Here is a 55,443-nt window from a genome sequence, read left to right as displayed (position 1 = left end):
ATGACGAACATCAACTCCTTCTTCCCGCTGCGGAAGAAGGGCTGGGCGCTCGGCCTCAACGCGGGCGGCGGCAACATCGGCGTGCCCGTCATCCAGCTCGTCGCGCTCCTCATCATCGGGACGGCCGGGGACGGGTCCCCCCGTCTGCTCCTCTTCGTCTACATGCCGTTCATCGTCTTCGCCGCCGCCCTGGCCGCCATCGCGATGGACAACCTCGCGCCCGTCAAGAACGACACCGGCGCCGCCAAGGAAGCCGCCAAGGACCTGCACACCTGGATCATGTCCTTCCTCTACATCGGCACCTTCGGCTCCTTCATCGGCTACGGCTTCGCCTTCGGGCTGGTGCTGCAGAATCAGTTCGGGCGGACTCCCCTCCAAGCCGCCTCGCTCACCTTCATCGGCCCGCTGCTCGGCAGCCTCATCCGCCCCATCGGCGGCCGCCTCGCCGACCGCTACGGCGGCGCCCGCATCACCCTCTGGAACTTCGCCGCCATGGCCGCCGCCACCGGCATCGTGATCTTCGCCTCCGCCGAGAAGTCCCTCCCCCTCTTCCTTACGGGCTTCATCCCGCTCTTCGCGCTGAGCGGCCTCGGCAACGGCTCCACGTACAAGATGATCCCGGGGATCTACGACGCCAAGGCCACCGCGATGGGCATGACCGGGGAGGCGGCCAAGGCCTACGGGCGGCGGCTGTCCGGCGCCTCGATGGGGCTGATCGGGGCCGTCGGCGCGCTCGGCGGGCTCGGCATCAACCTGGCCTTCCGGCAGTCCTTCCTGTCGAACGGCTCCGGCACCGCCGCCTGCGTCGCCTTCCTCGCCTTCTATGCCGTCTGCTTCGCCGTAACCTGGGCCGTCTACCTGCGCCGCACCGCCGCCCCCGCCGCGGCGACCGAGCCGGCGGACGCGCGGCAGCCGGCGTACGCACAGGTCTGACCGGGGTGTGATTCGTGCCGCGTAACCGTCGTGAAATGCGCGTGAACTGCGGCCGTCACCCGGGGCAGCGACCATGCGGCTGAAGGACGACACTGGGACGAGAACGCCTATGCACGCACCCGCACACCAAGCCGCCCCGGCGGTGAAGCCCCTCGCCGGCTTCACCGTCGGGGTCACGGCCGCCCGCAGAGCCGAGGAGCTCGGCGCGCTGCTCGAACGCCGCGGCGCCGCCGTCATGCATGCCCCCGCGCTGCGCATCGTGCCGCTGCCGGATGACGCCGAGCTGCTCGCCACCACCAAGCAGCTCCTCGACGCCAGGCCCGACCTGGCCGTCGCCACCACCGCGATCGGCTTCCGCGGGTGGGTCGAGGCCGCCGAGGGGTGGGGGCTCGGGCAGGCGCTGCTCGGGACCCTCGCGCAGGTACGGATCCTCGCCCGCGGGCCGAAGGTGCGCGGCGCCATCCGGGCCGCGGGGCTGACCGAGGAGTGGTCGCCGGCGTCCGAGTCGATGGCCGAGGTCCTCGACCGGCTGCTCGCCGAAGGCGTCGAGGGGCGGCGGATCGCGCTGCAGCTGCACGGCGAGCCGCTGCCCGGCTTCGTCGAGGCGCTGCAGGCGGCGGGCGCGGAGGTGATCGGGGTGCCGGTGTACCGGTGGATGCCGCCCGCCGACATCGGCCCGGTGGACCGGCTGCTCGACGCGACCGTGGCACGGGCCGTCGACGCGGTCACCTTCACCTCGGCCCCGGCCGCGGCCAGCTTCCTGGCGCGGGCGGCGGAGCGGGGCATCCAGGGCGAGCTGCTGGACGCGCTGCGTACGGACGTGCTGGCCGCGTGCGTCGGGCCGGTGACGGCGCTGCCGCTGGAGAACCACGACATTCCGACGGTGCAGCCGGAGCGGTTCCGGCTCGGGCCGCTGGTGCAACTGCTGGCGCTGGAGCTGCCCGGCCGGGTGCGGCCGCTGGCGGTGGCGGGCCGGCGGCTGGAGATACGGGGCCATGCCGTCCTGGTCGACGGCGAGCTGCGGCCCGTACCGCCCGCGGGGATGGCGCTGCTGCGCGCGCTGGCGCGGCGGCCCGGCTGGGTGGTCGCCCGCAGCGAGCTGCTGCGCACGCTCCCCGGCGCGGGGCGTGATGAGCACGCGGTGGAGACGGCGATGGCCCGGCTGCGGTCGGCGCTGGGGGCGCCGAAGGTGATCCAGACGGTGGTGAAGCGCGGCTATCGGCTGGCCCACGACCCTTCGGCGGAGACGAAGTACGCGGACGGGTGAGCCTCGGACGGAAGCGTCCGGGCTCACCCGTCCCGCCATGTGGGACGCCTGCCCCCGGGAGTGTCAGCGGCCGACGAACACGTAATCCGCCCGGTAGTCCACCGCCGCCTTGGCGCCCGGCTTGCAGCTCCCCGCCGGGGCGACGCCGCCGACGGTGTTCAGCCGGAGGATCTCGTTCGTGGCGGAGAGCTTTCCGCTGCCGCGGCCGACCTGGGTGGCGGCCAGGTGCAGCTCCGGGATGTTCTTCGGGCCGTTGTCGATCCGCTGCGTCAGCTTGCCGGTGACCGCCGACAGGTCGGGAGCCAGCCAGGCGGGCGGGCCCGCCTGCGGCTTGACGAAGAAGTGGGCGATGTTCCCGTCGAGCCTGGCGCGCACGTTGTGCTGCGTGAAGGCGTACGAACCGTCCTGCTGCCGGGTGCACTTGTAGATCTGCTGGCCCTGCCGGACCGAGGCCTGGAAGCTCCTGAAGGGATGCCGCAGGTCCAGAGCCGAGTCGAGCTTGTGCACCTGGCCGCGGACCGCGCCGCCGGGGAACTCCCCGGTGTGCAGGTTGAAGTAGAAGCCACCCGGGTTGTCCTTGAGCTGCTGCAGCAGCGCCGCGTCCTTGACCTTTACGGTGCCGGTGACCCGGTCGCTGCCGTCCTTGAGCTTCTCTGTGATCAACGGGATCTTGATGGCCCCGTTGACGCCCTTCACGCCCTGGTGGATATGCGCCAGCGTCGGGGTGTCGATGCCGCGGAACTTGAACGCGAACGACACCTCGTCCCCCTGCACCCGCATCAGCGCGAGCGCTGCCCCGTCCTTGTCGCCTACGGCAGGACCGCCGGGCGCGGGCACCTCGTTGGCCCCGTTGAGGCTGCCCGCGAAGAAGACCGCGCCGCTCTTGTTCGTGCCGCCGAGCGCCCCGATCCTGCTCTCGCCCGCCGCGCCGCCGCCGTGCCCGGCGTGGCCCTGCGCACCGGAACCGGCGGCGGTGCGGGCGCTGTTGCCCGAGCCGCCGTCATCCCCGACGGCCGGCAGGACGACGAGCGCGGCGCCCGCGGCGGTCACGGCGGCGATGGTGCCGATGACGATGTTCTTGCCCATTGGGCTCTCCCCCATACGGTGGCCGGCGCCCCCTGCGCCGGCCTTCGCGAGGGTTTACGGGCTCCAGTGCTAGACCCGTTCAAAACTCAACTGAGTGGTAATTCACGGCCGTTCACCTGAACGGCGGCTCCGCGCCGTCCGTACGCGCGCGCGTGATCCGCCGTACTGAACGGTTCCGGTAACGGCCCCGTACCAGCAGGCGCAAGAAGGTCTCGACCGGGAGGTGCGGGTGCGCGACCATGCCGTCGTGACAGACGATCGGCCGCTGCCGGGCGCCGGGAGCGCCCTGCCCGAGGACGAGCTGATGCGCGTGCTCTACAAAGAGCACGCCGGCCCGCTCCTCGGCTTCGTGCTGCGCCTGGTCGCCGGTGACCGGCACCGCGCCGAGGACGTCGTCCAGGAGACGCTGCTACGGGCCTGGCGGCACGCCGACCAGCTCGGCGGCGCGCACGGCTCGGTGCGGCCGTGGCTGGTGACCGTCGCCCGCCGGATCGTGATCGACGGCCACCGCAGCCGCCTGGCCCGCCCGCGGGAGGTGGACGCGACGCCGCTCGAGGTGCTGCCCGCCGCCGACGAACTCGACCGCGTGCTGCACCGGATGACCATCACGGATGCCCTCGGCGACCTCAGCCGGGCGCACCGCGAAGCGCTGATAGAGACATACTTCAAGGGCCGTACGGTGAGTGAGGCCGCCGACGCACTGGGGGTACCGCCTGGCACCGTACGCTCCCGGGTCTTCTACGCGCTGCGCCAGCTCAAGCTCTCGCTGGAGGAAAGGGGGGTGACGCCATGACCGTGGAACCGGATGCGGAGCCGCACGCCGACGCGGGCGCGTACGCCCTCGGCATTCTGGACGGCGCGGACGCCGCCCGCTTCGAGGAGCACCTGGCGGGCTGCACGCGCTGCGCGGCCGCGCTGGACGAGCTGCTGCCCGTGGCCCACCTACTCACCGAGGCCGCCCCGCCCGGCGGCCCCGAGGCCGCGGCGGTCGCAGAGCCGCCCGGGGATGCGCTGCTCGACCGGCTGCTCGGCGACGTCGCGGCCGAGCGGCGGCGGCGCCGGGGCCGTCGGCGGTGGCTGGTGGCGGCGGCCGCGGCCGTGCTGATCGGCGGGCCGCTGGCCACGTACGCGGTCACCGCGGAGGACGGCGGGGGGCACGTCAGCGCGGCGCAGGAGATGTTCGACGACGGCGAGAAGCACCGGAAGGTGGACACGTCGACCCACGTCGACGCCACGGTCTCGCTGCTCAAGAAGGCATGGGGCACCCATGTCGCGCTGAAGCTGGCCGGCGTGCAGGGCCCGGAGAAGTGCGACCTGGTCGCGGTCGGCAAGGACGGCGAGCGGCAGACCGTCACCACCTGGTCCGTCCCGGCGGCCGGATACGGGGAGATGCACGGCGACGGGAAATCGGCCCCGCTGCTCACCCACGGCGGCACCGGACTCGCCCGGAGCGACATCGACCGCTTCGAGGTGCGCACCCTGGACGGCCGCAAACTGGTGACGGTCAAGCTGTAGACAGCCCCCGGCCTGCTGAATCAGGACAGATTTTCGCGTACGGTAGACGGCTGCGTTATCTGCACGAAGGGGGCGCGGGTGGCCGGCCACACCACAGCCGCGGACAGCGTCCGGGAACGCGAGATCCAGGGCGAGCAGGAGCATCTGGACCGCGTGTACGACCGGCTCGAGGAGAAGATCCACGAGGCGGAGTTCCTCATGCACGACGCCGCCAAACGGGGCCATGTCGGCACCCCCGGCGCCCTCGCCGAACGGGACGCGCAGGTCTACCGCGCGGGCATCCACCTCAACCGGCTGAACAACGAGTTCGAGGACTTCCTCTTCGGCCGCATCGACCTCCTCCTCGGCAAGGACGGCAAGCGCGGCCCCGACGGCGCGTACACCTCCGTCGAACCCGCCGACGACGCGGTCGCCGAGGACGGCACCGCCGAGATCAGGGAGACCCTGCACATCGGCCGCATCGGCGTCCTCGACGCCGACTACACGCCGATGGTCATCGACTGGCGGGCCCCGGCCGCCGCGCCGTTCTACCGCTCCACGCCCGTCGCCCCCGGCCGGGTCGTACGCCGCCGCGTCATCCGCTCCAAGGGCCGCAAGGTCCTCGGCGTCGAGGACGACCTGCTGCGCCCCGAGCTGGCGGTCACCCTGGACGGCGAGCCGCTGCCGGTCACCGGCGACGGCGCGCTGATGGCGGCGCTTGGCCGGGCCCGTACGCATGAGATGCGGGACATCGTCTCCTCCATCCAAGCCGAGCAGGACAAGGTCATCCGGGCCCCGGCGGCGTCGGTGACGGAGGTCGAGGGCGGCCCCGGCACGGGCAAGACCGCGGTCGCGCTGCACCGCGCGGCGTACCTGCTCTACCAGGACCGGCGGCGCTATGCGGGCGGCATTCTGGTGGTCAGCCCGACGCCGCTGCTCGTCGCGTATACGGAGGGTGTGCTGCCGTCGCTCGGCGAGGAGGGGCAGGTCGCGATCCGTGCGATCGGGTCGCTTGTGGAGGGGGCGGAGGCGAGTGCGTACGACGATCCGCGGGTGGCGCGGATCAAGGGCTCGTCGCGGATGGTGAAGGTGCTGCGGCGGGCGGCGCGCGGCCTGCTGGACGAGCCGCAGGGCCAGGACTCCGGTCAACTCGCCCTGGGCGAGGAGGAAGACGCCCCCGCGGCCATCCCCACCCGCCTGCGCGTGGTCGCCTTCGGCGCACGGGTCGAGCTGGAGTCGGAGGAGCTCCGCAGGATCAGGCGCGCCGTCCTCGGCGGCACCGCCCCCGTCAACCTCCTGCGCCCCCGCGCCCGCCGCTTCCTCCTCGACGCGCTGTGGTCCAAGTCCGGCGCCCAGCGCCGCTATTCGGACCCGGAGCTGGCCGCCGAGGCCCGGGAGGGCTTCGACGAGGACATCGCCACCGAGGACGCCTTCACCGACTTCCTCGACGCCTGGTGGCCCGAGCTCACCCCGGCGCAGGTGCTGGCCGCGATGGCGGACGAGAAGCGGCTGTCCCGCTGGTCCCGCCGGGTGCTGCAGCCCGGCGAGGTCCGCCGGCTCGCGCGGGCGCTGCGCAGGGAGGGGCTGTCCGTACACGACGTGGCGCTGCTGGACGAGCTGCAGGCGGTGCTCGGCACCCCCGCACGCCCGCGGAAGCCGCGCGACCTCGATCCCCTCGACCAGCTCACCGGCCTGGACGAGCTGATGCCGGAGCAGGCGGCCCCGCGTCGCAACCGCCTGGAGGAGGAGCGCCGCGACTACGCGCACGTCATCGTGGACGAGGCGCAGGATCTGACGCCGATGCAGTGGCGCATGGTCGGCCGCCGCGGCCGGCACGCCACCTGGACCGTCGTCGGCGACCCGGCCCAGTCCTCCTGGCCCGACCCGGACGACGCCGCCGCGGCCCGCGACGAGGCCCTCGGCACCCGCCCGCGCCGCCGCTTCACCCTCACCGTCAACTACCGCAACCCGGCCGAGATCGCCGAACTGGCCGCCCGCATCCTGGCGATCGCCATGCCCGGCACCCCGTCGCCGGAGGCGGTCCGCTCGACGGGGGTGGAGCCGCGTTTTGCGGTAGCGAAGGACGTGGCGTCGGACACCCGTACCGAAGCCGCCCGCCTCCTGGACGAGGTCGACGGCACCGTAGGCGTCGTCGTCCCCATGGCCTGGCGCGAAAAGGCCCGCGACTGGCTCGCGGACCTCGGCGAGCGGGCGGTGGCGCTGGGCAGCCTGGAGGCGAAGGGCCTCGAATACGACGCCACGGTGGTGGTCTGCCCCGCCGAGATCGCCGACGAGTCCCCGGCGGGCCTGCGCGTCCTGTACGTGGCCCTGACCCGCGCCACCCAGCGACTGACGGTGATCTCGGGCGACCGCGACCTGCCGGACGAGGACGGGGTGCCCGACCTGCTGCAACCGTGAGGTCCCGGCGGGAATGCCGTTACGGGAGAGGTTTGTTAGCGTCTCGGATCAGGCGACCGTATGCCTGGCACAGGACCCACCCACCTGGGTGGGTGGCGTGGACGTTCAGGTGGAAACCTGCGCCCAGCGCCGCCCCGCGTGGCCGGTGCCGGCCGGGGGCGGGAGTGCTGATCGTCGTCACGCCCTGGTGCCGGTGGGCTGCGCGGGGCAGCCGGTTCCGGTCCGTTGGTGCGTGTCCCTCCGGACGCTTGCCCGCCGGACCCGGGGATCCGGTGGGGGAGGGTGCGCCGCGTCGCCTGGGCGCGGAGCGTGGAGTCCGTCGCCGCCGGGTGGGTCCGGTTTTGGGCCGGTCCGTACGGCAGGCCGGTGGTGTGCTTGAGGTGATGACTGCCCCGGCTTCGAGCTGATCGTCAATGCTGCGGACGATCATGTGTCCGCGAGACCCATCGGTGGTAACAGTTTTCGTCTGGTGGCGCAGGCCGCGGGCGGCGATGCGCATCCAGGCACCCATGTCCCGGTCGCCCTGCCAGCCGCAATTGCCCCGATCGGGGCAGACAGCCCACTTCCAGCCCGGATCGGCGGGGCGGTCAGGAGCCTTGCGATGCCTGAGCGTGGACAGGCACCGCGGACAGCGCCGGGACGTGCCCCTGGCAGGGACCATCACCACGGCGATCCCCGTCTCCGCTGCGACGTGACGGATGTGCTCCACGATCCGTCCGCGAACGACCTGGGACAGCCGCACGTTGAGTGTCCGGCCCATGCCGCCGGCCTCCAGCGACCGCAGGTCTTCGACATAGATGACGGTGGCGCCGGTGGCGATGGCCTGGTCCACGGTCCAGCGGGCGGCGGCCCAGGCGAGCGCCTCGGCAAGCCGCGTACGACGCGCGGACAGCCTGTCGAACTCGGCTCCCAGAGCGGCGTATTTGGCGGCGAGCCCTGCGGGTACGGGGATGCCGCCGCGGCCCCGCCCGTTGAGCAGCCGCCGCTGATGATCGAGCTTCGCGCGCAGCCGCTCGGACAGGCGCCGTAGCCGGTGCTGCTTCGCGAGCACGCCTGCAGCCCGAAACGCCGCTCCGCAGCCTAGCGCGGTGACGCACCCGGAGTCGTCCAGGCGTACCGCGCCCGCACTGAGCAGGGTGTTCAGGCCCCAGTCCACGCCGAGGGCGACTTTGCGCCCAGTACGGGATGCCTTGGGGACGGGGTGCGTGTAGGCGAGATCGGCGCGCACCAGCCCGCCACGGATGGCCAGCGTGGGCAGGTGCAGGACCGCGCTGGGCGGGATCGTCGGCGGCAGCCTGATGGGGCAGCACACCCACGTCCAGTCCCGATACGAACGCGGGTCCGGGCGGGTGGGCAACTGCAGTCGCAGCAACGCCCGTCGCGGATCGCCATCGAGACGATCCAAGGTGGCCTGCTGGCTGTCGCACGCCGACAACAACAACATGCCCGCCACTCCCGGCGTGCTCTCCAGCTCGAATACGTCTCTGGGAAGCGCCCCACCGGTCTTGGTGAATGCCACGATCTGGCGCGTGCGTGCCTTGATGACGCCGGACGGCAGCTGCTCCCCACCGGGGACGGGCATCGCCGGAGTTCCAGTGAGCCGCCACCAGCTGGGTGGCCATGCCGGATACCAGTCCCACACACCAGCCGACCCGCTCGAGGAGCGCTGAGCCCGCCAGCACCTCTCCGGTCTCCTCGTCCACGCCAGCCGCAGCCGTGCCATCGTCGGCATCCTCCAGCCCTGAGTCGCGCACTCATCCGATTAACGGCTCAGCTGGAGGACGGTTACTGCCTGACGCCACCTCTCCCACTGGCATCCGGCCCCACTGCAGACACATGGGGAAGCGAGGTAGCCTGGGAAACGGCACCGGCCCGATCCATGCCCCCGGGCCCAACCATAGGCGCTTCGAGCGCCCTTCCGCCGCGAGGCGAGCTGGCGGGTCGGTGCCACTGACGTCACGGTGGGCGCCCTCTGCGCAGAGGGCGCCCACCGGCATTTTCAGCCCCCGAGCACCGAGCCGAACCGGGGTTCTCCTGCGGTCGGGACGCCGGCCGCGGTCGGCGACACGGACAGCGCCCCGGCGGTGCCGATGCGCGCCCCGCCGGACTTCAGCAGGGTGAGGGCGCCATTGCGCTCGTTTTCCCCGCTCACGCCCACCGCGAGGTCGGACCGGCCGTCGTCGTTCAGGTCGGAGAGCAGCACGTCCTCGCCGAAGAAGTCCTCGTATTCGCTGGTCCCCGGCACCCCGGCCGTGTTCTGCGTGAACAGCTGCGCGCCGGCCCCCGTGGTGCCGGCGGCCGAGCCGTACAGCACCGTCACGGCGCCGCTGTTTCCTGTGCCACGGGTGGAGCCGTCCTCCCTGGGTGCGCCGACCGCGATGTCGGCGAAGCCGTCGCCGTTGACGTCGCCGACGCTGACCTCCGAGCCGAAGTCGTCGGCGCCCTCGGCGGTCCCGGGGACGCCCGCGGTGTCCTGATCGATCACCTGGTGGGGGCCGGTGGGCCCGGCGGCGGTCCCGTAGGTGATGTGGACGTTCCCGCCCAGTGACGTGCCGGGCTGCTCCTCGCTGTTGGTGATGTCGTAGCTCAGGCCGCTCACCACGTCACCGTAGCCGTCGCCGTTGAGGTCGCCGATGTCGCTGACGGTGCCGCCGGGCAGCTCGGCGGCGACCGTGCCAGGGCCGGCCGCGGTGCCCGGCAGGTAGTAGTTGGCAAGGTAGCCCTCGGCCTTGTTCCCGCCGCTGACCAGGAGGTCGTCCTTGCCGTCCGCGTCGACGTCACCCGCGGTGAGTCTGTACGGCCGGGCCGGGTGGTTCGTGCGCACCGGCACGTCCGCCGCGGTCGGGGCGCCGATGCCGCCGGCCGGGGTGATGCCGCTGTAGGTACGGACCGTGGCGGAGGAGTCCAGCGTCGTCAGATCGGTCTTCCCGTTGCCGTCGAAGTCGCCCGCCGCCAGGTGTGCCCCGAACAGGTCGTGCCCGGTGGGATCCGGCTCGGGGATGGTCGTCCCGCCGCGCAGCCCCGCGGCGGAGCCCCACAGGACCGCGACGGTGCCGCCGCCGATGTCGCCGTTCACGGCTTCGTACGGCGCTCCCACCGCCAGATCGGTGTAGCCGTCGTGGTTGAAGTCGCCGGGCGAGGTGGCGTAACCGAACCGGTCACCCTCCTCCGGAGTGCCGGGGACGCCGGCGGAGCTCTGGGTGATGTTCGTGCGCCTGGCGGCGCTGACACCGGCGCTGGAGCCGTATAAGACGGTGACCTGGCCGGCCTGCGCGTGGCCGTTGACGGTGGCGTCAGGAGCGGAGACGGCGAGGTCCGCGTACCCGTCTCCGTTGAAGTCGGCATTGTGCGGACGAGTGGCGCTCGGGCTGCCGGCGGCGCCGGCGGGACCGGCTGAGAGGGTGACGAGGCCGCCGGTTACCGTGGCGGCGACGGTGGTGGCCGCGGCGAGACGCAGGCGTCTGCTGCGGGGCGCGGGGGTGCGTTTGTGCTTCGGCATAACGGCCTTTCGTCGACGGGCGTGGGAGGCGGTCCGTAGACCTGCAGGCTTTGCCGGGGGTTGTACGGAACAGGTCAAAAATACGCATTAAGCGGACCCCCATTGCGTCCACTACCGCGATGTGGAAAAGTCTTTCCATCCTCGGATCGTCGTTACCGGATACCGGTCGGTAGGTGCGACGATCGGGGGCAACCCACAGCGAAAAGATGAAGGAAAAGGCGAAAAGGCATGGCAACGGCGCCGAGCGTCTCCTACTCGATCACGGTCCGGCTCGAGGTCCCCGCAGGGGGCAATGCGGTCAGCCAGCTCACCTCCGCGGTGGAGGCGTCCGGCGGCTCCGTCACCGGCCTTGACGTCACCGCCTCCGGGCATGAGCGGCTGCGTATCGACGTCACCATCGCCGCGACCTCCACGGCGCATTCCGAGCAGATCGTCGAGAAGCTGCGCGGCATCGAGGGCGTGACGCTCGGCAAGGTCTCCGACCGTACGTTCCTGATGCACCTCGGCGGCAAGATCGAGATGGCGTCCAAGCACCCCATCCGCAACCGTGACGACCTCTCCATGATCTACACCCCGGGCGTCGCCCGGGTCTGCACGCAGATCGCGGAGAACCCCGAGGACGCCCGCCGCCTCACCATCAAGCGCAACAGCGTCGCGGTCGTCACCGACGGCTCCGCGGTCCTCGGGCTCGGGAACATCGGCCCCAAGGCCGCCCTCCCCGTCATGGAGGGCAAGGCGGCCCTCTTCAAGCGCTTCGCCGGCATCGACGCCTGGCCGCTCTGCCTGGACACCCAGGACACCGACGCCATCGTGGAGATCGTCAAGGCGATCGCCCCGGGCTTCGCCGGCATCAACCTGGAAGACATCTCCGCCCCCCGCTGCTTCGAGATCGAGGCCCGGCTGCGCGAGGCCCTCGACATCCCGGTCTTCCACGACGACCAGCACGGCACCGCGATCGTCGTCCTCGCCTCGCTCACCAACGCCCTGCGCGTGGTCGGCAAGCGCATCGAGGACGTCAAGGTCGTGATGTCGGGCGCGGGCGCCGCCGGTACGGCCATCCTGAAGCTCCTCCTCGACGCCGGCGTCAAGAACGCCGTGGTCGCCGACATCCAGGGCGTCGTGCACTGCGACCGCGAGGACCTCGTGGACGCGGACCCGAAGAGCGCGCTGCGCTGGATCGCCGACAACACCAACCCGGAGGGCGCCACCGGCACCCTCAAGGACGCCGTGCGCGACGCGGACGTCTTCATCGGCGTCTCCGCCCCGAACGTCCTGGACGGCGACGACGTCGCCGCCATGGCCGACGGCGCCATCGTCTTCGCCCTCGCCAACCCCGACCCCGAGGTGGACCCGTCCGTGGCCCGCCAGACGGCCGCGGTGGTGGCCACGGGCCGCTCGGACTTCCCGAACCAGATCAACAACGTGCTGGTCTTCCCGGGCGTCTTCCGCGGCCTCCTGGACGCGCACTCGCGCACGGTCAACTCCGACATGATGATCGCCGCGGCCCGCGCGATCGCCGACGTCGTCGGCGAGGACGAGCTCAACCCGAACTACATCATTCCGAGCGTTTTCAACGACAAGGTCGCCCCCGCCGTCGCCGGCGCCGTGCGCGACGCGGCGAAGGCCGCGGGCGTCACGGAAAACCCGACGATTCCGGCGTAGCGGCTACTGCACGGCGCGTCGGCTGGCCAGTGGGCCGTACGGGGACCATATGGTGTCCGGCGTACGTACCGGGCTCTTCGCGCGCCATGCAAGGGGGGCCGATTGGCTTTCCCGCCTCTACTGGGGGCAGGATGCGTACTCGGGCGGTGGGTTCCGTGAAAGCAGGGCCCGGTCCGGGGACTGTCAGTGAGCCCTGGCAGCATCGGCAAGGCCGCAACAAAAATGCGGCCGCGCCGCGTGGCACGCCTCAATGGCAAGAAGAACACGGGAGTTAGATATGAACCGCAGTGAGCTGGTGGCCGCTCTGTCCGAGCGCGCCGAGGTGACCCGTAAGGACGCCGACGCCGTTCTCGCCGCCCTCGCCGAGGTCGCCGGGGAGGTCGTCGCCAAGGGTGACGAGAAGATCACCGTCCCCGGCTTCCTGACCTTCGAGCGCACCCACCGTGCCGCTCGCACCGCGCGCAACCCGCAGACCGGTGAGCCGATCCAGATCCCGGCCGGCTACAGCGTGAAGGTCTCGGCGGGTTCGAAGCTGAAGGACGCCGCCAAGGGCAAGTAAGCGGCATCGCATACGCCGAAGGGCGGCCCTCCTCGACCGGGAGGGCCGCCCTTCGGCGGTTTCAGCAGGCCACTCAGCCGTTCGGCAGCTCGAACTTCGCGCCCAGCGCCCCCAGCTTCTCCGGGAAGTTCTCGTAGCCCCTGTTGATCAGCTCTATGCCGTGCACCCGCGACGTCCCCTGCGCCGCCAGCGCGGCGATCAGGTACGAGAAGCCGCCGCGCAGGTCCGGGATCACCAGATCGGCGCCCTGGAGCTTCGTGGGGCCCGACACGACCGCGGAGTGCAGGAAGTTGCGCTGCCCGAAGCGGCAGGGCGTGCCGCCCAGGCACTCGCGGTAGAGCTGGATGTGGGCGCCCATCTGGTTCAGGGCGCTGGTGAAGCCGAGCCGGGACTCGTACACCGTCTCGTGCACGATCGACAGCCCCGAAGCCTGCGTCAGCGCGACGACGAGCGGCTGCTGCCAGTCGGTCTGGAAGCCGGGGTGGACGTCCGTCTCCAGCGCGATCGCGTTGAGCGGGCCGCCCGGGTGCCAGAAGCGGATGCCCTCGTCGTCGATCTCGAAGGCGCCGCCGACCTTCCGGTACGTGTTGAGGAAGGTCATCATCGAGCGCTGCTGGGCGCCGCGCACGTAGACGTCGCCCTCGGTCGCCAGCGCCGCCGAGGCCCAGGAGGCGGCCTCCAGGCGGTCCGGGAGGGCGGCGTGGTTGTAGCCGCCGAGCTTGTCCACGCCGGTGATGCGGATCGTCCGGTCCGTATCCATCGCGATGATCGCGCCCATTTTCTGCAGGACGCAGATCAGGTCCTCGATCTCCGGCTCCACGGCCGCGTTCGAGAGCTCGGTGACGCCCTCCGCCAGCACCGCCGTCAGCAGCACCTGCTCGGTGGCGCCCACGGACGGGTACGGCAGCGCGATCTTCGTGCCGCGCAGCCGCTGCTTGGCCTCCAGCACCTGCCCGCCGGCCCGCTTCTCGATCGTGGCGCCGAACTGCCGCAGCACGTCGAAGTGGAAGTCGATCGGCCGGCCGCCGATGTCGCAGCCGCCGAGCCCCGGGATGAACGCGTGCCCAAGCCGGTGCAGCAGCGGGCCGCAGAAGAGGATCGGGATACGGGAGGAGCCCGCGTGCGCGTCGATGTCGGCGACGTTCGCGCTCTCCACGTGCGACGGGTCGAGCACCAGCTCGCCGGGCTCGTCGCCGGGCTTCACGGTGACCCCGTGCAGCTGCAGCAGCCCGCGGACGACGCGCACGTCACGGATGTCGGGGACGTTGCGCAGCCGGCTCGGCTCACTGCCGAGCAGCGCGGCAACCATGGCCTTGGGCACGAGGTTCTTCGCGCCGCGGACCTTCAGCTCGCCCTGGAGGGGCGTGCCGCCGTGGACAATCAGGACGTCGTCGGAGGCTGACAGCGAAGTCATCGAGTCTCGCGATCGGTGGTTACGGGCGGGGGACAGTGGGAAATGGTAATGGCCCGCGTACCCCTCTCCGTAGGCTCCAAGGGGGCAGGAGAGCGTCATGAATTCGCTACAAAACGCTGTGTATAGACCGAAGTCGCGCAGCGTGAGCACAGTAGGGGCGCAAATCATATGGGAACGGGCATCGCAGGAGTGTCCCCGCGCCCCCGCGGACCCCGTCCTTTGCCGTATACGTACGGGACTTGACTCCCGCGCAGCTGTGTTGTGCGGGATCATGTGGTCATGACGGAGGTGTCATCCCTCACAGGCCGGCTGCTCGTTGCGACGCCGTCGCTCGCCGACCCGAACTTCGAGCGCTCGGTGGTGCTGCTCCTCGACCACGACGACGAGGGCTCGCTCGGCGTTGTGCTCAACCGGCCGACGCCGGTGGACGTCGGCGACGTGCTGCAGGCGTGGGCGGAGCTGGCCGGCGACCCGGGGGTGGTCTTCCAGGGCGGCCCGGTCTCGCTGGACTCGGCGCTCGGGATCGCGGTGGTGCCGGGGCCCGAGTCCGTAGCGGCAGGCGGCTCCGTCGGGGACGGCCCGCTCGGCTGGCGCCGCGTGCACGGGGCGATCGGCCTCGTGGACCTGGACGCGCCGCCCGAGCTGCTCGCCGCCGAGCTGGGGGCGCTGCGGATCTTCGCCGGGTACGCGGGCTGGGGCCCGGGGCAGCTGGAGGACGAGCTGTCCGAGGGCGCCTGGTACGTGGTCGAGTCGGAGCCCGGCGATGTGTCCTCGCCGGCGCCCGAGGGGCTGTGGCGGGCGGTGCTGCGGCGGCAGCGGAATGAGCTGGCGATGGTCGCCACGTATCCGGACGACCCGAGCCTGAATTAGTTGAGCGGGTCAGCACCTCAACCAAACGGCTTCGGATCGGTACCCTTGGCCAACATGAGCACCCTCGAACCCGAACCGGAGCGCGGCGGCAGCACCGGCACCCTCGTCGAACCCACGCCGAAGGTGTCGCACGGCGATGGTGACCACGAGCGCTTTGCCCACTACGTCCAGAAGGACAAGATCATGGCGAGCGCGCTCGACGGCACGCCCGTCGTGGCGCTGTGCGGCAAGGTGTGGGTCCCGGGCCGCGACCCGAAGAAGTACCCGGTCTGCCCGATGTGCAAGGAGATCTACGAGTCCATGAGCTCGGGCGGCGACCGCGGCAAGGACAAGGACAAGGGCAAGAAGTGATGGTCTAGTCCACACGGCCGTCCTCATGCAGGATGGCCGCATGGACCTGGACCTGATCCCCGCGCCCGGCGCCGCGCACGCGTCCGGCGCCGGACACTTCCTGCTCACCCCGGCCACCACGCTCTCCGCCGCGGCGGGCACCGAGGGCGTCGCCCGCTGGATACGTTCCACGGTCGGCGCCGCCACCGGCCTCCCGCTCGGCCCGGGGGCCACCGCAGGCGGGATCGAGCTCGTCATCGACCCCGCCCGCCCCCGCGAGGGCTACCGCCTGGCGGTGACCGCGGGCGGCGTCCGTATCGAGGGCGGCAGCGCCGCCGGCGTCTTCTACGGGGCGCAGACCCTCCGGCAGCTCCTCGGACCCGACGCCTTCCGCCGGGCCCCGCTGGACCCGGACGCCGACTGGCGGCTGCCGGAGACCGTCATCGAGGACGCCCCCCGCTTCGGCTGGCGCGGCATGATGCTCGACGTCGCGCGGCACTTCACGCCCAAGGAGGGCGTGCTGCGGCAGCTCGACCTCCTCGCCGCGCACAAGCTCAACGTCTTCCACTTCCACCTGACCGACGACCAGGGCTGGCGCATCGAGATCAAGCGCTACCCCAAGCTCACCGAGGACGCCGCCTGGCGCCCCCGCTCCAAGCGCGGCCACCGCCACTCCTCGCTGTGGGACGAGACCCCGCACGGCGGCTTCTACACCCAGGACGACATCCGCGAGATCGTCGCGTACGCCGCCGAACGGCACATCACCGTCGTCCCGGAGATCGAGCTCCCCGGCCACTCCCAGGCCGCCATCCACGCCTACCCGCACCTCGGCAACACCGACGTCGTCGACACCACCGCCCTCGGCGTCTGGGACGACTGGGGCGTGAACCCCAACGTCCTCGCGCCCACCGACGAGGTGCTGCGCTTCTACGAGAACGTCTTCGAGGAGGTCATCGAACTCTTCCCCGCCGACTTCGTCCACGTCGGCGGCGACGAGTGCCCCAAGGAGCAGTGGAAGGCCTCGCCCGCCGCCCAGGCCCGGATGCGGGAGCTGGGGCTGAAGGACGAGGACGAGCTGCAGTCCTGGTTCATCCGGCACTTCGACGCCTGGCTGGCCGAGCGCGGGCGGCGGCTCATCGGCTGGGACGAGATCCTCGAGGGCGGCCTCGCGCCGGGCGCGACCGTCGCCTCCTGGCTCGGGTACGGCGGCGGCATCGCGGCCGCGAAGGCCGGGCACGACGTGGTGATGTGCCCGTACCAGCAGGTCTATCTCGACTACCGGCAGGCCGACGGCGACCAGGAGCCGGTGCCGATCGCGTACGTGCGGACGCTGGAGGACTTCTACCGCTTCGAGCCGCTGCCGCCGGAGCTCACCGAAGAGCAGCGCAAGCATGTCCTTGGTACGCAGGCGAATGTCTGGACCGAAGTGATGGACAGCCAGGAGCGGATCGACTATCAGGTGTATCCGCGCCTCGCGGCCTTCGCCGAGGTCGCCTGGTCCGAGCTGCCGGCACCGGACAAGCGGGACTTCACGGACTTCGAGGGGCGAATGGCCGCCCATTACCGGCGTCTTGACGCCCTCGGCGTCGACTACCGCCCGGCCGGCGGGCCCAAGCCGTGGCAGCAGCGCCCCGGTGTGCTCGGACGCCCGATCGAGGGGACCGCCCCGAACGTGTGAGGCGGGAGCGGGCGGGTCCACAGAGCGCGCGCAAGTTCGGGTGATAAGTGCCACCTGCGGGCCCGCTCGTAGCAGGTGGCTCCGGGACGGAGGTAACCTCAGGATTCTCCCGCGCCGCCGGGACCGGAAGATGTGCGAGAGTTGGCTGTCCCGGTCCGAGAGAGCGGGAGCAGTGATATCGGGGGAGAGTGCGGAAGGGGCTGCAGAGTTGACCACTCGCGCACCGCAGGTCGCGTCCGCGGTCATGCTGCCTTCCTCACTTGAGGAGGCCGCCGCCGCGCTCGCCGCCACGCCCGCGGCCGTGCCGGTCGCGGGCGGCACGGACCTGATGGCGTCCGTCAACGCCGGGCTGCTGCGGCCCACCGCGCTGGTCGGCCTCGGCCGCATCAGCGAGATCCGCGGCTGGCACTACCAGGACGGGCATGCGCTGCTCGGCGCCGGGCTCACCCATGCCCGCATGGGGCGCCCGGACTTCGCCGCGCTCATCCCCGCGCTCGCCGGCGCCGCCCGCGCCGCGGGCCCGCCCCAGATCCGTAACGCCGGCACCCTCGGCGGCAATGTCATCACCGGCGACCGCACCGGCGACGCCCTCCCCGCGCTGGCCGCGCTGGAGGCCGACCTGATCATCGTCGGCCCCGGCGGCGCGCTGCGCGAGCTGCCCGTCTCCCATCTCCTCGGCGGCGTCGACATGCTGCGCACCGGGGAGCTGATCGGTTTCGTACGGGCACCGCTGCTGCACGCCCCGCAGGTCTTCATGAAGGCGACCGGGCGCACCGGCCCCGGCCGCGCCATCGCCTCCGTCGCCCTCGTGCTCGACCCGGCGCGGCGCGGCGTGCGGATCGCCGTCGGCGCGGTCGGCCCCGCGCCGATGCGGCCCCTGGAGGCCGAGCAGTGGGTCGCGCCGCTCATCGAATGGGACGCCGGCCGCCGGCTCGCGCCCGAGGCTCTGCAGGCCTTCGGCGAGTACGTGGCCGCGTCCTGCATCCCCGACCCCGAAGAAGGCACACTGCCGGCCGCGGCGCAGCACCTGCGCCGTACCGTGTCGGCCCTGGCCCGCCGAGCTCTTGGGAGGGCGCTGTCGTGAACGCGAAGGACGGCTGGGAGCCGCTGCCCAGAACCACCGGTGACTACGACCCGGAGGCCACGGCATTCGTCCAGCTCCCGCCCGAGGGCCTGCCCCCGGCCGAGGAAGGCGCGGACCCCCTGGCCGCCCCCGGGCACTACACCCCGCCGCCCATAGCGGTGCCGGTGGCAGGCACGGACCCGGCGCAGACCGGGCAGTTCCGGGTGCCGGACTTCACCGATTCCACCCAGCAGATCCCCGTCATCGGCGGCGGCGCCGCCGAGCCGATCGCCGCCGCGGGCGCCGACCACCCCGCCGACGGCGAGGGCTCGCGCGTCGAGGGCCGGATCGGGGAGTGGCAGGAGGTGCAGTCCGCGCCGCCCGCCGGGCCGTGGCCGACCGCGCCCGGCGCACAGGAGCAGGGGCAGACGCAGGGTCACGGCGGCGCGCCGGACGGCGGCGCCGGCCTGGATGCCGTACGGCCTGGTGCAGGACACGAGGGCGTGCCGCAGGACGCCACCGGACACTGGCAGTTCGGCGACCTGGACACGAGCGGCGGCAGCTCCGTGCTCCCCGGCCTCTCCGCCGGGCTCGGCGCGGGCGCCCCGCGACAGGAGCCGGTCGAGGACGGCGGCGACCACCCCCGCGGCCACTCCGACGACGTCACCGGTGGCGACAGCCCAGGCTGGTCCGTGCCGCCCGCAGGCGACTTCCCCGACGACTCCACCGGCATGACCCTGGAGGCCGCAGGGCTCGCCGAAGCCGCCGAGCACCCGGCCGAGCTCGCCGAGCCCGACCCCGACGACCACCCCCGCGCCTCGTACGTGCTGCGCGTCAACGACGAGGACCGGCCCGTCACCGACGCCTGGATCGGCGAGTCCCTGCTGTACGTGCTCCGCGAGCGCCTCGGCCTCGCCGGCGCCAAGGACGGCTGCTCGCAGGGCGAATGCGGCGCCTGCAACGTCAAGGTGGACGGCCGCCTCGTCGCCTCCTGCCTGGTCCCCGCCGCCACCGCGGCGAGCTCCGAGGTCCGTACGGTCGAGGGCCTGGCCAAGGACGGCCGCCCGAGCGACGTCCAGCGTGCCCTCGCCGCCTGCGGCGCCGTGCAGTGCGGCTTCTGCATCCCCGGCCTCGCCATGACCGTGCACGACCTCCTCGAGGGCAACCACACCCCGAACGACCGCGAGACCCGCCAGGCCCTGGCCGGCAACCTCTGCCGCTGCACCGGCTACCAGGGCGTCCTGTCCGCCGTCCAGGAGGTCATTGCCGAGCGCGACACCGCCAGGAGCGCGGCCGCGGAGCAGACCGGCGCCCACATCCCGCAGCAGGCCGCGCCAGGCCAGGGCGGCGTGCAGCCGCCGCAGCCGCACATGCCGCCGCCGCGGGACCCCGGACATGACGCGGGAGGTGCGCTGTGAGCCCGGCAGCCTCCGGCGACGCCACCACGGCCACCCCCGCCGCCGGCACCGACCTCGGCCCGGTGGCCTCGGGCATCGGCGCCTCCGTGCCCGCCGTGGACATCCCGCCGAAGGTCGAGGGCACCTATCCGTACGCCTCCGACCTGTGGGCCGAAGGCCTCCTCTGGGCCGCCGTGCACCGCTCGCCGCACGCCCACGCCCGGATCATCGCGATCGACACCACCGCGGCCGAGGAGATGCCGGGCGTCCGGGTCGTGGTGACCCACGAGGACGTCCCCGGCGGCTCCACGCACGGCCGCCGCATCGCCGACCGCCCCGTCTTCGCCGAGGACCTGGTCCGCCACCACGGCGAGCCCGTCGCCGCCGTCGCCGCGGAGCACCCGGACACCGCGCGCCTCGCCGCGGCCGCCATCGCCGTCGAGTACGAGATCCTCGACCCCGTCACCGACCCGCAACTGGCCTTCTCCGCCGAGCCGCTGCACCCCGACGGCAACCTCATCCGCCACATCCCGCTGCACTTCGGCGACCCGGAGGCGGTGGGCGAGGTGGTGGTCGAGGGCGTGTACCGGATCGGCCGCCAGGACCCGGCCCCCATCGGCGCCGAGGCCGGCCTGGCCGTCCCGCGCCCCGACGGGGGAGTGGAGATCTACACCGCCTCCACCGACCCGCACGCCGACCGCGACACCGCCGCCGCCTGCTTCGGCCTGGAGCCGGAGCGGGTGAAGGTCGTCGTCACCGGCGTGCCCGGCGCCATCGGCGACCGCGAGGACCGCAGCATGCAGCTGCCGCTCGGCCTCCTCGCCCTGAAGACCGGCTGCCCGGTCAAGCACGCCGCGGGCCGCGAGGAGTCCTTCCTCGGCCACGCCCACCGGCACCCGACGCTGATGCGCTACCGCCACCACGCGGACGCGACCGGCAAGCTGGTGAAGGTCGAGGCGCAGATCCTGATGGACGCGGGCGCCTATGCCGACTCCTCGGCCGACGCCCTGGCCGCCGCGGTGTCGTTCGCCTGCGGCCCGTACGTCGTCCCGCACGCCTTCGTCGAGGGCTGGGCGGTCCGTACGAACAACCCGCCGTCCGGGCACCTCCGCGGCGAGGGCGCGCTGCAGGTGTGCCATGCGTACGAGGGCCAGATGGACAAGCTCGCGGCGCAGCTGGGCCTGGACCCGGCCGAGCTGCGGATGCGCAATGTGATGGCCACCGGCGACCTGCTCCCCACCGGCCAGACGGTGACCTGCCCGGCCCCGGTGGCCGAGCTGCTCACGGCCGTACGGGAAGCCCCGCTGCCGCCGCTGCCCAAGGACCTCCCGCAGGAGGAGTGGCTGCTGCCCGGCGGCCCCGAGGGCGCGGGCGAGCCGGAGTCGGTGCGCCGCGGGGTCGGCTATGGCCTCGGCATGGTGCACATGCTCGGCGCCGAGGGCGCGGACGAGGTGTCCACCGCCACGGTGCGGGTGGACGGCCCGACGGCGACCGTGATGTGCGCGGCCGTCGACCACGGCCAGGGCTTCTCGACCCTCGCCCGGCAGATCGTGCAGGAGGTGCTCGGCGTCGACGAGGTGAACATCGCCCCGATCGACACCGACCAGCCCCCGGCAGGACCGGCCACCCACGGCCGCCACACCTGGGTCTCGGGCGGCGCGGTGGAGCGGGCGGCGAAGATGGTCCGCACCCAGCTTCTCCAGCCCCTCGCCCAGAAGTTCGGCATGTCGGCGGAGCTGCTGACGATCGCCGACGGCAAGATCACGTCGTACGACGGCGTGCTCTCCACGACGGTCGCCGAGGCCCTGGACGGCAAGGAGCTCTGGGCCACGGCCCAGTGCCGCCCGCATCCGACCGAGCCGCTGGACGAGACCGGCCAGGGCGACGCCTTCGTCGGGATGGCCTTCTGCGCGGTACGGGCCGTGGTCGACGTGGACGTCGAACTCGGCTCGGTCCGGGTCGTGGAGATGGCGGTGGCCCAGGACGTAGGCAAGATCCTCAACCCGCGCCAGCTCGCCACCCGCATCGAGGCGGGCGTGACGCTGGGCGTAGGCGCGGCCCTGATGGAGAACCTCCGCACCACGGACGGCATCGTCCGCCACCCCGACTTCGCCGGCTATCCGCTGCCGACGGCTCTGGACGCCCCGTCCATCCGCATCGTCAAGCTGGTCGAGGAGCGCGACGTGGTCGCCCCCTTCGGCGCGAAGCCCGCCTCCGCGGCCCCGGTGGTGACCTCCCCGGCGGCGGTGGCGGCGGCGGTACGGGCGGCCACGGGGCGGCCGGTCGGCAGGCTCCCGATCCGGCCGCAGGCAGTGATCCCGCAGCAATAGGGATGGATGCCGGTGGAGGCCGTGACGGGAATCGAACCCGTGTAACCAGCTTTGCAGGCTGGCCCCTAAGCCACTCGGGCACACGGCCGTGTGCGTTGTCCCGACCATAGGCCGGGGGTACGGGCGCGGGTCAACGGTCGCCGGGGTGCTGCCATGGGACTGCAACACGGGCTTCATATTCGTAGCGGGGGCTGAACAATCCGGCGCGTGTTGTCGGCCGCGATGAAGCTGCGGAGGGGGCGGCTGCCCTACCTTCCGGGGCGATGGAGCCGTACAGCCGTGACGGAAGGGGCAGCAGATGGCAGTGCGCACAGTGCGGGCCGCGGGGATGGGCCTGGTGGCAGCGGCGGCCTTGATCGCCGCGTCGTTCACCGCGCCCGGGGCGGTCGGCAGCGAGAGCCGCGGCTTAGGGCATCAGCAGACGCAGGCGGCCATGGATGCCGCGGTGAAGGCGGGCGTGCCGGGCGTCGCCGCGCAGGTCAGCGAGGCGTACGGGCGCTGGGCAGGGGCCGCGGGCGTCGGGGATCTGCGGACGAAGGAGCCGCGCTCGGCGGTCGACCGCTACCGGATCGGCAGCATGACCAAGACCTTCGTCGCGACCGTGCTGCTGCAGCTGCAGGCGGCGGGGAAGCTCGACCTCGACGACAAGGTCGACACGTGGCTGCCCGGCGTGGTGACGGACAACGGCCACGACGGCAAGCAGATCTCCGTACGGCAGCTGCTCAACCACACCAGCGGGATCTTCAGCTACACCGGCGACCCGGAGTTCCTGGAGAACGGCTTCACCGAGAAGTTCCTGGAGCACCGCTACGACACGTACACCCCCGCGCAGCTGGTGAAGATCGCCATGAGCCACCCGCCGTCCTTCCAGCCGGGCGCGGGCTGGAGCTACTCCAACACCAACTACGTCCTCGCCGGAATGATCATCGAGAAGGTCACCGGACACCCGTACGCGGACGAGATCCGGCAGCGCATCATCAAGCCCCTCGGCCTGTACGCGACCTCGGTCCCGCACACCGCCACCACCGTCCCGGAGCCCAGCTCCCGGGCGTACTCGAAGCTCTCCCTCACCCCGCAGCCGACGGGCAAGACCTACGACGTCACCGAGCTCAACCCCTCGGCCGCCGGCGCCGCGGGCGCGATGATCTCCGACTCCGGCGACCTGACCCGCTTCTACGCCGCGCTGTTCGGCGGCAAGCTGCTGCCCGCCGCGCAGCTCAAGGAGATGAAGACGGCCGTCCCGGTCGGCGAGGGCCTGCCGATCGACGGCTACGGCCTGGGCCTGATGCAGACCGACCTGTCCTGCGGCGTCGCGGTCTGGGGCCACGGCGGCAACATCCAGGGCTCGGCCTCCCAGGCGGTGGCGACGCCGGACGGCAAGCACGCGCTCGCCTTCAACTTCAACGGCGACTGGGCGGGGGACAGCCAGGCGGTGATCGAGGCGGAGTACTGCCCGAAGACCTAGGACCGGCGGCCTAGCCGCCGCCCGCCCAAAGCCAGGTGTCAAAACCGGTTACGCCTCTTACGCTCGGCAGCATGCCCGATGTCGATGCCGCCGCCGAGCAGGCCACCCCCGCCGCGTCCGAGCCCCGCCCCGAGGGCATCCTCGGGCGTACGTACCGGATGCTCACCCTCGGCATCGTCACCGTCGTGCTGCTGATCGCCTTCGAGGCGATGGCCGTCGGCACGGCGATGCCCGCGGCGGCGCGCGATCTGAACGGCGTCGGGCTGTACGCGTATGCCTTCTCCGCCTACTTCACCACCGCGCTCGCCGCGATGGTGATCTCCGGCCAGTGGTCCGACCGGAGCGGCCCGCTGCGCCCGCTGGCGGCCGGGATCACGTCCTTCGCGGTCGGGCTGGTGCTCGCGGGGTCGGCGCAGACGATGTGGGTGTTCATCGCGGGGCGGGCCGTGCAGGGCCTCGGCGGCGGGCTGGTGATCGTCGCGCTGTACGTGGTGGTCAGCCGGGCCTTCCCGGAGCGACTGCGCCCGTCGATCCTCGCCGCCTTCGCGGCGTCGTGGGTGGTGCCGTCGATCGTCGGCCCGCTGGCGGCGGGCACGGTCACCGAACACCTCGGCTGGCGCTGGGTGTTCCTCGGCATCCCGCCGCTGGTGCTGCTGCCGGTGCTGGTGGCGCTGCCCGCGATCCGCCGGCGGGCGGCGGGGCCGGTGGATCCTGCGAAGGTCGCCCCTCTGGACCGCCGCCGCATCGGGCTCGCCGGGGCGATCGCGGTGGGCGCGGGCCTGCTGCAGTACGCGGGCCAGGACGTCCGGTGGCTGTCGGCGATCCCGGCGGTGGCGGGGGCCGCGCTGCTCGTCCCGGCCGTCCGCGTGCTGCTGCCCCGCGGCACGTACGCGGCCGCGCGCGGGCTCCCGACGGTGGTGCTGATGCGCGGCATCGCGGCGGGCTCGTTCATCGCGGCGGAGTCCTTCGTGCCGCTGATGCTGGTCACCCAGCGCGGCCTGTCCGTGACGGCGGCCGGCATGGCGCTCGCGGTCGGCGGCGCCACCTGGGCCCTCGGCTCCTGGACCCAGGCCCGCCCGCGCCTGGAGCGGCACCGCGAGCGCCTGGTCCGTACGGGAATGCTCCTCACGGCGTCGGCGATCGCCTCGGCCGCCCTGATCCTGAACGACGGCGTCCCGGTCTGGCTGATCGGCGTCGCCTGGGCCATCGGCTGCTACGGCATGGGCATGGTCATCTCCGGCACCAGCGTCCTCCTCCTGAAGCTCTCACCCCCGGAGGAGGCCGGCGCAAACTCCGCCGCCCTCCAACTCTCCGACAGCCTCGCGAACGTCGTCCTCCTGGCCGTGGCCGGCGTCATCTTCGCCTCCCTGGGCGGCGCCGGCATCGGCCACGGCTCCTTGGACGGCGCCTCGTCGTCCCACCCGGCGGCCTTCGTGGCGATCTTCCTGCCCATGGCGGCGGTGGCCCTGGTGGGCGCGGCGGTGGCTGGGCGCCTGCGGCCCGCGGTATCGCGGTGACCCCGCAAGTAGTACCATTTTGGTATGGCTATGAATCTCAGGCTGCCTGAGGAACTGCAGGAGTCGCTCAAGGAGCGTGCCGATGCAGAAGGGCGGAGCATGCACGCGATAGTGATCCTGGCTGTCGAGCGCTATCTGACCGAAGAGGCGGACCGTGAGACCGTCCGCAAGCTGGGGGCGAAGTATGCGGCCAAGCACGCCGACCTGCTTCGGAGGCTGGGGGAGTAGCAGGTGAAATACCTGACGGTCCGGGAGGCTCTGGACCTGGCCGAGCTCGCGTGCGCGGGACAGCAGGTGGGGGTGCGGGACCTCGGTCTGCTGGGCTCGGCGCTGCATCGGCCACAGCAGCAGATGTTCGGCGTCGTGGCGTACCCCGACCTGTTCGAGAAGGCTGCCGCCTTGCTGCAGTCGATCACCGCCAACCATCCGCTGGTTGATGGCAACAAGCGCACCGCCTGGATGTGTACGGCGGTCTTCCTTGATGTCAACGGTGTCGACATGGCCGACGTCGACCAGGACCGTGCGTACGACCTCGTCATAGGTATTGCGGCGGGCAAGACCGAGGACGTGTCGGTGATTGCCGCGGCCCTGCGCGAGCTACAGCGCGCGGTGTGACCTGAGTCGCACCTCGGAGGGGTTCCGGGGCGTAGCCCAAGAGGTGGGCGGGGGTGGCGGGTAGGCTGACGCGGTTGCCCGTAGACCGCCTGTCGAACCCGTCGGAGACCGTGAGTACCACCGCCTCGCATCACCTTTCGCCCGCCTTTCCTGGTCGTGCCCCCTGGGGTACGGCCAGCAAGCTGCGTGCCTGGCAGCAAGGGGCGATGGAGTCGTATCTCGGCTCCCAGCCGCGGGACTTCCTCGCCGTCGCGACCCCCGGCGCCGGGAAGACCACCTTCGCGCTCACCCTCGCCTCGTGGCTGCTGCACCACCACGTCGTGCAGCAGATCACCGTCGTGGCGCCGACCGAGCATCTGAAGAAGCAGTGGGCCGAGGCGGCCGCGCGGGTCGGGATCAAGCTGGATCCGGAGTACAGCGCGGGGCCGGTCAGCAAGGACTATCACGGCGTCGCTGTCACGTACGCCGGCGTCGGCGTCCGCCCCATGCTGCACCGCAATCGCTGCGAGTCCCGCAAGACGCTCGTCATCCTCGACGAGATCCACCACGCCGGCGACTCCCGATCCTGGGGCGAGGCGTGCCTGGAGGCCTTCGAGCCGGCGACCCGCCGGCTCGCGCTGACCGGGACGCCCTTCCGGTCCGATACGAACCCCATCCCCTTCGTCACGTACGAGGAAGGGAACGACGGGATCCGGCGGTCGTCCGCCGACTACACGTATGGCTACGGGCACGCGCTCAACGACGGCGTGGTGCGGCCGGTCATATTCCTCTCCTACAGCGGCAACATGCGCTGGCGCACCAAGGCCGGCGACGAGATCGAGGCCCGCCTCGGCGAGCCCATGACCAAGGACGCCATCGGCCAGGCCTGGCGCACCGCGCTCGATGCCAAGGGCGACTGGATCCCCAACGTGCTGCGCGCCGCCGACGCCCGCCTCAGCGAGGTCCGCAAGGGCATCCCGGACGCCGGCGGCCTGGTCATCGCCGCCGACCAGGAGGCGGCCCGGGCGTACGCGAAGGTGCTGCGGGAAATAACGGGCACCAAGCCGACCGTCGTGCTCTCCGACGACACCGGCTCCTCCGGGCGGATCGAGGACTTCCGGCAGTCGGAGGACCGCTGGATGGTCGCGGTCCGGATGGTGTCGGAGGGCGTCGACGTGCCGCGGCTTGCGGTCGGCGTGTACGCCACCACCATCTCCACGCCGCTGTTCTTCGCGCAGGCTGTGGGCCGTTTCGTACGGTCCCGGCGGCGCGGCGAGACCGCCTCGGTCTTCCTGCCGACGATCCCCGACCTGCTGTCCTTCGCGCACGAGATGGAGGTCGAGCGCGACCACATCCTGGACAAGCCGAAGAAGGGCGAGGACGACCCGTACGCGGAGAGCGAGAAGGAGCTCGAGGAAGCCAACAAGCAGCAGGACGAGGACACCGGCGAGCAGGACGAGCTGCCCTTCGAGGCGCTGCAGTCGGACGCGGTCTTCGACCGAGTGGTGTACGAGGGCGCCGAGTTCGGCATGCAGGCGCACCCGGGCAGCGAGGAGGAGCAGGACTACCTCGGCATCCCCGGGCTGCTGGAGCCCGACCAGGTGCAGATGCTGCTGCAGAAGCGGCAGGCCCGCCAGATCGCGCACAGCAAGAAGAAGCCGGCCGAGGAGGCCGACCTGCTGGAGATGCCCGCCGACCGGCGCCCCGTGGTCACGCACCGGGAGCTCATGGAGCTGCGCAAGGAGCTCAACGGCCTGGTGGGCGCGTACGTCCACCAGAGCGGCAAGCCGCACGGCGTCATCCACACCGAGCTGCGCCGAGTCTGCGGCGGCCCGCCGAGCGCGGAGGCGACGGCGGGGCAGCTGACGCAGCGGATCGCGAAGGTACGGGAGTGGGCCACGCGGATGCGGTGACGCGCGAGATGCGTGTGTGATCGCGTTCTACAAGGCTTCTGCAACGTCGTTTTGGTGACGGCGTGATAAAGGTGCGCCCGGATTCTGGACGAGGGCTTCCGCTGAGCGGACTGGCTCGCTAGGTTTCCGGTCACTCCACCCGGGGTTTACGGGGCGGAGCCCGCCCGCGCGGCAGCGTCGCCGCGTGCGGCGGCGAGCCGGTGCCCTGCGTCCGGCGGCCTCCCCGGTCCCATATGCCGGACAGCCGCCATTCACCCTCCCGAGGAGGCGGCGTGACCGCGGAGACCTCCCAGACCCTTGACCGGGGACTACGCGTCCTCAAGCTTCTGGCCGATACCGACCACGGCCTGACCGTCACCGAGCTCGCCAACAAGCTCGGCGTGAACCGTACGGTGGTCTACCGCCTCCTGGCCACCCTGGAGCAGCACGCCCTGATCCGCCGCGACCTCGGCGGCCGGGCCCGGATAGGCCTCGGAGTGCTGGGCCTCGGCCGGCAGGTGCATCCCCTCGTACGGGAAGCGGCGATGCCCGCGCTGCGCACGCTCGCCGAGGATGTCGGCGCGACGGCGCATCTGACGCTGGTGGATGGCAGCGAGGCGCTCGCGGTGGCGGTGGTGGAGCCGTCCTGGACGGACTACCACGTCGCGTACCGGGCGGGCTTCCGGCATCCGCTGGACCAGGGGGCCGCGGGGCGGGCGATTCTGAAGGGCCGCAGCCTGGGGCATGACGCCTCGGCGGCGGATGTGGACATCGCGTACGCCCTCACGCACGGCGAGCTGGAGGCGGGCGCGAGTGGCGCTGCCGCGCCGTTGCTCGGGGTGACGGGGATCGAGGGGAGCGTGGGTGTGGTGATGCTCGCGGACGCGATCCCTGAGCAGGTGGGGCCGCGGGTGGTGGAGGCGGCGCGGGACGTGTCCGAGGCACTGCGGTAGAGGTCTCCGCGGCGCTGCGGTGCCGCCTGGCGGCGGGCTGGTACGCGGGGGGTGGGCGCGGCGGCGGGGTCGCGCGGCGGCGCCTCGCACGGTCGGCGGCCCGCCCGCAGCGCGGGTCGGTGGGGCCGGTCCCGTAGATTGTGCGTGTGCCCCGTATGCCCCAGCCCTCCCGCCCCGTCCTCCTCGCGCTGTGCGCGCTCCCCGTGGTCGGCCTGCTGGCCACCGCGGCCTTCGCCCCGCTGCCGTTCTCCGTGGCCAAGCCGGGGCAGACGACCGACGTGCTCGGCGAGGACGGCGGCAAGCCCGTGATCACGCTGTCCGGGGACGGGGTGGAGCCCCGTAAGACCTCGGGCGAGCTGCGGATGACGACGATCGTCGCCACCGGGCCTGGCGCGACGGTGAAGCTCGGCGATGTGCTGAGCGGGTGGTTCGCCACCGACGAGGCCGTGATGCCGAGGGACTCCGTCTACCCGGTGGGGGACACGACGGAGGAGGTCCGCGACTACAACGCGGACCAGATGAAGCAGTCCCAGGACGACGCCACCGCCGCCGCCCGCGCCTACCTCGGCAAGTCGGCGGACGACCTCAACGCCAAGCTCCGCCTCGTGGACGTGGGCGGACCGTCCGCCGGCCTGATGTTCACGCTCGGCATCATCGACAAGTACGAGGGCAACGGCGCCGGCGGCGACCTCACCGGCGGCCGGAAGATCGCGGGCACCGGCACGATCGAGGAGGACGGCAAGGTGGGCGCCGTCGGCGGCGTCCCCCTCAAGACCCAGGCGGCGAAGCGCGACGGCGCGACGGTCTTCCTGGTCCCGGCGGCGGAGTGCGGCGACGCGAAGTCGGAACTGCCGGAGGGGCTGCGGCTGATCCCGGTGAAGACGCTGTCGGGCGCGGTCGGCGAGCTGAAGGCGCTGGAATCCGGGGGCAAGGTCTCCAGCTGCTGACGGCCGGTGGCCGGGGCGGTCAGTCCTCGTCGTCCTCCAGGGGGTGGCGCCAGCGGAGGCCGGGGAACTTCGCGAAGTCGCGGTCGGTGCTGTAGAGGGTGGAGCCGCTCTCTATGGCGAGGGCGGCTAGGTATGCGTCCGGCACCAGCTTCCCCTTGGCTCCGACGCGGCGGCAGAGGCGGTCGAAGATCTCCCAGTGCCGAGCCCCTTCGTGCAAGGGCGCGGTGATCGGGGCCTCGCGGATGGCGGCAATGAAATCAAGCGCCGCCGTCACGGTCGATGGATCTTTGAACGCCCGTCGATTGGTCACCAGCCGGACGAACCCCGAGTCCACCACCGCGTTGAGCGCGACCGGTTCGTCGCCGTCCAACTGGGTGGTCAGCCACTCGCGGTACTTGGCGTGATCGACCGAGCTCTTGCGGAAGGCGTACACCAGGACATTCACGTCGCAGAAGATCACTGTGTGTATCCCTCGGTGAACTCGTCCTGCATCAGCAGTTCGTGAATTGCTTCGCGGTCTTCGAGATCGACGCCGGGCTGGAGTTCGCCGCCATCCCAGACGGGCAGGGTGACGGCGGCATTGCGCGCCGCGTTCACATCGCGCGCGAAGGATGCGCGCACCGCATCCTCTATCACCGCGCTGAGCGTCACGCGCCTGCGCGCCGCCCGGAGCTTGGCTTCCGTGAGCAGGTCGTCGGGGAGGTCCACTGTTGTCCTCATGCATCCCAGTGTCCACCCACCGCATCTTGATGCGCAAGCTCTGACCAGCGCTTTCGCGCGTGCACGCGCCCCCGGCCGGGTTAGGGCGCCGTCGCCGGTGTGCGCGTCCGTACGAGCCGCAGACCCGTCTCTACCAGGAGCCAGCCGATGCGGACGCGGGCGCGGTCGTGCGCCGGGGTCGCGGGGCGGGGGCGGGCGGCGCGCGCCCAGACGTCGGCTTCGGCCTGCAGGTCGGCGGTGCGGGCGGCGTGGGTGAGTTCGTGGATGTACGGGTGCCAGGTCATGACAGCTCCTCAGGGGTGTCGGTGGAAGGGAAGAGGTGCAGGTGGATGCGGACGTATCCGGCGCCTTCCGCGTCCACCGGGTCGTCGCGGTAGCTGTTGATGAGTTCGTCGATCTTGTCGCCCAGCTCCAGGGCGCGCTCGGGGGTCAGCTTCAGGCCGTAGTCGCTCTGGTTCGCCATCGCCCGCCAGGCTTCTGACCACTCGTGCATCGTGCCGAGCCAGGTGCTGAGCTCGAGCGTGTGCCTGGCGGCGACCTCCTGCAGGTAAAGGCTCATCGCCCCGCGGACCTCGGGGTCCGGGTGCTTCAGGAGCTCGCCCGTGTCGACCTGGATGCCGGTGAACGCCGCCCGCCACCACCGCTCGCGGCCGCCCTCGCCCTGGTGCTCGGGGTCGTCCTCGACGAAGCCCTGGGCGGCGAGCTGGCGCAGGTGATAGCTGGTCGAGCCGCTCGACTCGCCGAGTTTGGCGGCGAGTTGGGAGGCGGTAGCAGCGCCGCCCCGGCGCAGAGCGAAGAGCAGCTGCATGCGCAGGGGATGCGCCACGGCGCGGACACCGGTCGGGTCGAGGTGGCGGATTTTCTGGTTCATGCGTAGCAGGCTAGAGCATGCAAAGAGTCTTTGCATAGCTGTTTTGCAAAGACTCTTTGCATCGCTTCGCGAGGTGGGCCGGCGCGGCTACCGCACCAGCCGCAACCCCACCTCCACCAACGCCCACCCCACCCGCACCCGCAGCTCCCTGCGCCGCCGCGCACGGCGGGCGAGCCGCGCGCGGCGGCGGGGGCTGTCGAGGAGTTCGCGGAGGGCGTCGTTGGCGACGGCGGTGTAGAGGGAGTCTGTGGACATGGCTGGGCCTCCCTGAGGCAGGGCAGAGCAAGGCAGGGCAGAGCAGGGCAAGGGGAGAGAGGAGAGGGGAGTCGAGGGCGCGGTGCGTCACATGGCAGCCATGCATGGCACCTTACGGACGGCGACATCGCGGACCAACCGAGTTTCCCGCGGGCGCACTTCAGCCTTCCTTGATGAAACCCTCCTTGACCAGCCATTCCTTCCCCACGTCATGCGGCGGCCGCCCGCTCACATCCACCTCCGCGTTCAGCTTCCGCGCCACATCCGTCGTCAGCGCCTTGGTGATCGGGGCCAGCACCTCCGCGATCTGCGGATGCTCCTTCAGCGTCTTGGTGTTGACCATCGGCGCCGCGTCGTACGTCGGGAAGAAGTGCTTGTCGTCCTCCAGCACCCGCAGGTTCAGCGCCTCGATGCGGCCGTCCGTGTTGAAGACCGCCGCGTACGTGCACGCGCCCTTCGCGACCTGCGTGTACGTCAGCCCGTCGTCCATCTTCTTGAGGTTCGAGGCCGGGATATTCATCCCGTACGCCTTCTCCACTCCCGGGAAGCCGTCGTCCCGCGACGCGAACTCCGCGCCCAGGCAGAAGGTCGCCGTCGACGGCTGCGACTTCGCCAGGGCCGCCATGTCCGACATGGTCTTCAGGTCGTACTTCTTCGCGGTCGCCTCCGTCACCGCCAGCGCGTACGTGTTGTTGAGCGAGCTCGGCGGGAGCCAGGTGATGCCGTTGTTCTTGTCCTCGTCGCGCACCTGAACCCACTGCTCGTGCGGGTCCTTGACCGGCTTGTCGTGACCCAGGTACGTGATCCAGCCCGTCCCCGTGTACTCGTACATCAGCGCCGCCTCGCCCGTCTTCACCGCCTCGCGTGCCCCGATCGAGCCCTGGATGCCGGTACGGTCCACGACCTCCGCGCCCGCCGCCTTCAGCGCGAGCCCGGCGATGGCGCCGAGCACCAGTTGCTCGCTGAACTGCTTCGAGGTCACCGTGAGCGTGGCGCCGTCGAGCGGCTCGCCCCTGCCCACCGTGCCCGGCTTCACGTCGTCCGCCAGCGGGCTGCCGCTGGTCAGGCCGCAGCCGCCGGCGAGCAGCACCATCGCCGACCCGAGCACCGCGGCCCGTACCCGGCGCGTCCGTACCCCGCGCATCCCCATCACGCCTCCAGCCCGCGCGGCCGCAGCATCAGCTCCGCCACCGCGGCCAGCCAGTCGACGAGCAGCGCCAGCGCCACGGTGAGGATCGAGCCGAGAACGAGGATCGGCATGCGCTGGTTCGTGATGCCGGAGGCGATCAGGTCGCCCAACCCACCCCCGCCCCCGAAGTACGCCAGCGTCGCCGTGCCCACATTCAGCACCAGCGCCGTCCGTACGCCCGCCAGGATCAGCGGCACCGCCAGCGGCAGCTCGACCTTCCGCAGCACCCCCATCGGGGACATGCCGATGCCGCGCGCCGCCTCGTTCAGCGTCGGGTCGATGTTGCGCAGGCCGGCGATCGTGTTGGCGAGCACCGGCAGCACGGCGTAGATGATCATGCCGATCAGCGCCGCCTTCTTGCCGATGCCCAGCCAGATCACCAGCAGGGCCAAGAGCCCGATCGCCGGGGTCGCCTGGCCGATGTTGGCCAGCGCCATCGCGAAGGGGGCGGCCTTACGCATCCGGGCGCGGGTGAGCAGGATGCCCAGTGGGATCGCGATGATCAGGACGAAGAAGGTGGAGATGGCGGTGAGTTCGATGTGCTCGCGCAGCCGGACCCAGACGTTGCCGCCCGCGGTGGAGTTGCGGGCGACCGAGTCCAGGTCGGCGTTCGAGAACCATAGCCAGGTGGCGATGAGGCCGGCGATCAGCACTGCGGGGGTGATGATCAGCTTCGGCCACGGGACGCGGCGCGGTGGCCGCTGCGGCGGCGGGACCTCGTCCTGACCCGCCTCCTCCTCCAGTACGTCGATGAGCGCCGGCTCGTCGCGGATGTCCGGCGCCGACGGCTTGCCGCGCTCGGGGCTCACGACAGGCCCTCCTGCTCCCGCTGCACCTGCCCGCCCGCCGCCTCCGCCAGCTCCGCGCGGTGCTCGATCGCTTCGAGGCGGTCGGCCTGGAGCAGCTCCTGCACCGAGTTCATGAGCGTCTCCATGTCGACGACGCCCAGGTACTCGCCCTTCTTGCCGGTCACCGCGACCCGCCCGGCGCTGTCGGTGAGCACCGCCTCCAGCGCGTCCCGCAGCGTGGAGTCGTCGGTGACGTGGTGGGTGACCAGCGTCCCGGCCCTCGCCAGCGACCCCTTCGCGCGCATCAGGTCGCCGCGGCGCAGCCATTTGTACGGGCGCTGGTGCCGGTCGAGGAGCAGCAGCTCGGTGACGGTGCCGCCGCCCATGATGTCGAAGATCGACTGGAGCGGGTCGTCCACGCCCGCGGTCGGGACCTCGACGACGGGCACGTCCCGTACCCGGGTGAGATTGAGCCGCTTCAAGGCGGCCCCCGCGCCCACGAACCCCGACACGAAGTCGTCGGCCGGGTTGGTGAGGATTGCCTCCGGGGTGTCGAACTGGGCGATGTGCGAGCGCTCGCGCAGCACCGCGATGCGGTCGCCGAGCTTGATGGCCTCGTCGAAGTCGTGGGTGACGAAGACGATCGTCTTGTGCAGCTCGTGCTGCAGCCGGATCAGCTCGTCCTGGAGGTGGTCGCGGGTGATCGGGTCGACCGCGCCGAACGGCTCGTCCATCAGCAGCACGGGTGGGTCGGCGGCGAGCGCCCGCGCCACGCCGACGCGCTGCTGCTGCCCGCCGGAGAGCTGCCGCGGATAGCGGCCGCGGAACTCGCCCGGGTCGAGGCCGACCAGGTCGAGCATCTCCTCGACGCGGGACGCCACCCGGCCTTTGGGCCAGCCGACCATCTTCGGTACGAGCGCGATGTTCTGGTCCACCGTCATGTGCGGGAAGAGCCCTGAGGACTGGATCGCGTAACCGACCTTGCGGCGCAGGCCGACCGGGTCGATGTTCGTGACGTCCTCGTCGTTGATGAGGATCTTTCCGCTGGTCGGCTCGATCAGCCGGTTGATCATCTTCAGCGTCGTCGACTTGCCGCAGCCGGACGGGCCGACGAAGACGATCAGCTCGCCCGCCTTGATGTCCATGCTGACGTTGTCCACGGCGGGCGCGGCGCTGCCCGGGTAGCGCTTGGTCAGGTTCTCCAGGCGGATGGTGGCGCCGGAGACGCCGCTGCTGTCGGGCTCGTGAGGGACGTCAGGCACGGATCCCCCTGGAGATCGTGAGGCGGCCGATGAGGACGTACGCGGCGTCGAAGAGCAGCGCGAGGATGATGATGCCGAGGGTCCCGGCGAGCACCTGGTTGAGCGCGTTGGCGCTGCCCAGGGAGGAGATGCCGCGGAAGATCTCGTTGCCGAGCCCGGGCCCGGAGGCGTACGCGGCGATGGCGGCGATGCCCATCAGCATCTGCGTGGAGACGCGCACCCCGGTCAGGATCGGCGGCCAGGCGAGCGGCAGCTCCACCTTGAAGAGCCGGGCGATACGGGACATGCCGATGCCCTTCGCGGCGTCGATGAGCTGCGGGTCCACGCCGCGGAGGCCGACGATGGCGTTGCGGACGATGGGGAGGAGCCCGTAGAGGGTGAGCGCGATGACGGTCGGCGCGACCCCGAGGCCGGTGATCGGGATGAGCAGGCCGAGGAGGGCCAGGGACGGGATGGTGAGGAGGGTGGAGGTGGAGGCGATGGCGAGATTGCCGGCCCACTCGGTGCGATAGGTGAGCACGCCGATCGCGATGCCGAGGATGGTGGCCGCGAGCACGCACTGGAAGACCGCGCTGGCGTGCTGGAAGGCGTCGGCAAGCAGCTGGGACCAGCGGTTTCCGAGGTAGTCCCAGAAGCTCATCCTGCCGCCGTCCTCACTCCTTCAGGGATGCCGCCTGTTGTACGAGCGGGACGATTCGCAGCGGAACCGGATTTTCCATGACGATTGCCGTGGAAGCCCGTACGATCCCATCAAAACCCACAACCCTGTCGATCACCCGCTGAAGGTCGGCATTCGAGCGAGCGACCAGGCGGCAGAGCATGTCGCCGTGGCCGGTGATGGTGTGCAGCTCCAGCACCTCGGGGACGGAGGCGAGGTGCTCGCGGACGTCCGCGCCCTGGCCCTGGCTGATCTCGAGGGTGGCGAAGGCGGTGACCGGATAGCCGAGGGCGGCCGGGTCGACGTCCGGGCCGAAGCCGCGGATGACGCCGTTGGCCTGCAGGCGGTCGAGGCGGGCCTGGACGGTGCCGCGGGCGACGCCCAGGCGGCGGGAGGCCTCCAGGACGCCGATGCGGGGCTCGGCGGCGAGGAGGGTGAGGAGGCGGCCGTCGAGGTCGTCGATCTTCATGGGTGCAGCTCCTGGTGGTCATCATGTACAGATCGTCCGGCGTAATTGGCTATCGACTATGCAGCTTGCTCAGCGATCCCGGCAACTATTGCGCACCTTGTGGATCGGAGAGACCCTTCGCCCATGACTGAGACCATCGAAAACGCCACCCCCACCGCACGGCAGGACGACCCCTTCCCGGTGAAGGGCATGGACGCCGTGGTCTTCGCCGTAGGCAACGCGAAGCAGGCCGCGCACTACTACTCAACCGCCTTCGGGATGCAGCTGGTTGCCTACTCCGGACCGGAGAACGGCAGCCGTGAGACCGCCAGTTACGTGCTGCGCAACGGCTCCGCCCGGTTCGTCTTCACCTCCGTCATCAAGCCGTCGACCGATTGGGGCCGCTTCCTCGCCGACCATGTCGCCGAGCACGGCGACGGCGTGATCGACCTCGCCATCGAGGTCCCGGACGCCCGCGCCGCCTATGCGTACGCCATCGAGCACGGCGCGCGGGGCATCGAGGAGCCGTACGAGACGAAGGACGAGCACGGCACGGTCGTGCGCGCCGCCATCGCCACGTACGGCAAGACCCGCCACACCCTCGTGCAGCGCACCGACTACAACGGCCCCTACCTGCCGGGCTTCGTCTCCGCCGACCCCATGGTCGAGCCGCCGGCCCACCGCGTCTTCCAGGCGATCGACCACTGCGTCGGCAATGTCGAGCTCGGCAGGATGAACGAGTGGGTGGGCTTCTACAACAAGGTCATGGGCTTCACGAACATGAAGGAGTTCGTGGGGGATGACATCGCGACCGAGTACTCGGCGCTGATGTCGAAGGTGGTCGCGGACGGGACGCTCAAGGTGAAGTTCCCGATCAATGAGCCGGCCATCGCCAAGAAGAAGTCGCAGATCGATGAGTACCTGGAGTTCTACGGCGGCGCGGGTGTGCAGCACATCGCGCTCGCCACGAACGACATCGTGGAGTCGGTGCGGACCATGCGCGCGGCCGGGGTCACGTTCCTGGACACCCCGGACTCGTACTACGACACCCTGGGCGAGTGGGCGGGGGAGACCCGGGTCCCCGTCGAGACGCTGCGCGAGCTGAAGATCCTCGTCGACCGCGACGAGGACGGCTACCTGCTGCAGATCTTCACCAAGCCGGTGCAGGACCGGCCGACGGTCTTCTTCGAGATGATCGAGCGGCATGGCTCGATGGGCTTCGGCAAGGGCAACTTCAAGGCGCTCTTCGAGGCGATCGAGCGGGAGCAGGAGAAGCGCGGGAACCTCTAGCGAGGGTCCGCCCGCTTCTCCTGCTGGACCAGGCGCGGTTCAGGGCTGCAGGCCCTGCAGCCGCGCCTTGGTCATCCGTACCTCGCGCTCACTCGGCCCGCCCTGGCCGGAGGCCCAGCCGCGGGCGCCCCAGTCGCCGGCCAGGAGGGACACGCTGACCTTGCCGGCGCGGAGCGCGGCGGTGTCCGCGTTGCCGACCGGCTCGGGGGCGTTGGGGTCGAGGCCCGGGGTGATCTTGTAGCAGGTGGGGCAGCTCGCCGGGTCCGGTACGTAGGTGACGGTGATCATCGCGGCCCTGCCGACGTTGGTGAAGGCGACGGCGGAGGCGGGTTTCGCCGGGTAGTTGATGTTGAGTGCCGTACGGGACGGGAGCAGGTCGCGGCCCTTGGTCTTTGCCAGCCGGTCCACCGTGCGGGCGGTGAAATCCGCGGCCTGGGGCACGGTCGGGAACGGGTTCTGCGGGTTCTTGAGGTCGAAGTCCGCGCTCACCGCGATCGCGGGGATGTCCAGGTCATTGGCGGCGACGGTGGCGCCGACGGTGCCGGAGTGGTTGGCGGTGGGGCCGGCGTTCGGGCCCGCGTTGATGCCGGAGACGACCAGGTCGGGCCCCGCGCCCTTGAAGACCTGGCGGACGCCGAAGGTGACGGCGTCCCCCGGCGAGCCGGTGACCGACCAGATGCCCGGCTCCTCCTCGGCGGCCTTGAGGCTGCCGGAGAAGGCGAGCCCGGTGCCCTTGCCGGACTGGTCGTCGGCCGGGGCGACGATGACGGCGTCGTGGCCTGCCTTCTTGAGGGCGGCCTGGAGCTGGCGGATGTACGGGTGCTTGTAGCCGTCGTCGTTGCTGATGAGGATCTTCAGCGGGCCGGCGGCCGGGCGTCCGAGCGCGGCGGGCGGCGTGGCCGCCGGTGCCGAGCCGGCGAGTAAGGCGGCTGCGGTGGCCGCGGCGCTCGCGGCGATGGCGATGCGTGCTGGGGTGCGCGGCATTGCTCCTCCCTGAATTTAAGTCAGTTGAGTGCGCGCAACTTACTCGTGTCACCTAGAGGTTGAAAGGCGTACGTCCACAGGGGGTTACGACGATCAACGGGCGGCGATTTACTGCAGGTATGGCCGATCTCATCTCGCTGCTCCGGGACGGGCTCCCGGAAGAGGCGATCCTCACGGACCCGGACGTCATGGCCGCCTACGAGCGGGACATGGCGAGCTTCTGCGATGCGGGCAGCCCCGCCGCCGTCGTGCTGCCGCGCACGGCGGAGCAGGTGCAGCATGTGATGCGTACGGCCACGGCCCTGCGGGTCCCCGTGGTCCCGCAGGGCGCCAGATCGGGGTTGTCGGGGGCGGCGAACGCGTCGTCCGGCTGCATCGTCCTGTCCCTGACCAAGATGGACCGCATCCTGGAGATCAATCCGGTGGACCGGATAGCGGTGGTCGAGCCGGGTGTGATCAATGCGGCGCTGTCGCGCAAGGTGGCGGAGGCCGGCCTGTACTACCCGCCGGATCCGTCCAGCTGGGAGATGTGCACCATCGGCGGGAACATCGGCACGGCCTCGGGCGGCCTCTGCTGCGTGAAGTACGGCGTGACGGCGGAGTATGTGCTGGGCCTGGACGTGGTGCTGGCGGACGGCCGGCTGCTGCGCACCGGCCGGCGCACGGCCAAGGGCGTCGCCGGCTATGACCTGACCCGGCTCTTCGTCGGCGCCGAGGGCAGCCTGGGCGTGGTCGTGCAGGCCACCCTTGCGCTGAAGCCTGCGCCGCCGGAGCAGCTGGTGCTGGCGGCGGAGTTCGGGTCGTCGGCGGCCGCGTGCGAGGCGGTGCGCGAGGTCATGGCTCAGGGCCATGTCCCGTCCCTGCTGGAGCTGATGGACAAGACCACGATCCGCGCGGTCAGCGCCTATACGAAGATGGACCTCCCGGACACCACGGAGGCGCTGCTCCTGGCCGCCTTCGACACGCATGACCCGGCCGCCGACCTCGCGGCGGTGGGCAAGCTGTGCGCGGCCGCTGGCGCCACAGAGGTGGTGCCCGCGGCGGACGCGGCGGAGTCGGAGCTGCTGCTGGCGGCGCGGCGTACGGCCCTGACGGCCCTGGAGGTCGTCACGGCGGCCTCGATGATCGAAGGCGACGGCGCCGGGCGTTCGGGGGCACCGGCAGGCCGGCCGGCGACCATGATCGATGACGTCTGCGTTCCCAGGTCCAAGCTGGGGGAGTTCTTCGAGGGCATCGCACGCCTCTCCGACGAGTACCGGCTGCCGATCGGCGTCGTCGCCCACGCGGGCGACGGCAATACCCACCCGACGGTCTGCTTCGACGGCGAAGACGCGGACCAGTGCATACGGGCCCAGCAGGCGTTCGGCGCGGTCATGGACCTCGGCCTGGAGCTGGGCGGCACGATCACGGGCGAGCATGGCGTCGGCCTGCTCAAGAAGGACTGGCTCGCGAAGGAGGTCGGCCCGGTCTCCCTGGCACTGCACCGCGGCATCAAGGAGGTCTTCGACCCGCTGGGCATCCTGAACCCCGGCAAGGTCTTCTAGCGGCCGGACATCCCTTGCCCCCTACGCCGCCACCCCGCGGAAGGTGCTCCGGTACGCGCTGGGTGAGACCCCCAGCGCCACCTGCAGGTGCTGGCGCAGGGAGGCGCCGGTGCCGAAGCCGGCCGCGGCGGCGACGCGGTCGACCGGGAGGTCCGACTCCTCCAGCAGTTGGCGGGCCCGTTCGATGCGCTGCTGGACCAGCCACTGCACCGGGGTCTGCCCGGTCTCCTCGCGGAAGCGGCGGCTGAAGGTGCGTACGGACATCGACTCCTGGTCGGCCAGCTCGGCGAGGGTGATCTGCCGGTCGAGGCGGCCGAGCGCCCAGGCGCGGGCCCGGCCGGTGGCCGCGATGCGGGGCTCGGCGACGGGCCGCCGGATGTACTGCGCCTGCCCGCCCTCGCGGTGCGGGGGCACGACATTGCGGCGGGCGACCTCATTGGCGACGCCGGCGCCGTGGTCGGCGCGGACCATGTGCAGGCACAGGTCGATGCCGGAGGCTTCGCCCGCCGAGGTGAGGAAGCGACCGTCCTGGGTGTAGAGGACGTCGGGGTCGAGGTGGACGGCCGGGAAGAGGCGGCGGAAGAGGTCGGCGGAGCGCCAGTGGGTGGTGGCGGCGCGCCCGTCGAGCAGCCCGGCGCCGGCCAGCACGAAGGCGCCGGTGCAGACGGAGGCGATACGGGCGTCCGGGCGGATGGCGGCGATGGCCGCGGCGAGCTCGGGGGAAAGCACGCCGTCGTCCTCGACGGCGTCGTGCGCGGCCGGGATGACGACGGTGTCGGCCTGCGCCAGCACCTCCGCCCCGTGTGCGGCGATGATCGGGAAGTCGGCGCCGGTGCGGACCTGACCTGGGGTGATGGCGCAGGTGATCACCTCGTAGAGGGGGTGTCCGGCGGCCTCGGCGGAGCCGAAGATCTGGTGGATCAGGCCGAGTTCGAGCGGCATCACCCCGTCGCGTACGAGGACGGCGACGTGGTGGCGGCCGGCATCCGTAAAAGCGCTCATGGCCAGATTCTTGCACATGCTGTCGATCTCGCCACTGTTTTCGGGCGGCCCGCGGGCGCATCGTCGTACCCATGACCACGACGATCACGTCCGCAGCAATCAAGACGCCCGCCGCTCCGCGCCCCCGCGGGCCGCACCGCGCATGGGTGGTGGTGGCCGCCGCCTGGCTGACGATCGTGGCGGCCGGGGCGTACTCGACCATGTCCGGGCTGCTGGTGGAGCCGCTCTCGGCGGAGTACGGCTGGTCGCGCTCCTCGATCGGCCTCGCGGCCTCGCTCTCGATGGTGCTGAACGGCCTCGTGGCCCCCTTCTCCGCCGCCCTCATGGACCGCTACGGAATGCGCCGCATCGCCGTCACCGCGCTCGCGCTGCTGGCGGCGGGCGCCGGGCTGACGACGGTGGTCGGAGCGCCGTGGCAGTTCGTGCTGGCGTGGGGGGCGCTGACCGGTCTCGGGACCGGGGTGCTGGCGCTGACGTTCGCGGCGATGGTGGTGCAGCGGTGGTTCGTGGCCCGGCGCGGGCTGGTGACCGGGGTGCTGACGGCGGCCGGAGTGTTCGGGCAGTTCGTGTTCCTGCCGGTGCTGTCGTGGATCACCGACCACGCGGCCTGGCAGACGGCGCTCGCGGTGCTGGCCGGGGCCGCGCTGGTCTCGATGGCGGTCACCGGACTGCTGCTGCGCGACCACCCGGCGGACGCGGGCGTCAGCCCGTACGGCGCCGACGCCTACGTCCCGAAGCCGCAGCCCGCGCCCGGCGCCGCCGCCCGCACGGTCCGGGTGCTGCTGAAGGCGGCCCGCACCGGCCCGTTCTGGCTGCTCGCGGGCACCTTCGTGGTGTGCGGCGCGACCACCAACGGCATCATGTGGACCCACTTCACCCCGGCCGCGCACGACCACGGCATGCCCGCCACGGCGGCGTCCTCGCTGCTCGCGATGATCGGCGTCTTCAACGTCGCCGGCACCATCTTCTCCGGCTGGCTCACCGACCGCCTCGACCCGCGCCGCCTCCTCGCCGCCTACTACGCGCTCCGCGGCGCCTCACTCCTGACGCTGCCGCTGCTCCTCGGCCCGGCCGTGCACGGTTCGCTGATCGCGTTCGTGATCCTCTTCGGCCTGCTGGACGTGGCGACCGTGCCGCCGACGCTGGCCCTGCTCCGGGAGCATTACGGCGCGGACACCGCGGTCGTCTTCGGCTGGGTCAGCGCGGCCCACCAGGCGGGCGCGGGCCTGATGGCGGTGAGCGGCGGGCTGGTGCGGGACGTCTTCGGCACGTACGACCCGATGTGGGTGGCCGCGGGCGCGCTGTGCGCGGTGGCGGCGCTGGTGGCGATGGTGGTTCGGCGGCCGCGGGTCAGCCGAAGCTGACCTCACTCGCCTCGCCGGCCCGCAGCGGGCACCCCGTCCCCGCCCGCCCGGCCAACTCGGCGCGCAGCGCGGCCAGCTCGGCCATCTGCGCGTCGATCACGCCGATCTTCTCCCGGAACAGCTCCGACAGCGCCTCCGCCTGATCCGGCGCATCCCGCAGCTCCTCCCCGGTCCGCGCGATCTCCGCCAGCGAGAACCCCAGCGACTGCGACGTACGCACGTACTGCAGCCACGCCACCGTCTCCGGCGGAAAGTCGCGATAGCCGTTCGGCAGCCGCCGGCTCTCCACCAGCCCGGACTTCTCGTAGAAGCGAATGGCGTCCTTGCTCAGCCCGACCTGCGCGGCCAGCTCTCCGATCCGCATGCCCGAACCCCTCCCCACCAGCATGACTTGACCTTGGAGCGTACTCCACCCTTCACGATGCACGGCATGAACCTGATCCCAGCCCCCTCCACACCCGCCTACCTCCGCCTGGTGCGCGCCAGCGCCTGGTACGACCTCGTCATCACCGCCGCCTTCGCCACCCCGTGGACGTACGAGCTGGTGCACGCCGCCGTCCTCGACGGCGACGTGCACGCAGTCGACCCGATGCAGATCCTCTACGCGAACCTGATGGGCTCGGTCGTCCTCGTCTGGGCGACCCTCCGCCTCACCAGGACGCAGCCGGAGTTCGGCCTGTACGACGGCGTCGCCCGGCTGCTCTTCTCGACCTGGTTCGCGTACGCGCTGAGCCAGGGCGCCCCTGGAGTGCTGTGGCTGTTCCTGGTGGTGGAACTGCCCTTCGGCATCATCCAGCTGGCGCCCTGGCGGGGGCGGGTGCGGCGGGTGCGTCAGGCCGCGTAGAAGGCGCGGAGCTCGGCGGTCAGCAGGTCGGGCACCTCCAGCGAGGCGAAGTGCCCGCCCCGCGGCTGCTCGGTCCAGGACACGATGTTGGTGTTGTCGCGCTCCGCGAACGGCCGTATCGACTTGAAGTCGTCGGCGAAGACGGTGATGCCGATCGGGCCGTCGTTGACCCGCTGCTCGACCGACTTCTCCGCGTGGTGGTAGCGGACCGCGCCCGCGGAGGTGTTGGTCAGCCAGTACAGGCTGATCTGGGTGAGGACCTGGTCGCGGGTGAGCAGGCTGGTGCCGTTGCCGAAGTTCTCGAAGAGCTCGTTGTACGCGAGCTGCCCCACCGGCGAGTCGCTCAGCGCGGCCGCGATGGTCTGCGGCCGGGAGGCGTTCATGAGCGCGAACCCGTTGACGGTGTTGAACCAGCCGGCGAACTCCAGCGCCGCGTAATCCTCCGGCGTCATCTTCTCGAACTCGGCGGGGTCGCCCGACGGGAACGCGAACAGCTGCAGCACATGGGCGCCGAGGAAGCCGTCCGGGTTCAGCATCGCCAGCTCCCGCGACACCATCGCGCCGCCGTCCGAGCCATGCGCCCCGTACGACGCATAACCCAGCCCGCGCATCAGGGCGTCAAAGGTCCGCGCCACCCGCTCCATGGTCCAGGTGCCCTCGGCGACGGGGGTGCTGAAGCCGAAGCCCGGCATGCTCGGAATCACGACGTGGAAGGCGTCCTCGGCACTCCCGCCATGCGCCTCGGGGTCGGTCAGCGGCCCGATCATGTCGAGGAAGTCCGCGAAAGAACCCGGGTAGGTGTGCGTCAGCAGCAGCGGCGTCGCATCCTCATGCCGCGACCGGACGTGCAGGAAGTGGACGGTCTGCCCGTCGATCTCGGTCAGGAAGTGCGGGAATTCGTTCATCCGCGCCTCCTGCGCCCGCCAGTCGAAGGCCGTCCGCCAGTGGTCGACCATGTCGCGGAGGTACGACACCGGCGTGCCGAGCGCCCAGTCGTCGCTGCCGGGTATCTCGGCCGGGAAGCGGGTGTGCTCCAGGCGGCGGTTGAGGTCGTCGACCGCGTCCTGCGGGATGGCGATCACGAACGGCCGGACGGTGATGTTCTTGCTGGTCAGCTCTTCTTTGAAGCTCATGGAGCTAAGGTATGAAGGGTTCCGGCACGCTTCGTTCCTGTACTCCGCGGGCCGCTGAAGTTTTTTCTCCGGGGGGAGTCGGCATGCTGGAAACGTCGGCCCGGCTGCTGGCGGTCCTCGGACTGCTGCAGACGCGCGGCACCTGGTCAGGCGCGGATCTCGCCGCCCGCGTCGACGTCGGCGAGCGGACCCTGCGCAAGGACATCGAGCGCCTCCGCGAACTCGGCTACCCCATCGACTCGGTCCGCGGCCCGGCCGGCGGCTACCGCCTCGGCGACCACGGCCGGCTGCCGCCCCTGCTCCTGGACGACCAGGAGGCCGTGGCCGTAGCCGTCGGCCTCGGCCAGGTCCGTACGGTCCGCGGCATCGAGGAAGCGAGCACCCTCGCGCTGGCCAAGCTGGAACACGTCCTGCCCGACCGGCTGCGCCGCCGGGTGCGGGCGCTGCACGACAGCACCGACGTCGGCCCGGCGAACACGGGCACCAACGTCGAGGCACCCGCGGTCGACACCGGCCTGCTGGCCGACCTGGCGGCGGCGATCCGCGACCACCAGGCGATCAGATTCTTCTACGGCGCGACCGAGGAGCCCGCGGAGGCCGAGCCGTACCGCCTGGTCAGCTGGCAGCAGCGCTGGTACGTGGTGGCGCGGCACCGCCCCTCGGGCGAGTGGCGCACGTACCGCGCCGACTGGCTGACCCTGCGCACGCCGGGCGGCGGCCGCTTCACCCCGGAGCCGCTCGACGGCGGCGACTACTCCGCCTTCGTGCTCCGCGACGTCGCCTCGACGGGCTGGAAGGTGCACGCCAGGATCGCCGTCGACGCCCCCGCCACCGAGGTGCTCGCCCGGATCAACCCGACGGTGGGCGTGGTCGAAACCGTCGACGACACCCACTCCGTCCTGGTCACCGGCGCCGACAGCTACGAGACGGTGGCGGTCTGGATCGGCATGCTGGGCCTGGACTTCCACGTCAGCGAGCCGCCGGAGCTGGTCGAGCACCTGCGGACGCTGGGCCAGAGGTACTTGCGCGCCGGCCCGGCTGATCACCCGTAACGGCCACTACAGCGGCCACTACTCCTGCTCCTGCTCCCGCGCCGGCGACTCGTCCGACGGCCACGGGTCCCGCAGCCACAGGTCGTCGCGCGGCGCCGGGGTGAGGAGCGCGGCCAGGGCCTCGTCCATCCCGATGCGGGTGTTCTCCGCGCCGGGCGGCACCACGCGGAGCGTGCGCTCCAGCCAGGCGGAGAGCGCGGCCGCCGGCGCTTCCAGCAGCGCGTCCCCGTCGGGCGAGGACAGCGCCATGCAGACGACATTGCGGTCGTCCACCTTCGTCGGCCACACCCGTACGTCGCCGTGGCCGCAGGGGCGGAAGACGCCCTCGACCATCAGCTCGCGGGCGAACGTCCAGTTCACCGGCGCGGCCGAGCCGACGTGGAAGGTGACGTGGACGGCGTACGGGTCGGCGGTGCGATAGCTGAGCCGGGCCGGTACGCCGATGGACCGGCCGGGGGAGAGGACGAGCCGAAGTTCGAGCTCCCGTTCGACTTCCGTGTGCTCTGTGTGGTTGCTGCGGTCGGTGTGCATATGCGCCCCCTGTTTTCTCTGCGCGGCATCGGGCCAGCGGCGTCGGCCGCTACAAGGAGAGAGGGGGAGGTGCCCGGCCCATTACGCGACTTCGCCGAACTACTTGAAATCGCTTCCGGGAGAGGGACGGGCACCGGGACGGGCACTGAGGACTCGACACGCTGGCTAACCTGTTCCCCATGAACGCCCCGACACCCGCATCCGGATCCGGCGCTCCCGGCCCCGGGTACTACCCGGACCCGTCGATCCCCGGCTACATCCGGTACTGGAACGGCACGGGCTGGGTCCCCGGCACCAGCCGCCCCGCCCCGGCGGACGGCGAAGCCACCCCGCCGGCCCCGGCGGACGACGACGCCGTAGGGCAGGAGCCGTCGGCGGGCTCGCCCGCGCCCTCGGCCGCAGCGGCCGTCCCGGCCGACGAGCCCGTGCGGACGACGGAGACGATGCCGGTGTACTTCGGCGACGATCCCGCCGACGCGGATCCCGCTGGCGCGGGAGGCGATACGGGCCTGACCCAGGCACCGGTGCCGTGGGGCGAGCCGACGCCGCTGCCGGCGGTGGGTGCTGCGGGGGCGGGGGCGGCCGACGAGCCTGCGGACCGGGTGCCCGAGCCGGTCGAAGAGCAGCCGAATGAGCAGACCTGGGCATGGCGGGCCTCGGCCGCCAGTCAGGACCCGGGGGAGCGGATCTCCTGGGGCGCGGAGGACTCCGGCCCGGCGGCCGCCACCGGCGACGGCGGTGCGGCTGCGGCTGCGGAGGACGCCGTGCCCGGCGGCCGTACCGACAGCGCGGCCGAGGACGAGCACCCCGGCGTCCCGCAGAGCTCCGCCCCCCGGGACTCCGTCCCTCAGGACTCCGCCGCCCGGGATACCCGCACGCCCGCGGGCGATCACGCCACCACCACCCTGTCCATCGGCCCCGAGGCCAAGGGCGACAGCTCCGGCAGCGACGTTACGAACACGCTCGCCATCCGCGTCGGCCCGGCGCTCTCCCTGCCCGGCCAGCGGGAGGGCGCCGCGTCAGCGGCGGGCGACCCGCGAACCGGAGGGGACGCGCAGGGCGCCGGGGCCGCGGATCCGCGCGCCGCCGGGACCCCCTGGGCCCAGCAGGTACGCGACCTGACGCACCCCGAGCCCGCCCCCCAGCCCGCGGAGAGCGGGCCGCGCGCCGCCACAACCGGCCCCGACGCCCTGAGCCCCGCGCCGCCCACCGGCCACACCCCACCGGCCGGCCGCGGCCAGCCCCTCGCCGGTGGCTTCGGCGCGCCCGCAGGTCCCGGCGCGCCCGCCGGACCCGCAGGACTCGGCGCCCCCGCCGGCCCCACTGGACCGGATGCGCTCGCGGGCCCCGGCGGCCCCGCCGCGCCCAGCGCCCCCGCCACCCCGGGCCTCCCGGGCGGCAGCCCCAGCGCCCCCGACCCCGCCGGCTTCGGCGCCCCGGCCCCGTACGCCCAGAGCTCGCCCGTCCCCTCCGCCCTCCCCGCGCTCCCGCAGCCCGGCCAGGGCGGCGCCGCCCCCGACGGCCCCGTCACCCCCTGGCGGCCGCCCGTCGAGGACCCGTTCCTGCAGGCCGTGCAGAGCACCGCACGCCCCGCAGGCCTCGGCCGCCGGTTCTTCGCCCGGCTCATCGACGGCATCGTCGTCTTCGGGCTCGCGGGCGCGGCCGCCGTGCCCTTCGCCGGGAAGATCAGCGATCACATCCAGGACAAGATCGAGGACGCCGAGAACACCGGTCGTACCGTCACCGTCTGGCTCGTCGACGGCACCACCGGCCCGTATCTCGCGCTGATCCTCGGCGTCTATCTCGTCCTCGGCCTGCTCTACGAGGCGCTGCCCGTCGCCAAGTGGGGGCGCACGCTCGGCAAGAAGCTGTGTGGCGTGAAGGTGCTCGACATCGAGGCGCAGGACCCGCCGGGCTTCGGGGCCGCGGTCAAGCGGTGGCTGACGTACGGGGTGCTCGGGCTGCTGGCCGTTGGCGTCGTCAATGTGCTGTGGTGCCTCTTCGACAAGCCGTGGCGGCAGTGCTGGCACGACAAGGCGGCGCGCACTTACGTGGCCGGGAGCTGATCCGCGACCCGGAGAAGGGCCAAGTCCCCCGAATGGCTCCGCTCGCGATGCGCGGCGGGGCCGGCCGGGTTCGACTCGACGCATGAGTACCGATCAGGACGACGATCCGTTCAGCAGGAAGCAGCCGGAGCGCTCCCAGCCGCCGCTGAGCGGCTTGCCTTCCGACGGCACCCAGCAACCCTCCGAGGAGCTGCCCCCGCACGGGGTCTCCCCGGCCGGCAGCCCGCCCCCCGGTCCCACCCCGCCGACCGGCTCCGGCACCACCCAGCCGGTCCCGGGCACGGGCGGCGGCGCCACACCCCCGCCGAGCGGCTCCCCGTACGACACCGGCACCCCGGCGGCCGCGCCCCCGAGTGATCCTTACGGCACCCCGGCCGCCGCGGCCACCCCGCCGCCGGGCGGCTCCCCGTACGGCACCCCGCCCCCCAGCGGTTCCCCGTACGACACCCCCTCCGGCAGCGGCCCCGACTTCAGCAAGCCGGGCACCGGATCCCCGTACGACACCCCGCCGCCCAACTACCCGGGCGGCCACGCCGGCGCCGGCGGTGTCGGTGGCTTCGGGGTCGGTATGCCCGAGCCCGACCCGCGGCTGGCCGGGATGCCGCCGCTCGGGAGTCTCGGCAAGCGGCTGCTCGCCCGCATCATCGACGCGATCATCATCGGCGTCCCGATGAGCCTGATCTTGTCGCTGCTCGGCATCGGGTACGACTTCGACGACTCGGGCGCGTACGGCCGCAACTGGGTCGGCAGCTTCCTCACCCTCGCCGCGTACTTCGTGTACGAGGGCATGATGCTCACCCGCGACGGCCAGACCGTCGGCAAGAAGCTGATGAAGCTCCGGGTGGCGATGCTCGACAACGGCGCCGTCCCGGCCGGCAACGCCGGCTGGATCCGCGCCGCCGTCTACTCGCTGCCGCAGCTGGTCACCTGCATCGGCACCCTCTTCTGGCTGTACAACGTGCTCTCCTGCACCTGGGACAAGCCGTTCCACCAGGCCGTGCACGACAAGATGGCCAAGACGGTCGTGGTCGAGGCCCAGCCCGCGGCGAAGGCCGGAGCCGGCGGCTCGTATCAGAGCCAGGGCGGCGGCTACTAGCCTCCCTGACAGAAACCGGACTTCAGCAGCAAGGCAGGCGGCTGATTCAATGGCTCCATGAGCCTGAATCAGCCGCCTGCCTTTGCGCCCCCGCAGCCCAGCCTCGGGGACATGGCCCCGCTCGCCTCCACCGGGCAGCGCTTCGCGGCACGGCTGCTCGACAGCATCGTGCTGGGCGTGCTGTGGTTCGTCGCATTGGTGGCGACCGGCGTGATGGGGACGGCGCTGGAGAACGCCGAGGAGGGCAACCCGTACAGCGACATCCCGGTCGGCCCGACGATGCTCGCGCTGGTGCTGACCTTCGTCGTGTATTTCCTCTACGAGGGCTTCATGCTCTCCCGCAGCGGCCAGACGCTCGGCAAGAAGGCCGTCGGCATCCGGGTCGCGGTGCTCGCCAACGGCAACATCCCGTCCCGCGAGGGCTGGATCCGCGCCGCCGTCTACGCGCTGCCCGGCGTCGCCCAGATGCTGCTCAACCTCGGGACGATTTTCTGGCTGCTGAACTCACTGTGGTTCCTGTGGGACAAGCCGTACCGCCAGTGCCTGCACGACAAGGCCGCGAAGACAGTGGTGGTACGGGCCTGAGGCCTACACCAGCTCGCGGTCCGGCTGCTTCGCCGTCCGGCGCGCCTGCGCCGGGACCCGGGCGGTGAGCGGCTCCGGCGCCGGTGTCGTGGCCCGACGCCGCGGCGCCGGTGCCGTAAGGGCCACCAGGATGCCGAGGGCCAGTCCGGTCACACAGATCAGTACGATCGCGAACCCCGATCGTGCCTGCGAGAGCAGGATCATCGCGGTCGTGGAGAAGAGCACGGTCGCCCACCCGTAGGCGAGTTGGGCGAGGGACGGGCGCGGCACGGTCAGCGCGGTGCGCATTGCGGGCTCCCAGGACGTCGTCTGCAGCCATCAAATCCGTTGGCTCCTAAGAGCCGGTCTTCGAACCCCCGCCTGCGCCCCGACGTCCGGCACGCACGCTCGCCGCACGCCGCCGCCGGACCGGTGGCTCCGCCACAGGACCGGCGACAGCGCACGCCGATCGCACGCACCGGACGCCGCTGCGCCGCGCTTCGCGCGACGACGGGGGTTCGAAGACCGGCTCTTAGGCGGGATGCCCGAAGCAACCTCCCGGTAAGCCTCACCTAATTTACCGCGCGGAGCACAAGGGGCGCACGGGCGCGCGGTGTTGGGCTCATCACGTATAGCGACCGGCATGGCGACGGTCCAGCGCGGCTCTACTCCTGTGGCGTGTTCAAGTCAAGTCTGTCTTTTCAGCTGCACCTCCGGTCAAATGCAGGCACACAAATAGGCAAGCGTGCATGCATGCGTGCTAGGGGAGGACAGCGCATCCGTGAGATTCCAACGGAGAAGCACCAGATCCGCAGCCCTGGCCACCGTCGCAGCCACCGCCCTCACGGCGGCGATTTTGCCGGTGGTGACGGCGTCGGCGGACGGCCGGTCTGACGGACAGGCACCCGACCGCCGCGATCCGGCGCGGGTGGCCAAGGGCGGCGACCACGACCTGGACGGGCCGTTCAGCAAGGAGCAGGAGCAGCGGCGGCAGGCCGCGATGAAGAAGCTGGTCAGCGGGGATGCCGAGGCGAACACCCTGAAGCGCGGCGGCTCCGAGGTGATGAAGCTCGGCAAGGGCAAGTATGTCGAGCTGGAGCGGGAGAAGACCGACAAGATCTTCACCGTGCTGGTCGAGTTCGGCGACAAGGTCGACGACACCACCATGTACGACCCGGACGGCGACGGGCCGAAGCCGCCGGTGAAGAAGTACGGCGGCGACCCGGGCCCCGCGCACAACCAGATAGCCGAGCCGGACCGCAAGGTGAACAACTCCACGGCCTGGCAGCAGGACTTCAACCGGCAACACTTCCAGGACCTGTACTTCAGCAAGGACAAGAAGAAGCAGTCCGTCGCCAAGTACTACGAGAAGCAGTCCTCCGGACGCTACTCCGTGGAGGGCGAGGTCTCCGACTGGGTCAAGGTCGACTGGAACGAAGCCCGCTACGGCTCCAACTACTGCGGCTCCACCAACTGCCCCAACGCCTGGGACATGGTCAAGGACGGCGTCAACAAGTGGGCCGAGGCGCAGCAGGCGGCCGGAAAGACGGACGCCCAGATCAAGGAGCAGCTGGCCCAGTACGACCAGTGGGACCGCTACGACTTCGACGCCGACGGCAACTTCAATGAGCCCGACGGCTACATCGACCACTTCCAGGTCGTGCACGCCGGCGAGGACGAGTCCGCCGGCGGCGGCGTCCAGGGCACCGACGCGATCTGGGCCCACCGCTGGTACGCCTACGGCACCGAGGCGGGCAACACAGGCCCGGACAACAACAAGGCCGGCGGCACCCAGATCGGCAAGACCGGCATCTGGGTCGGCGACTACACCGCCCAGCCCGAGAACGGCGGCCTCGGCGTCTTCGCCCACGAATACGGCCACGACCTCGGCCTCCCGGACCTCTACGACACCAGCGGCGGCGAGAACTCCACCGCCTTCTGGTCCCTGATGTCCTCCGGCTCCTGGCTCGGCGAGGGCAAGGAGACCATCGGCGACCTGCCCGGCGACATGACCGCCTGGGACAAGCTGCAGCTCGGCTGGCTGGACTACGACAAGGCCAAGGCGGCGACCAAGTCCAAGCACAAGCTGGGCGTGGCCGAATACCAGACCAAGAACCCGCAGGCCTTGGTCGTGGAGCTGCCGAAGAAGCCGGTGACGACCACGATCGCCAAGCCCGCCGAGGGCAGCAAGCAGTGGTGGTCGGGCATGGGCGACAACCTCTCCAACACCCTGACGCGGACGGTCGATCTGACCGGCAAGTCGAAGGCGTCCCTCGCCCTGAAGGGCTGGTGGGACATCGAGGAGAACTACGACTACCTGTACACCGAGGCCTCCACCGACGACGGCGCCACCTGGACCCCGCTCGACGGCACCGCGGGCGGCAAGCCGATCCCGCGGGACGGCGGCGACAAGCCGGCGCTGACCGGCACCAGCGGCGCGTACCAGGATCTGGTCTTCCCGATGGACGCCTACGCGGGCAAGAAGGTCCAGCTGCGCTTCCGCTACCTGACCGACGGCGGGGTGGCGCAGAAGGGCTTCGCGGCCGACTCGCTCAAGATCACGGCGGATGGCGCCGACATCTTCACCGACGGCGCCGAGACCGATGACAACGGCTGGACGGCGAAGAACTTCTCCCGCATCGGCGAGTCCTTCACCAAGGACTACGAGCAGTTCTACATCGCCGAGAACCGCCAGTACGTGTCGTACGACAAGACCCTCAGGGTTGGCCCGTACAACTTCGGCTGGGCGACGAAGAAGCCCGACTGGGTGGAGCACTTCCCGTACCAGAACGGCCTGGCCGTCTGGCTCTGGGACACCTCGGAGCCGGACAACAACACGTCCGTGCACCCGGGCAGCGGGCTGGTGCTGCCCGTCGACGCGCACCCGAAGCCGGAGAAGTGGGCGGACGGGAAGATCATGCGCAACCGGATCCAGGCGTACGACTCGACCTTCAGCCGCTACCGGACGGACGGCTTCACCCTGCACAGCGACGGGGTGGCTACGAAGATCGGCTCCAAGGCCGGGGTCCCGGTCTTCGACGACCACAAGGGTACGTACTGGGACAAGGCGAACCCTGGCGGCAGTGTGAAGGTGCCCGACACGAACACCAAGATCTCGATCGTGGACGAGCCGTACAGCGGCGAAACGATCACTGTTCGGGTCGGTCCGTCTACTAGGTGATTTAGAACGTCGCAGGTCAGATGCGAATCGGCCGTCGCCCCCTAGCGGGCGGCGGCCGGTCGCGTTTAGATGGCGCTTATGTGCTGCTGACAGCAGGTCTCGATTTGTCTATTTGTCTACGTCTCACGGGGGTGAGTGGATTGGCCGGCGGAGGATACGCGCTGCTGCCCGACGGCAGCGTCGTGGTCGCCGTGACCCTGCCAGATCCGCAGGTCAGAGTGCTGGTGCGGTCGATCAACCGGCCGCGCGCGCTGACCCGGCTGCGCAATCTCGGGCTGCGGTCCGTCTACCTGCGGGGGAACGCCGAGCCGCCGACGCCGGACGAGATAACCGCCGTGCTGCACCACCCGGAGGGCGTCGTGTGGCGGGCGCGGCTGGACGACGACACGGAGTCGTGGCATCCGATCTCCGCGCTGCCCCGGCCCGCGAGGGCGTCGTAGACGCGTCTACACCACCGGCTTCCCGGTCAGCTCCACACCCGCGTCCCGCAGCTCCTCCAGCGCCCGCTGCGTCGTCTCCTCGGCGACGCCAGCGGTCAGGTCGAGCAGCACCTGGGTGGTGAAGCCCAGCCGGGCGGCGTCCAGGGCGGTCATCCGTACGCAGTGGTCCGTGGCGATGCCGACGATGTCCACCTCGGTGACGTCTCTGGCGCGCAGCCAGTCGGCGAGCTGGACGCCGTTCTCGTCGAGGCCCTCGAAGCCGCTGTACGCGGCCGTGTACGCGCCCTTGTCGAAGACGGCGTCGATGGCGCCGGAGGCGACGACCGGGGCGAAGTTCGGGTGGAAGCCGACGCCCTCGGTGCCGGCCACGCAGTGGCGGGGCCAGGAGGTCACGTAATCCGGGTGGTCCGAGAAGTGGTCACCCGGCTCGATGTGGTGGTCGCGGGTCGCCACGACGTGCTGATAGCCCGCGGTGGTTTGGCCGACCAGGTCGGTGACCGCGGCGGCGACGTCGGAGCCGCCGGCGACGGCGAGGCTGCCGCCCTCACAGAAGTCGTTCTGCACATCAACAACGATCAGTGCGCGATGCATGATCCTTTGTCCTTAAGTTGTCGGATCTTGTCGGATCTGTGGCCCTGAGTGTCCAAGTGGCTCGCCCGCGCCGTGTGCTGCCTTCCGGCGACTACTCCCGTTGTCTCCCCGCTTTACCGCGCGGTCGAACGCGACCATCACACGTACTCGTCACACGTACTCCGTCGGCAGCACCGGCTCCCCCCGCGACAGCTGCGTCGCCGACAGCGGCAGGCCGGCGCGGGCCTCGACGTGCCGGTCCCGCGCCGCGTCCAGCGGCTCGCGGCCGACCACGGCCCCATCCCGTACCAACGGCACCAGCATCTGCCGGCCGGACAGCCCGGTCGGGGGCTTGCCGGAGCCGATCACCTCCGCTTCGGCGACGCCGTCCTCGTCGAGGCGCCGCACCGCCCACTTGCGGCCGCCCACTGAGGACTTTCCGCCCATCGACTTCTTCGCCACCGGCACCAGCGGTGCGTCCGGGCCCGCGGAGCCGGACCGCGCCACCAGCTTGTAGACCATCGAGCAGGTCGGATGCCCGCTGCCCGTGACCAGCTGCGTGCCCACCCCGTACGCATCGACCGGCGCCGCCGCCAGCGACGCGATCGCGTACTCGTCCAGGTCGCTGGTCACCACGATCTTCGTGTCGCGCGCCCCCAGCTCATCGAGCTGCTGCCGCACCCGGTGCGCCATCAGCAGCAGGTCGCCGGAGTCGAGGCGGACGGCCCCCAGCTCAGGGCCGGCGACCTCCACCGCCGTCTGCACGGCCTTCGTCACGTCGTACGTGTCCACCAGCAGCGTCGTCCCCGCCCCCATCGACGCCACCTGGGCGGCGAACGCGTCCCGCTCGCTGTCGTGCAGCAGCGTGAAGGCGTGCGCGGCCGTGCCCGCGGTGGGGATCCCGTACCGGAAGCCGGCCGCCAGGTCCGAGGTGGTGTGGAAGCCGCCCACGTACGCCGACCGCGCCGCCGCCACCGCGGACAGCTCGTGGGTGCGCCGGGCGCCCATCTCGATCAGCGGGCGGCCGCCGGCGGCCACCGCCATCCGGGACGCCGCGGCGGCGATCGCGGAGTCGTGGTTCATGATCGAGAGGATCACGGTCTCCAGCAGCACGCACTCGGCGAAGCCGCCCTCCACGCGGAGGATCGGGGAGCCGGGGAAGTAGACCTCGCCCTCCGGATAGCCCCAGATGTCGCCGCTGAAGCGATAGCCGGCCAGCCACTCAAGGGTCGGCTCGTCGACGATCCCCCGCTCCCGCAGCCAGCCGAGCACCCGCTCGTCGAAGGTGAAGGACTCCAGCGCGTCCAGGACCCGTCCGGTGCCGGCCACCACGCCGTACCGCCGCCCTTCGGGCAGCCGCCGCGTGAAGACCTCGAACACCGAGCGCCGGTGCGCGGTCCCGGCGCGCAGCGCCGCCTGCACCATGGTCAGCTCGTACTGGTCGGTGAAGAGCGCCGTGGACGGGACCGTCACCGGCAGCTTGAGATCGTCCATGAGCGCGATGCTACTCCCGTACTCGTCAGAGTGACGATTTCGGGGGTGGCCGACAGTGGCATCCGAGTGGCACCGGAGTCGCTGTGACGGCCCCCACAATGGCAGCATGGGGTGTGTGAGTGTTGCCCCCACGGAGATCGAGCAGCCGGACACCATCGAATCCGGGTCGCCAGAGGCGGTGCCGGAGCCCGATGTGCCCTGGGTGACCCTGGTGCACAACGACCCGGTCAACCTCATGAGCTATGTGACCTACGTATTCCAGGCGTACTTCGGCTACTCGAAGGACAAGGCCCGCAAGCTGATGATGGATGTGCACACCAAGGGGCGCGCGGTGGTTTCCAGCGGCACCCGCGAGGAGATGGAGCGCGACGTGCAGGCGATGCACGGCTACGGCCTGTGGTCGACCCTCACCCAGGACGTCTGATGGCGGGGCATTTCGAGGCCGTCCCGGGCGGCGGCGCGGCGATCGCGCTGGACGAGGTGGAGATCTCGATCCTGCGCAGCCTTGCCGTGCAGCTGCTTGAGCTGATCGGGCCCGGCGACCAGCCGGCCGACGGCCCGGTGGACCCGCTCGACGCGCTCTTCGCGGAGGGGCCGAGCGAGGCGCCGACCGATCCGGCGCTGGCGCGGCTGTTCCCCGATGCGTACGGGGAGCCGGGGAAGTCGCAGGACCAGCAGCAGCAGGCGTACGCCTCCGAGTTCCGCCGCTTCACCGAGAACGACCTGCGG

General features: G+C 71.5%; 54 protein-coding genes and 1 tRNA gene (2 of these 55 cut by a window edge). 32 read left to right on the top strand and 23 right to left on the bottom strand.

Annotated features, from left to right (window positions below):
- Together ACNNMR_RS16600 and ACNNMR_RS16595 are read left to right on the top strand one after the other, a co-directional pair.
- Positions 1 to 933 carry the 3' portion of a nitrate/nitrite transporter gene (locus tag ACNNMR_RS16600; protein ID WP_419995386.1) on the top strand. The gene continues 441 nt to the left of window position 1, outside the view, so only the last 933 of its 1,374 coding nucleotides appear in the window; its start codon lies beyond the left edge, outside the window; its stop codon occupies positions 931 to 933.
- Between the two features lie 109 nt (positions 934 to 1,042).
- Entirely contained in the window at positions 1,043 to 2,200 is a 1,158-nt protein-coding gene (locus tag ACNNMR_RS16595) for a uroporphyrinogen-III synthase (protein ID WP_419995385.1), read from the top strand.
- 63 nt (positions 2,201 to 2,263) lie between these two features.
- Here the strand turns inward: ACNNMR_RS16595 and ACNNMR_RS16590 are convergent, their stop codons facing one another.
- A complete protein-coding gene (locus ACNNMR_RS16590; RefSeq protein WP_419995384.1) occupies positions 2,264 to 3,286 on the bottom strand; it encodes a CHRD domain-containing protein in 1,023 nt (340 codons plus the stop codon).
- 229 nt (positions 3,287 to 3,515) lie between these two features.
- Here ACNNMR_RS16590 and ACNNMR_RS16585 point away from each other — a divergent pair, with 229 nt between their 5' ends.
- The 3 genes from ACNNMR_RS16585 to ACNNMR_RS16575 all read left to right on the top strand — a co-directional run bounded on the left by ACNNMR_RS16585 (position 3,516) and on the right by ACNNMR_RS16575 (position 7,198).
- Positions 3,516 to 4,079 carry a sigma-70 family RNA polymerase sigma factor gene (locus ACNNMR_RS16585; RefSeq protein ID WP_419995383.1) on the top strand — a complete coding sequence of 188 codons (564 nt, stop codon included), beginning with the start codon at positions 3,516 to 3,518 and terminating at the stop codon, positions 4,077 to 4,079.
- Positions 4,076 to 4,801, top strand: coding sequence for a zf-HC2 domain-containing protein (locus ACNNMR_RS16580; protein WP_419995382.1), 726 nt, complete (start codon positions 4,076 to 4,078; stop codon positions 4,799 to 4,801). Before ACNNMR_RS16585 ends, ACNNMR_RS16580 begins: the two co-directional genes overlap by 4 nt.
- A gap of 78 nt (positions 4,802 to 4,879) precedes the next feature.
- Complete coding sequence (locus ACNNMR_RS16575; RefSeq protein WP_419995381.1) at positions 4,880 to 7,198, top strand: HelD family protein; 2,319 nt, start codon at positions 4,880 to 4,882, stop codon at positions 7,196 to 7,198.
- Between the two features lie 19 nt (positions 7,199 to 7,217).
- Here the strand turns inward: ACNNMR_RS16575 and ACNNMR_RS16570 are convergent, their stop codons facing one another.
- Together ACNNMR_RS16570 and ACNNMR_RS16565 are read right to left on the bottom strand one after the other, a co-directional pair.
- Complete coding sequence (locus ACNNMR_RS16570; protein WP_419995380.1) at positions 7,218 to 8,780, bottom strand: zinc ribbon domain-containing protein; 1,563 nt, start codon at positions 8,778 to 8,780, stop codon at positions 7,218 to 7,220.
- 417 nt (positions 8,781 to 9,197) lie between these two features.
- Positions 9,198 to 10,697, bottom strand: a complete 1,500-nt coding sequence (locus tag ACNNMR_RS16565; protein WP_419995379.1) for a hypothetical protein — start codon at positions 10,695 to 10,697, stop codon at positions 9,198 to 9,200.
- Positions 10,698 to 10,925: 228 nt separating this feature from the next.
- Between ACNNMR_RS16565 and ACNNMR_RS16560 the strand changes: the two genes are divergently transcribed.
- Positions 10,926 to 12,359 carry an NAD-dependent malic enzyme gene (locus ACNNMR_RS16560; protein ID WP_419995378.1) on the top strand — a complete coding sequence of 478 codons (1,434 nt, stop codon included), beginning with the start codon at positions 10,926 to 10,928 and terminating at the stop codon, positions 12,357 to 12,359.
- 277 nt (positions 12,360 to 12,636) lie between these two features.
- A complete protein-coding gene (locus ACNNMR_RS16555) occupies positions 12,637 to 12,918 on the top strand; it encodes an HU family DNA-binding protein (RefSeq protein ID WP_165239578.1) in 282 nt (93 codons plus the stop codon).
- A 73-nt stretch (positions 12,919 to 12,991) separates the two neighbouring features.
- On the opposite strand, the gene murA is transcribed toward ACNNMR_RS16555, so the two are convergent.
- Positions 12,992 to 14,323 (bottom strand): UDP-N-acetylglucosamine 1-carboxyvinyltransferase, encoded by a 1,332-nt coding sequence (gene murA, locus ACNNMR_RS16550; protein ID WP_420000386.1) that lies wholly within the window; start codon positions 14,321 to 14,323, stop codon positions 12,992 to 12,994.
- 288 nt (positions 14,324 to 14,611) lie between these two features.
- Between murA and ACNNMR_RS16545 the strand changes: the two genes are divergently transcribed.
- The 6 genes from ACNNMR_RS16545 to ACNNMR_RS16520 all read left to right on the top strand — a co-directional run bounded on the left by ACNNMR_RS16545 (position 14,612) and on the right by ACNNMR_RS16520 (position 22,000).
- Complete coding sequence (locus tag ACNNMR_RS16545) at positions 14,612 to 15,202, top strand: YqgE/AlgH family protein (RefSeq protein ID WP_419995377.1); 591 nt, start codon at positions 14,612 to 14,614, stop codon at positions 15,200 to 15,202.
- 54 nt (positions 15,203 to 15,256) lie between these two features.
- A complete protein-coding gene (locus tag ACNNMR_RS16540; RefSeq protein WP_419995376.1) occupies positions 15,257 to 15,553 on the top strand; it encodes a DUF3039 domain-containing protein in 297 nt (98 codons plus the stop codon).
- A gap of 40 nt (positions 15,554 to 15,593) precedes the next feature.
- Complete coding sequence (locus tag ACNNMR_RS16535; RefSeq protein ID WP_419995375.1) at positions 15,594 to 17,210, top strand: beta-N-acetylhexosaminidase; 1,617 nt, start codon at positions 15,594 to 15,596, stop codon at positions 17,208 to 17,210.
- A 208-nt stretch (positions 17,211 to 17,418) separates the two neighbouring features.
- Complete coding sequence (locus ACNNMR_RS16530) at positions 17,419 to 18,294, top strand: FAD binding domain-containing protein (RefSeq protein ID WP_419995374.1); 876 nt, start codon at positions 17,419 to 17,421, stop codon at positions 18,292 to 18,294.
- Positions 18,291 to 19,691: a (2Fe-2S)-binding protein gene (locus ACNNMR_RS16525; protein ID WP_419995373.1), complete on the top strand. Its 1,401-nt coding sequence runs from the start codon at positions 18,291 to 18,293 to the stop codon at positions 19,689 to 19,691. The genes ACNNMR_RS16530 and ACNNMR_RS16525 overlap by 4 nt, the downstream gene beginning before the upstream one ends.
- Positions 19,688 to 22,000: a xanthine dehydrogenase family protein molybdopterin-binding subunit gene (locus ACNNMR_RS16520; RefSeq protein ID WP_419995372.1), complete on the top strand. Its 2,313-nt coding sequence runs from the start codon at positions 19,688 to 19,690 to the stop codon at positions 21,998 to 22,000. Before ACNNMR_RS16525 ends, ACNNMR_RS16520 begins: the two co-directional genes overlap by 4 nt.
- A gap of 13 nt (positions 22,001 to 22,013) precedes the next feature.
- Here ACNNMR_RS16520 and ACNNMR_RS16515 read toward each other — a convergent pair.
- Positions 22,014 to 22,088, bottom strand: a tRNA-Cys gene (locus ACNNMR_RS16515).
- 210 nt (positions 22,089 to 22,298) lie between these two features.
- Here ACNNMR_RS16515 and ACNNMR_RS16510 point away from each other — a divergent pair.
- From ACNNMR_RS16510 to ACNNMR_RS16480, 7 genes are all read left to right on the top strand, one after another.
- The gene (locus ACNNMR_RS16510) at positions 22,299 to 23,465 is read left to right on the top strand and encodes a serine hydrolase domain-containing protein (RefSeq protein WP_419995371.1); all 1,167 of its coding nucleotides are present in this window, start codon (positions 22,299 to 22,301) and stop codon (positions 23,463 to 23,465) included.
- A 71-nt stretch (positions 23,466 to 23,536) separates the two neighbouring features.
- Positions 23,537 to 24,982 (top strand): MFS transporter, encoded by a 1,446-nt coding sequence (locus ACNNMR_RS16505; protein WP_419995370.1) that lies wholly within the window; start codon positions 23,537 to 23,539, stop codon positions 24,980 to 24,982.
- 24 nt (positions 24,983 to 25,006) lie between these two features.
- Positions 25,007 to 25,210 (top strand): Arc family DNA-binding protein, encoded by a 204-nt coding sequence (locus tag ACNNMR_RS16500; RefSeq protein ID WP_419995369.1) that lies wholly within the window; start codon positions 25,007 to 25,009, stop codon positions 25,208 to 25,210.
- A 3-nt stretch (positions 25,211 to 25,213) separates the two neighbouring features.
- Positions 25,214 to 25,597: a type II toxin-antitoxin system death-on-curing family toxin gene (locus ACNNMR_RS16495; RefSeq protein ID WP_419995368.1), complete on the top strand. Its 384-nt coding sequence runs from the start codon at positions 25,214 to 25,216 to the stop codon at positions 25,595 to 25,597.
- Positions 25,598 to 25,707: 110 nt separating this feature from the next.
- Entirely contained in the window at positions 25,708 to 27,489 is a 1,782-nt protein-coding gene (locus ACNNMR_RS16490) for a DEAD/DEAH box helicase (RefSeq protein ID WP_420000385.1), read from the top strand.
- Positions 27,490 to 27,761: 272 nt separating this feature from the next.
- Positions 27,762 to 28,421 carry an IclR family transcriptional regulator gene (locus tag ACNNMR_RS16485; protein WP_419995367.1) on the top strand — a complete coding sequence of 220 codons (660 nt, stop codon included), beginning with the start codon at positions 27,762 to 27,764 and terminating at the stop codon, positions 28,419 to 28,421.
- Positions 28,422 to 28,576: 155 nt separating this feature from the next.
- Positions 28,577 to 29,368, top strand: coding sequence for a S16 family serine protease (locus ACNNMR_RS16480; RefSeq protein ID WP_420000384.1), 792 nt, complete (start codon positions 28,577 to 28,579; stop codon positions 29,366 to 29,368).
- Positions 29,369 to 29,387: 19 nt separating this feature from the next.
- Here the strand turns inward: ACNNMR_RS16480 and ACNNMR_RS16475 are convergent, their stop codons facing one another.
- The 10 genes from ACNNMR_RS16475 to ACNNMR_RS16430 form a co-directional block, all read right to left on the bottom strand.
- On the bottom strand, positions 29,388 to 29,828 hold the full coding sequence (locus ACNNMR_RS16475; protein ID WP_419995366.1) for a type II toxin-antitoxin system VapC family toxin: 441 nt from the start codon (positions 29,826 to 29,828) through the stop codon (positions 29,388 to 29,390).
- Positions 29,825 to 30,088, bottom strand: coding sequence for a hypothetical protein (locus tag ACNNMR_RS16470; protein WP_419995365.1), 264 nt, complete (start codon positions 30,086 to 30,088; stop codon positions 29,825 to 29,827). The genes ACNNMR_RS16475 and ACNNMR_RS16470 overlap by 4 nt, the downstream gene beginning before the upstream one ends.
- A gap of 80 nt (positions 30,089 to 30,168) precedes the next feature.
- On the bottom strand, positions 30,169 to 30,372 hold the full coding sequence (locus tag ACNNMR_RS16465) for a hypothetical protein (protein WP_419995364.1): 204 nt from the start codon (positions 30,370 to 30,372) through the stop codon (positions 30,169 to 30,171).
- Entirely contained in the window at positions 30,369 to 30,959 is a 591-nt protein-coding gene (locus tag ACNNMR_RS16460) for an ArsR/SmtB family transcription factor (protein ID WP_419995363.1), read from the bottom strand. The genes ACNNMR_RS16465 and ACNNMR_RS16460 overlap by 4 nt, the downstream gene beginning before the upstream one ends.
- A gap of 87 nt (positions 30,960 to 31,046) precedes the next feature.
- On the bottom strand, positions 31,047 to 31,214 hold the full coding sequence (locus ACNNMR_RS16455; RefSeq protein WP_419995362.1) for a hypothetical protein: 168 nt from the start codon (positions 31,212 to 31,214) through the stop codon (positions 31,047 to 31,049).
- 160 nt (positions 31,215 to 31,374) lie between these two features.
- Positions 31,375 to 32,364: a glycine betaine ABC transporter substrate-binding protein gene (locus tag ACNNMR_RS16450; protein WP_419995361.1), complete on the bottom strand. Its 990-nt coding sequence runs from the start codon at positions 32,362 to 32,364 to the stop codon at positions 31,375 to 31,377.
- A complete protein-coding gene (locus tag ACNNMR_RS16445; protein ID WP_420000383.1) occupies positions 32,364 to 33,155 on the bottom strand; it encodes an ABC transporter permease in 792 nt (263 codons plus the stop codon). The genes ACNNMR_RS16450 and ACNNMR_RS16445 overlap by 1 nt, the downstream gene beginning before the upstream one ends.
- A 53-nt stretch (positions 33,156 to 33,208) precedes the next feature.
- Positions 33,209 to 34,453 carry a betaine/proline/choline family ABC transporter ATP-binding protein gene (locus ACNNMR_RS16440; protein WP_419995360.1) on the bottom strand — a complete coding sequence of 415 codons (1,245 nt, stop codon included), beginning with the start codon at positions 34,451 to 34,453 and terminating at the stop codon, positions 33,209 to 33,211.
- Positions 34,446 to 35,093, bottom strand: a complete 648-nt coding sequence (locus ACNNMR_RS16435; RefSeq protein WP_419995359.1) for an ABC transporter permease — start codon at positions 35,091 to 35,093, stop codon at positions 34,446 to 34,448. Before ACNNMR_RS16435 ends, ACNNMR_RS16440 begins: the two co-directional genes overlap by 8 nt.
- Before the next feature lie 13 nt (positions 35,094 to 35,106).
- Positions 35,107 to 35,580 (bottom strand): Lrp/AsnC family transcriptional regulator, encoded by a 474-nt coding sequence (locus ACNNMR_RS16430; RefSeq protein ID WP_419995358.1) that lies wholly within the window; start codon positions 35,578 to 35,580, stop codon positions 35,107 to 35,109.
- 123 nt (positions 35,581 to 35,703) lie between these two features.
- Between ACNNMR_RS16430 and hppD the strand changes: the two genes are divergently transcribed.
- A complete protein-coding gene (gene hppD / locus ACNNMR_RS16425; RefSeq protein ID WP_419995357.1) occupies positions 35,704 to 36,849 on the top strand; it encodes a 4-hydroxyphenylpyruvate dioxygenase in 1,146 nt (381 codons plus the stop codon).
- Positions 36,850 to 36,888: 39 nt separating this feature from the next.
- Here hppD and surE read toward each other — a convergent pair whose 3' ends face one another.
- Positions 36,889 to 37,833, bottom strand: coding sequence for a 5'/3'-nucleotidase SurE (gene surE / locus ACNNMR_RS16420; RefSeq protein ID WP_419995356.1), 945 nt, complete (start codon positions 37,831 to 37,833; stop codon positions 36,889 to 36,891).
- Between the two features lie 119 nt (positions 37,834 to 37,952).
- Between surE and ACNNMR_RS16415 the strand changes: the two genes are divergently transcribed.
- Positions 37,953 to 39,377, top strand: coding sequence for an FAD-binding oxidoreductase (locus tag ACNNMR_RS16415; RefSeq protein ID WP_419995355.1), 1,425 nt, complete (start codon positions 37,953 to 37,955; stop codon positions 39,375 to 39,377).
- A 21-nt stretch (positions 39,378 to 39,398) separates the two neighbouring features.
- Here the strand turns inward: ACNNMR_RS16415 and ACNNMR_RS16410 are convergent, their stop codons facing one another.
- On the bottom strand, positions 39,399 to 40,379 hold the full coding sequence (locus ACNNMR_RS16410; RefSeq protein ID WP_419995354.1) for a GlxA family transcriptional regulator: 981 nt from the start codon (positions 40,377 to 40,379) through the stop codon (positions 39,399 to 39,401).
- A 71-nt stretch (positions 40,380 to 40,450) separates the two neighbouring features.
- Between ACNNMR_RS16410 and ACNNMR_RS16405 the strand changes: the two genes are divergently transcribed.
- A complete protein-coding gene (locus tag ACNNMR_RS16405; protein WP_419995353.1) occupies positions 40,451 to 41,743 on the top strand; it encodes an MFS transporter in 1,293 nt (430 codons plus the stop codon).
- Here the strand turns inward: ACNNMR_RS16405 and ACNNMR_RS16400 are convergent.
- Positions 41,730 to 42,107: a MerR family transcriptional regulator gene (locus ACNNMR_RS16400; protein ID WP_419995352.1), complete on the bottom strand. Its 378-nt coding sequence runs from the start codon at positions 42,105 to 42,107 to the stop codon at positions 41,730 to 41,732. The two genes, ACNNMR_RS16405 and ACNNMR_RS16400, sit on opposite strands and share 14 nt — an antisense overlap.
- Positions 42,108 to 42,173: 66 nt before the next feature.
- Between ACNNMR_RS16400 and ACNNMR_RS16395 the strand changes: the two genes are divergently transcribed.
- Positions 42,174 to 42,587, top strand: coding sequence for a hypothetical protein (locus ACNNMR_RS16395; RefSeq protein ID WP_419995351.1), 414 nt, complete (start codon positions 42,174 to 42,176; stop codon positions 42,585 to 42,587).
- Here ACNNMR_RS16395 and ACNNMR_RS16390 read toward each other — a convergent pair.
- Positions 42,575 to 43,720, bottom strand: a complete 1,146-nt coding sequence (locus ACNNMR_RS16390) for an epoxide hydrolase family protein (protein WP_419995350.1) — start codon at positions 43,718 to 43,720, stop codon at positions 42,575 to 42,577. The two genes, ACNNMR_RS16395 and ACNNMR_RS16390, sit on opposite strands and share 13 nt — an antisense overlap.
- A gap of 83 nt (positions 43,721 to 43,803) precedes the next feature.
- Here ACNNMR_RS16390 and ACNNMR_RS16385 point away from each other — a divergent pair, with 83 nt between their 5' ends.
- Positions 43,804 to 44,772: a helix-turn-helix transcriptional regulator gene (locus tag ACNNMR_RS16385; protein ID WP_419995349.1), complete on the top strand. Its 969-nt coding sequence runs from the start codon at positions 43,804 to 43,806 to the stop codon at positions 44,770 to 44,772.
- Positions 44,773 to 44,790: 18 nt separating this feature from the next.
- Here ACNNMR_RS16385 and ACNNMR_RS16380 read toward each other — a convergent pair whose 3' ends face one another.
- Positions 44,791 to 45,303, bottom strand: a complete 513-nt coding sequence (locus tag ACNNMR_RS16380; RefSeq protein ID WP_419995348.1) for an SsgA family sporulation/cell division regulator — start codon at positions 45,301 to 45,303, stop codon at positions 44,791 to 44,793.
- 179 nt (positions 45,304 to 45,482) lie between these two features.
- Between ACNNMR_RS16380 and ACNNMR_RS16375 the strand changes: the two genes are divergently transcribed.
- The 3 genes from ACNNMR_RS16375 to ACNNMR_RS16365 all read left to right on the top strand — a co-directional run bounded on the left by ACNNMR_RS16375 (position 45,483) and on the right by ACNNMR_RS16365 (position 49,050).
- A complete protein-coding gene (locus tag ACNNMR_RS16375; protein WP_419995347.1) occupies positions 45,483 to 47,369 on the top strand; it encodes an RDD family protein in 1,887 nt (628 codons plus the stop codon).
- A gap of 82 nt (positions 47,370 to 47,451) precedes the next feature.
- Complete coding sequence (locus ACNNMR_RS16370; protein ID WP_419995346.1) at positions 47,452 to 48,465, top strand: RDD family protein; 1,014 nt, start codon at positions 47,452 to 47,454, stop codon at positions 48,463 to 48,465.
- A 57-nt stretch (positions 48,466 to 48,522) separates the two neighbouring features.
- Positions 48,523 to 49,050, top strand: coding sequence for an RDD family protein (locus tag ACNNMR_RS16365; RefSeq protein ID WP_419995345.1), 528 nt, complete (start codon positions 48,523 to 48,525; stop codon positions 49,048 to 49,050).
- A gap of 3 nt (positions 49,051 to 49,053) precedes the next feature.
- Here the strand turns inward: ACNNMR_RS16365 and ACNNMR_RS16360 are convergent, their stop codons facing one another.
- Positions 49,054 to 49,338 carry a hypothetical protein gene (locus ACNNMR_RS16360; protein ID WP_419995344.1) on the bottom strand — a complete coding sequence of 95 codons (285 nt, stop codon included), beginning with the start codon at positions 49,336 to 49,338 and terminating at the stop codon, positions 49,054 to 49,056.
- Positions 49,339 to 49,810: 472 nt separating this feature from the next.
- Between ACNNMR_RS16360 and ACNNMR_RS16355 the strand changes: the two genes are divergently transcribed.
- Positions 49,811 to 52,210, top strand: a complete 2,400-nt coding sequence (locus ACNNMR_RS16355; protein WP_419995343.1) for an immune inhibitor A domain-containing protein — start codon at positions 49,811 to 49,813, stop codon at positions 52,208 to 52,210.
- Positions 52,211 to 52,350: 140 nt separating this feature from the next.
- Positions 52,351 to 52,650 carry a hypothetical protein gene (locus tag ACNNMR_RS16350; protein ID WP_419995342.1) on the top strand — a complete coding sequence of 100 codons (300 nt, stop codon included), beginning with the start codon at positions 52,351 to 52,353 and terminating at the stop codon, positions 52,648 to 52,650.
- A 6-nt stretch (positions 52,651 to 52,656) separates the two neighbouring features.
- Here ACNNMR_RS16350 and ACNNMR_RS16345 read toward each other — a convergent pair whose 3' ends face one another.
- Together ACNNMR_RS16345 and ACNNMR_RS16340 are read right to left on the bottom strand one after the other, a co-directional pair.
- Positions 52,657 to 53,241 carry an isochorismatase family protein gene (locus ACNNMR_RS16345; RefSeq protein WP_419995341.1) on the bottom strand — a complete coding sequence of 195 codons (585 nt, stop codon included), beginning with the start codon at positions 53,239 to 53,241 and terminating at the stop codon, positions 52,657 to 52,659.
- 150 nt (positions 53,242 to 53,391) lie between these two features.
- Entirely contained in the window at positions 53,392 to 54,714 is a 1,323-nt protein-coding gene (locus ACNNMR_RS16340; RefSeq protein ID WP_419995340.1) for a nicotinate phosphoribosyltransferase, read from the bottom strand.
- Positions 54,715 to 54,820: 106 nt separating this feature from the next.
- Between ACNNMR_RS16340 and clpS the strand changes: the two genes are divergently transcribed.
- Together clpS and ACNNMR_RS16330 are read left to right on the top strand one after the other, a co-directional pair.
- Positions 54,821 to 55,138 (top strand): ATP-dependent Clp protease adapter ClpS, encoded by a 318-nt coding sequence (gene clpS / locus ACNNMR_RS16335; protein ID WP_419995339.1) that lies wholly within the window; start codon positions 54,821 to 54,823, stop codon positions 55,136 to 55,138.
- Positions 55,138 to 55,443: the 5' portion of a DUF2017 domain-containing protein gene (locus ACNNMR_RS16330; protein WP_419995338.1), read on the top strand. The gene runs 288 nt beyond the window's last position; only the first 306 of its 594 coding nucleotides appear in the window; it begins with the start codon at positions 55,138 to 55,140; its stop codon lies off the right edge, out of view. Before clpS ends, ACNNMR_RS16330 begins: the two co-directional genes overlap by 1 nt.

The sequence above is a fragment of the Streptomyces boninensis genome (assembly GCF_048572725.1).
In the GTDB taxonomy this organism is placed as follows: Bacteria; Actinomycetota; Actinomycetes; order Streptomycetales; family Streptomycetaceae; genus Streptomyces; species Streptomyces boninensis.
This window is presented reverse-complemented; position numbering and strand designations above follow the sequence as displayed.

Bases quoted from the DNA above. Each gene is read 5' to 3' on its own strand.
- ACNNMR_RS16595 (WP_419995385.1), top strand. From the start codon at position 1,043: ATGCACGCACCCGCACACCAAGCCGCCCCGGCGGTGAAGCCCCTCGCC.
- ACNNMR_RS16590 (WP_419995384.1), bottom strand. From the start codon at position 3,286: ATGGGCAAGAACATCGTCATCGGCACCATCGCCGCCGTGACCGCCGCG.
- ACNNMR_RS16580 (WP_419995382.1), top strand. From the start codon at position 4,076: ATGACCGTGGAACCGGATGCGGAGCCGCACGCCGACGCGGGCGCGTAC.
- ACNNMR_RS16570 (WP_419995380.1), bottom strand. From the start codon at position 8,780: ATGCCCGTCCCCGGTGGGGAGCAGCTGCCGTCCGGCGTCATCAAGGCA.
- ACNNMR_RS16565 (WP_419995379.1), bottom strand. From the start codon at position 10,697: ATGCCGAAGCACAAACGCACCCCCGCGCCCCGCAGCAGACGCCTGCGT.
- ACNNMR_RS16560 (WP_419995378.1), top strand. From the start codon at position 10,926: ATGGCAACGGCGCCGAGCGTCTCCTACTCGATCACGGTCCGGCTCGAG.
- ACNNMR_RS16555 (WP_165239578.1), top strand. From the start codon at position 12,637: ATGAACCGCAGTGAGCTGGTGGCCGCTCTGTCCGAGCGCGCCGAGGTG.
- ACNNMR_RS16545 (WP_419995377.1), top strand. From the start codon at position 14,612: ATGACGGAGGTGTCATCCCTCACAGGCCGGCTGCTCGTTGCGACGCCG.
- ACNNMR_RS16540 (WP_419995376.1), top strand. From the start codon at position 15,257: ATGAGCACCCTCGAACCCGAACCGGAGCGCGGCGGCAGCACCGGCACC.
- ACNNMR_RS16535 (WP_419995375.1), top strand. From the start codon at position 15,594: ATGGACCTGGACCTGATCCCCGCGCCCGGCGCCGCGCACGCGTCCGGC.
- ACNNMR_RS16510 (WP_419995371.1), top strand. From the start codon at position 22,299: ATGGCAGTGCGCACAGTGCGGGCCGCGGGGATGGGCCTGGTGGCAGCG.
- ACNNMR_RS16505 (WP_419995370.1), top strand. From the start codon at position 23,537: ATGCCCGATGTCGATGCCGCCGCCGAGCAGGCCACCCCCGCCGCGTCC.
- ACNNMR_RS16500 (WP_419995369.1), top strand. From the start codon at position 25,007: ATGGCTATGAATCTCAGGCTGCCTGAGGAACTGCAGGAGTCGCTCAAG.
- ACNNMR_RS16480 (WP_420000384.1), top strand. From the start codon at position 28,577: ATGCCCCAGCCCTCCCGCCCCGTCCTCCTCGCGCTGTGCGCGCTCCCC.
- ACNNMR_RS16470 (WP_419995365.1), bottom strand. From the start codon at position 30,088: ATGAGGACAACAGTGGACCTCCCCGACGACCTGCTCACGGAAGCCAAG.
- ACNNMR_RS16465 (WP_419995364.1), bottom strand. From the start codon at position 30,372: ATGACCTGGCACCCGTACATCCACGAACTCACCCACGCCGCCCGCACC.
- ACNNMR_RS16460 (WP_419995363.1), bottom strand. From the start codon at position 30,959: ATGAACCAGAAAATCCGCCACCTCGACCCGACCGGTGTCCGCGCCGTG.
- ACNNMR_RS16455 (WP_419995362.1), bottom strand. From the start codon at position 31,214: ATGTCCACAGACTCCCTCTACACCGCCGTCGCCAACGACGCCCTCCGC.
- ACNNMR_RS16450 (WP_419995361.1), bottom strand. From the start codon at position 32,364: ATGGGGATGCGCGGGGTACGGACGCGCCGGGTACGGGCCGCGGTGCTC.
- ACNNMR_RS16435 (WP_419995359.1), bottom strand. From the start codon at position 35,093: ATGAGCTTCTGGGACTACCTCGGAAACCGCTGGTCCCAGCTGCTTGCC.
- ACNNMR_RS16430 (WP_419995358.1), bottom strand. From the start codon at position 35,580: ATGAAGATCGACGACCTCGACGGCCGCCTCCTCACCCTCCTCGCCGCC.
- hppD (WP_419995357.1), top strand. From the start codon at position 35,704: ATGACTGAGACCATCGAAAACGCCACCCCCACCGCACGGCAGGACGAC.
- surE (WP_419995356.1), bottom strand. From the start codon at position 37,833: ATGCCGCGCACCCCAGCACGCATCGCCATCGCCGCGAGCGCCGCGGCC.
- ACNNMR_RS16415 (WP_419995355.1), top strand. From the start codon at position 37,953: ATGGCCGATCTCATCTCGCTGCTCCGGGACGGGCTCCCGGAAGAGGCG.
- ACNNMR_RS16410 (WP_419995354.1), bottom strand. From the start codon at position 40,379: ATGAGCGCTTTTACGGATGCCGGCCGCCACCACGTCGCCGTCCTCGTA.
- ACNNMR_RS16405 (WP_419995353.1), top strand. From the start codon at position 40,451: ATGACCACGACGATCACGTCCGCAGCAATCAAGACGCCCGCCGCTCCG.
- ACNNMR_RS16400 (WP_419995352.1), bottom strand. From the start codon at position 42,107: ATGCGGATCGGAGAGCTGGCCGCGCAGGTCGGGCTGAGCAAGGACGCC.
- ACNNMR_RS16395 (WP_419995351.1), top strand. From the start codon at position 42,174: ATGAACCTGATCCCAGCCCCCTCCACACCCGCCTACCTCCGCCTGGTG.
- ACNNMR_RS16390 (WP_419995350.1), bottom strand. From the start codon at position 43,720: ATGAGCTTCAAAGAAGAGCTGACCAGCAAGAACATCACCGTCCGGCCG.
- ACNNMR_RS16385 (WP_419995349.1), top strand. From the start codon at position 43,804: ATGCTGGAAACGTCGGCCCGGCTGCTGGCGGTCCTCGGACTGCTGCAG.
- ACNNMR_RS16380 (WP_419995348.1), bottom strand. From the start codon at position 45,303: ATGCACACCGACCGCAGCAACCACACAGAGCACACGGAAGTCGAACGG.
- ACNNMR_RS16375 (WP_419995347.1), top strand. From the start codon at position 45,483: ATGAACGCCCCGACACCCGCATCCGGATCCGGCGCTCCCGGCCCCGGG.
- ACNNMR_RS16370 (WP_419995346.1), top strand. From the start codon at position 47,452: ATGAGTACCGATCAGGACGACGATCCGTTCAGCAGGAAGCAGCCGGAG.
- ACNNMR_RS16365 (WP_419995345.1), top strand. From the start codon at position 48,523: ATGAGCCTGAATCAGCCGCCTGCCTTTGCGCCCCCGCAGCCCAGCCTC.
- ACNNMR_RS16360 (WP_419995344.1), bottom strand. From the start codon at position 49,338: ATGCGCACCGCGCTGACCGTGCCGCGCCCGTCCCTCGCCCAACTCGCC.
- ACNNMR_RS16345 (WP_419995341.1), bottom strand. From the start codon at position 53,241: ATGCATCGCGCACTGATCGTTGTTGATGTGCAGAACGACTTCTGTGAG.
- ACNNMR_RS16340 (WP_419995340.1), bottom strand. From the start codon at position 54,714: ATGGACGATCTCAAGCTGCCGGTGACGGTCCCGTCCACGGCGCTCTTC.
- clpS (WP_419995339.1), top strand. From the start codon at position 54,821: ATGGGGTGTGTGAGTGTTGCCCCCACGGAGATCGAGCAGCCGGACACC.